This is a genomic window from Gemmobacter sp. (assembly GCF_046292685.1).
Classification (GTDB): domain Bacteria; phylum Pseudomonadota; class Alphaproteobacteria; order Rhodobacterales; family Rhodobacteraceae; genus Wagnerdoeblera.
The window spans coordinates 1-44118 of sequence record NZ_JBKBQM010000024.1 but is presented as its reverse complement, the minus strand read 5'-3'; the positions used below and the strand labels follow the sequence as shown (position 1 = coordinate 44118).

General features: G+C 67.8%; 43 protein-coding genes and 1 pseudogene. 25 read left to right on the top strand and 19 right to left on the bottom strand.

What is annotated here, in order from left to right; genetic code table 11:
• Positions 1 to 263 precede the first annotated feature (263 nt).
• Complete coding sequence (locus tag ACK4S2_RS08710; RefSeq protein WP_409623041.1) at positions 264 to 1280, top strand: biotin-dependent carboxyltransferase family protein; 1017 nt, start codon at positions 264 to 266, stop codon at positions 1278 to 1280.
• Positions 1281 to 1297: 17 nt separating this feature from the next.
• Here ACK4S2_RS08710 and ACK4S2_RS08705 read toward each other — a convergent pair whose 3' ends face one another.
• Entirely contained in the window at positions 1298 to 1987 is a 690-nt protein-coding gene (locus tag ACK4S2_RS08705) for a rhomboid family intramembrane serine protease (RefSeq protein ID WP_409623038.1), read from the bottom strand.
• 73 nt (positions 1988 to 2060) lie between these two features.
• Here ACK4S2_RS08705 and trpS point away from each other — a divergent pair, with 73 nt between their 5' ends.
• The 5 genes from trpS to ACK4S2_RS08680 all read left to right on the top strand — a co-directional run bounded on the left by trpS (position 2061) and on the right by ACK4S2_RS08680 (position 7987).
• Complete coding sequence (gene trpS, locus ACK4S2_RS08700) at positions 2061 to 3104, top strand: tryptophan--tRNA ligase (protein ID WP_409623034.1); 1044 nt, start codon at positions 2061 to 2063, stop codon at positions 3102 to 3104.
• A gap of 317 nt (positions 3105 to 3421) precedes the next feature.
• Complete coding sequence (locus ACK4S2_RS08695; RefSeq protein WP_409623031.1) at positions 3422 to 4525, top strand: ABC transporter ATP-binding protein; 1104 nt, start codon at positions 3422 to 3424, stop codon at positions 4523 to 4525.
• 61 nt (positions 4526 to 4586) lie between these two features.
• Positions 4587 to 5669, top strand: coding sequence for an ABC transporter substrate-binding protein (locus ACK4S2_RS08690; protein WP_409623028.1), 1083 nt, complete (start codon positions 4587 to 4589; stop codon positions 5667 to 5669).
• Positions 5670 to 5733: 64 nt separating this feature from the next.
• Positions 5734 to 6993 carry an ABC transporter permease gene (locus ACK4S2_RS08685; RefSeq protein ID WP_409623025.1) on the top strand — a complete coding sequence of 420 codons (1260 nt, stop codon included), beginning with the start codon at positions 5734 to 5736 and terminating at the stop codon, positions 6991 to 6993.
• A gap of 82 nt (positions 6994 to 7075) precedes the next feature.
• Complete coding sequence (locus tag ACK4S2_RS08680) at positions 7076 to 7987, top strand: ABC transporter permease (protein WP_409623022.1); 912 nt, start codon at positions 7076 to 7078, stop codon at positions 7985 to 7987.
• Positions 7988 to 8062: 75 nt separating this feature from the next.
• On the opposite strand, the gene ACK4S2_RS08675 is transcribed toward ACK4S2_RS08680, so the two are convergent.
• Both ACK4S2_RS08675 and ACK4S2_RS08670 read right to left on the bottom strand, forming a co-directional pair.
• Entirely contained in the window at positions 8063 to 8773 is a 711-nt protein-coding gene (locus ACK4S2_RS08675; protein WP_409623019.1) for a response regulator, read from the bottom strand.
• On the bottom strand, positions 8770 to 9279 hold the full coding sequence (locus ACK4S2_RS08670; RefSeq protein ID WP_409623016.1) for a MarR family winged helix-turn-helix transcriptional regulator: 510 nt from the start codon (positions 9277 to 9279) through the stop codon (positions 8770 to 8772). Before ACK4S2_RS08670 ends, ACK4S2_RS08675 begins: the two co-directional genes overlap by 4 nt.
• A gap of 156 nt (positions 9280 to 9435) precedes the next feature.
• Between ACK4S2_RS08670 and ACK4S2_RS08665 the strand changes: the two genes are divergently transcribed.
• The gene (locus ACK4S2_RS08665) at positions 9436 to 10305 is read left to right on the top strand and encodes a branched-chain amino acid aminotransferase (RefSeq protein WP_409623013.1); all 870 of its coding nucleotides are present in this window, start codon (positions 9436 to 9438) and stop codon (positions 10303 to 10305) included.
• A 35-nt stretch (positions 10306 to 10340) separates the two neighbouring features.
• Here the strand turns inward: ACK4S2_RS08665 and ACK4S2_RS08660 are convergent, their stop codons facing one another.
• Both ACK4S2_RS08660 and ACK4S2_RS08655 read right to left on the bottom strand, forming a co-directional pair.
• On the bottom strand, positions 10341 to 10508 hold the full coding sequence (locus tag ACK4S2_RS08660; RefSeq protein WP_409623010.1) for a hypothetical protein: 168 nt from the start codon (positions 10506 to 10508) through the stop codon (positions 10341 to 10343).
• 57 nt (positions 10509 to 10565) lie between these two features.
• Positions 10566 to 10751 carry a hypothetical protein gene (locus ACK4S2_RS08655; RefSeq protein WP_409623007.1) on the bottom strand — a complete coding sequence of 62 codons (186 nt, stop codon included), beginning with the start codon at positions 10749 to 10751 and terminating at the stop codon, positions 10566 to 10568.
• A 208-nt stretch (positions 10752 to 10959) separates the two neighbouring features.
• Here ACK4S2_RS08655 and ACK4S2_RS08650 point away from each other — a divergent pair, with 208 nt between their 5' ends.
• The 3 genes from ACK4S2_RS08650 to ACK4S2_RS08640 all read left to right on the top strand — a co-directional run bounded on the left by ACK4S2_RS08650 (position 10960) and on the right by ACK4S2_RS08640 (position 12713).
• Positions 10960 to 11715 carry an alpha/beta hydrolase gene (locus ACK4S2_RS08650; RefSeq protein WP_409623004.1) on the top strand — a complete coding sequence of 252 codons (756 nt, stop codon included), beginning with the start codon at positions 10960 to 10962 and terminating at the stop codon, positions 11713 to 11715.
• Positions 11712 to 12377, top strand: a complete 666-nt coding sequence (locus tag ACK4S2_RS08645; protein ID WP_409623001.1) for an alpha/beta hydrolase — start codon at positions 11712 to 11714, stop codon at positions 12375 to 12377. The genes ACK4S2_RS08650 and ACK4S2_RS08645 overlap by 4 nt, the downstream gene beginning before the upstream one ends.
• 66 nt (positions 12378 to 12443) lie before the next feature.
• Positions 12444 to 12713, top strand: coding sequence for a hypothetical protein (locus ACK4S2_RS08640; protein WP_409622998.1), 270 nt, complete (start codon positions 12444 to 12446; stop codon positions 12711 to 12713).
• 32 nt (positions 12714 to 12745) lie between these two features.
• Here the strand turns inward: ACK4S2_RS08640 and phaZ are convergent, their stop codons facing one another.
• Positions 12746 to 14011: a polyhydroxyalkanoate depolymerase gene (gene phaZ / locus ACK4S2_RS08635; RefSeq protein ID WP_409622996.1), complete on the bottom strand. Its 1266-nt coding sequence runs from the start codon at positions 14009 to 14011 to the stop codon at positions 12746 to 12748.
• A gap of 99 nt (positions 14012 to 14110) precedes the next feature.
• On the opposite strand from phaZ, the gene ACK4S2_RS08630 reads away from it, so the two are divergent.
• From ACK4S2_RS08630 to phaR, 3 genes are all read left to right on the top strand, one after another.
• Positions 14111 to 15910, top strand: coding sequence for a PHA/PHB synthase family protein (locus ACK4S2_RS08630; protein WP_409622993.1), 1800 nt, complete (start codon positions 14111 to 14113; stop codon positions 15908 to 15910).
• Positions 15911 to 16117: 207 nt separating this feature from the next.
• A complete protein-coding gene (locus tag ACK4S2_RS08625; protein ID WP_409622990.1) occupies positions 16118 to 16567 on the top strand; it encodes a Phasin in 450 nt (149 codons plus the stop codon).
• A gap of 171 nt (positions 16568 to 16738) precedes the next feature.
• A complete protein-coding gene (phaR, locus tag ACK4S2_RS08620) occupies positions 16739 to 17290 on the top strand; it encodes a polyhydroxyalkanoate synthesis repressor PhaR (RefSeq protein ID WP_409622988.1) in 552 nt (183 codons plus the stop codon).
• Positions 17291 to 17311: 21 nt separating this feature from the next.
• Here the strand turns inward: phaR and ACK4S2_RS08615 are convergent, their stop codons facing one another.
• The gene (locus ACK4S2_RS08615) at positions 17312 to 18508 is read right to left on the bottom strand and encodes a DegT/DnrJ/EryC1/StrS family aminotransferase (protein ID WP_409622985.1); all 1197 of its coding nucleotides are present in this window, start codon (positions 18506 to 18508) and stop codon (positions 17312 to 17314) included.
• Between the two features lie 91 nt (positions 18509 to 18599).
• Positions 18600 to 19889, bottom strand: coding sequence for an NAD(P)/FAD-dependent oxidoreductase (locus ACK4S2_RS08610; protein WP_409622982.1), 1290 nt, complete (start codon positions 19887 to 19889; stop codon positions 18600 to 18602).
• A 206-nt stretch (positions 19890 to 20095) separates the two neighbouring features.
• On the opposite strand from ACK4S2_RS08610, the gene ACK4S2_RS08605 reads away from it, so the two are divergent.
• A complete protein-coding gene (locus ACK4S2_RS08605; RefSeq protein ID WP_409622980.1) occupies positions 20096 to 20818 on the top strand; it encodes a type 1 glutamine amidotransferase in 723 nt (240 codons plus the stop codon).
• Positions 20790 to 22151 carry a glutamine synthetase family protein gene (locus ACK4S2_RS08600; RefSeq protein ID WP_409622978.1) on the top strand — a complete coding sequence of 454 codons (1362 nt, stop codon included), beginning with the start codon at positions 20790 to 20792 and terminating at the stop codon, positions 22149 to 22151. Before ACK4S2_RS08605 ends, ACK4S2_RS08600 begins: the two co-directional genes overlap by 29 nt.
• Before the next feature lie 96 nt (positions 22152 to 22247).
• Here ACK4S2_RS08600 and ACK4S2_RS08595 read toward each other — a convergent pair whose 3' ends face one another.
• From ACK4S2_RS08595 to ACK4S2_RS08555, 9 genes are all read right to left on the bottom strand, one after another.
• A complete protein-coding gene (locus ACK4S2_RS08595) occupies positions 22248 to 23246 on the bottom strand; it encodes a cytochrome d ubiquinol oxidase subunit II (RefSeq protein WP_409622973.1) in 999 nt (332 codons plus the stop codon).
• A 4-nt stretch (positions 23247 to 23250) separates the two neighbouring features.
• Positions 23251 to 24606, bottom strand: coding sequence for a cytochrome ubiquinol oxidase subunit I (locus tag ACK4S2_RS08590; RefSeq protein ID WP_409622970.1), 1356 nt, complete (start codon positions 24604 to 24606; stop codon positions 23251 to 23253).
• A 94-nt stretch (positions 24607 to 24700) separates the two neighbouring features.
• Positions 24701 to 25960 (bottom strand): glycerate kinase, encoded by a 1260-nt coding sequence (locus ACK4S2_RS08585; protein ID WP_409622967.1) that lies wholly within the window; start codon positions 25958 to 25960, stop codon positions 24701 to 24703.
• A gap of 38 nt (positions 25961 to 25998) precedes the next feature.
• Positions 25999 to 26799 (bottom strand): ATP-binding cassette domain-containing protein, encoded by an 801-nt coding sequence (locus ACK4S2_RS08580; RefSeq protein ID WP_409622964.1) that lies wholly within the window; start codon positions 26797 to 26799, stop codon positions 25999 to 26001.
• A complete protein-coding gene (locus ACK4S2_RS08575) occupies positions 26792 to 27661 on the bottom strand; it encodes an ABC transporter ATP-binding protein (RefSeq protein WP_409622961.1) in 870 nt (289 codons plus the stop codon). The genes ACK4S2_RS08580 and ACK4S2_RS08575 overlap by 8 nt, the downstream gene beginning before the upstream one ends.
• Positions 27658 to 28509, bottom strand: a complete 852-nt coding sequence (locus ACK4S2_RS08570; RefSeq protein WP_409622958.1) for an ABC transporter permease — start codon at positions 28507 to 28509, stop codon at positions 27658 to 27660. The genes ACK4S2_RS08575 and ACK4S2_RS08570 overlap by 4 nt, the downstream gene beginning before the upstream one ends.
• On the bottom strand, positions 28502 to 29506 hold the full coding sequence (locus ACK4S2_RS08565) for an ABC transporter permease (RefSeq protein WP_409622956.1): 1005 nt from the start codon (positions 29504 to 29506) through the stop codon (positions 28502 to 28504). Before ACK4S2_RS08565 ends, ACK4S2_RS08570 begins: the two co-directional genes overlap by 8 nt.
• A gap of 118 nt (positions 29507 to 29624) precedes the next feature.
• Positions 29625 to 31148, bottom strand: coding sequence for an ABC transporter substrate-binding protein (locus ACK4S2_RS08560; RefSeq protein ID WP_409622953.1), 1524 nt, complete (start codon positions 31146 to 31148; stop codon positions 29625 to 29627).
• Between the two features lie 42 nt (positions 31149 to 31190).
• The gene (locus ACK4S2_RS08555; RefSeq protein ID WP_409622950.1) at positions 31191 to 32762 is read right to left on the bottom strand and encodes a phytoene desaturase family protein; all 1572 of its coding nucleotides are present in this window, start codon (positions 32760 to 32762) and stop codon (positions 31191 to 31193) included.
• A gap of 106 nt (positions 32763 to 32868) precedes the next feature.
• On the opposite strand from ACK4S2_RS08555, the gene ACK4S2_RS08550 reads away from it, so the two are divergent.
• From ACK4S2_RS08550 to ACK4S2_RS08530, 5 genes are read left to right on the top strand one after another with little or no spacing between them, the layout of a single operon-like run.
• Positions 32869 to 33660 (top strand): cyclase family protein, encoded by a 792-nt coding sequence (locus ACK4S2_RS08550; protein ID WP_409622948.1) that lies wholly within the window; start codon positions 32869 to 32871, stop codon positions 33658 to 33660.
• Positions 33661 to 33664: 4 nt separating this feature from the next.
• Positions 33665 to 35224 carry a phytoene desaturase family protein gene (locus ACK4S2_RS08545; RefSeq protein WP_409622945.1) on the top strand — a complete coding sequence of 520 codons (1560 nt, stop codon included), beginning with the start codon at positions 33665 to 33667 and terminating at the stop codon, positions 35222 to 35224.
• Positions 35221 to 35709, top strand: a complete 489-nt coding sequence (locus tag ACK4S2_RS08540) for a MarR family winged helix-turn-helix transcriptional regulator (RefSeq protein ID WP_409622942.1) — start codon at positions 35221 to 35223, stop codon at positions 35707 to 35709. Before ACK4S2_RS08545 ends, ACK4S2_RS08540 begins: the two co-directional genes overlap by 4 nt.
• Positions 35710 to 35719: 10 nt before the next feature.
• On the top strand, positions 35720 to 37867 hold the full coding sequence (locus ACK4S2_RS08535) for a thiamine pyrophosphate-dependent enzyme (RefSeq protein WP_409622939.1): 2148 nt from the start codon (positions 35720 to 35722) through the stop codon (positions 37865 to 37867).
• Positions 37864 to 39402 carry an indolepyruvate oxidoreductase subunit beta family protein gene (locus tag ACK4S2_RS08530; protein WP_409622936.1) on the top strand — a complete coding sequence of 513 codons (1539 nt, stop codon included), beginning with the start codon at positions 37864 to 37866 and terminating at the stop codon, positions 39400 to 39402. The genes ACK4S2_RS08535 and ACK4S2_RS08530 overlap by 4 nt, the downstream gene beginning before the upstream one ends.
• Positions 39403 to 39476: 74 nt before the next feature.
• Here ACK4S2_RS08530 and ACK4S2_RS08525 read toward each other — a convergent pair whose 3' ends face one another.
• Together ACK4S2_RS08525 and ACK4S2_RS08520 are read right to left on the bottom strand one after the other, a co-directional pair.
• A complete protein-coding gene (locus tag ACK4S2_RS08525) occupies positions 39477 to 40133 on the bottom strand; it encodes a TetR family transcriptional regulator C-terminal domain-containing protein (protein ID WP_409622933.1) in 657 nt (218 codons plus the stop codon).
• Entirely contained in the window at positions 40130 to 41287 is a 1158-nt protein-coding gene (locus tag ACK4S2_RS08520; RefSeq protein ID WP_409622930.1) for a mandelate racemase/muconate lactonizing enzyme family protein, read from the bottom strand. The genes ACK4S2_RS08525 and ACK4S2_RS08520 overlap by 4 nt, the downstream gene beginning before the upstream one ends.
• A gap of 90 nt (positions 41288 to 41377) precedes the next feature.
• Here ACK4S2_RS08520 and rlmJ point away from each other — a divergent pair, with 90 nt between their 5' ends.
• The 5 genes and pseudogenes from rlmJ to ACK4S2_RS08495 form a co-directional block, all read left to right on the top strand.
• Positions 41378 to 42151 (top strand): 23S rRNA (adenine(2030)-N(6))-methyltransferase RlmJ, encoded by a 774-nt coding sequence (gene rlmJ / locus ACK4S2_RS08515; RefSeq protein ID WP_409622927.1) that lies wholly within the window; start codon positions 41378 to 41380, stop codon positions 42149 to 42151.
• 45 nt (positions 42152 to 42196) lie between these two features.
• Complete coding sequence (locus tag ACK4S2_RS08510; protein ID WP_409622924.1) at positions 42197 to 43060, top strand: PhzF family phenazine biosynthesis protein; 864 nt, start codon at positions 42197 to 42199, stop codon at positions 43058 to 43060.
• On the top strand, positions 43061 to 43354 hold the full coding sequence (locus ACK4S2_RS08505) for a DUF1330 domain-containing protein (protein ID WP_409622921.1): 294 nt from the start codon (positions 43061 to 43063) through the stop codon (positions 43352 to 43354).
• A 106-nt stretch (positions 43355 to 43460) separates the two neighbouring features.
• The gene (locus ACK4S2_RS08500; RefSeq protein WP_409622919.1) at positions 43461 to 43904 is read left to right on the top strand and encodes a TerB family tellurite resistance protein; all 444 of its coding nucleotides are present in this window, start codon (positions 43461 to 43463) and stop codon (positions 43902 to 43904) included.
• A gap of 3 nt (positions 43905 to 43907) precedes the next feature.
• Positions 43908 to 44118: pseudogene (locus tag ACK4S2_RS08495) on the top strand (hypothetical protein); the annotation flags it as partial.

Sequence of the window (44118 nt, the reverse complement as noted above, 5' to 3'; positions counted from 1 at the left end):
GGAGGCAACATCGATCCCGGCAAACATCCTTCCCTCCCTTGTTCGGACCGGGGAGCCTCGAAACCGACGTCCACGCTCAGCCTTGTACAAGCGGGGACAGGGAAAGCGCGCCAGCCCCAGGATACCGTTCGAGCCCGGAACGCCGGTCGAGGGCGCCAACCTCACGCTCGAGGACAGCGCCTCGAAACTAAAACGGCGACCCTCTCCCGGCTATCGAAACCCCACCATAGCAAAGGTGACGCCCGATGAGTGGAGGAGTTACAATGCTCGAGGTGCTGGGCGCCGGCCCCTCGGTGACGGTGCAGGATGCCGGCCGGCCGGGCCATGCGGCACGCGGATTGTCGCGTGGCGGCGCGGCCGACCGGCTGGCGCTGCTGGAAGGTGCGGCACTGCTGGGTCAGGCGGCCGACCTCGCCGCGCTGGAACTGGCCGTGATGGGAGGGCGGTTCCGCGCCACGCGCCCCTTGCGCATCGCGCTGACCGGGGCGCCGATGGCGGCGCGCGTTGGCGATCGGCGGCTCGCGTGGAACGCCAGCCACCGGCTGGCCCCTGGCGAGGTGCTGGAACTGGCTGCGGTGCAGGATGGGGTCTATGGCTATCTGTCGGTGGCCGGCGGCGTTGCGACCGTGCCCTTTCTGGGCAGCCGCGCGGCGCATCTGGCCGCCCGGATCGGGCGCCCGCTGCGGCCGGGCGACCGCTTGCCGGTCGGTGGCGACCCCGCGCCCGACCGCCCCGACCACCTGCTGCCCGACCCTGCACGCTGTGCCGGCGGAACCATCCGGCTGCTGCCCACCCCGCAAACCGCGCTTTTCGCGCCCGAGGTGCTGGCGCGGTTCCTGGCAACGCCTTTTGTCCGCGACGCGCGCGGCAACCGCCAGGGGCAACGGTTGCTGTGGGATGGGCCGCCGTTTGCGGCAACCGGCCACCTGGGCCTGCCTTCGGAACCCGCGCAGACGGGCGACATCCAGATGACCGGCGACGGCGCCCCCGTGGTGCTGGGCCCCGAATGCCAGACGACCGGCGGCTACCCGCGCATCGCCGCGATCCACCCCGCCGACCTGCCGCGGGTGATCCAGGCCGGGGCTCCGCTGCGCTTTCGCATGGTCGCGCTGGCCGAGGCGCTGGCATCGCCCTGGCATGAGGACGACCTGTTCGCTGCCGCGCGGGCGACGGTGCGCCCGGCGCGCCCCGACGCCGCGGCCCTGGCGCTGCGGCTGGCAGAAGGCCGCACCGGCGGCGCGGTGGATGCCCGCGGCGACCCCTTTGCCGATGCGTGCTGAGCGCGCGCGTCTCGGGCTCAGCGGTCGCGCAGATGCGCGATCAGCCGCGCCGGCCCCCCCGGCACCAGCAGGAACGACAAGCCGAACCCCACCGCGAACCCGGCCAGATCGGCAATCCAGGTCGGGTCCGACCCGAACAGCAGCCCGAACACCAGCCGAACCGCCATCAACATGCCGATCAGGCTGAAGGCCCGCCAGCTTGCGCCCCCGGTCGCGCCCAGCCGCAACCAGAGCAGAAAGCTGAAGGCCCCGATCAGCCCGAAGGCGCCGGGGTATCCGCCCACCAGCGCCACCGTCTGCCCGGTGGCCGCATAGATGACCGCCGCACCGACGGACGAGCCAAGAAACAGCAACGCCAGCGCCACGGGGCGGAACACCTCGCCCACGAACTTGCCCAGCGCCAGCACGAAGACCACGACAAAGGCGGCATGCGCAAGGCCCACGTGGACGAACGGGTAGGCCAGCAGCCGCACCAGATCCTGCGGCAGGAACCGGCGGGTTTCCCACATCCAGACCAGCTGTTCGGGCGAAAAGGCCATGCGCGTCAGCACCGTCATCCGCCAGCCCACGCCTTGCGCCCCGCCCAGGATGCCGGCATCGGCCAGTTGCAGCACCCCTTCCAGCACGATGATCGGCATGGCCAGCGCCCAGACCACGGGCGGCAAGGGGTTCAGCGGCGGTTCGGTGCCGTAGGGGCGATCCTGCATGGGTCTGTCCTTGACGTGGGGCACCGCCAGCGATACGCCGCCGGCGTTGCCTTTTCCAGCCCCGGAGGCCCCGATGAACGCCGCTGCACCCGCCAGAACCTACCCGACCCGCATCTTTTCGGGCATCCAGCCTTCGGGCGGGCTGACGCTGGGCAACTATCTGGGTGCCTTGAAGCGGTTCGTCGAGAAGCAGAACGAAGGCATCGAGTCGATCTACTGCATCGTCGACATGCACGCGATCACCGTCTGGCAGGATCCCGAACGGCTGCGCCACGCCACACGCGAACTGGCGGCAGGCTATCTGGCCAGCGGGATCGACCCGGAACGGTCGATCCTGTTCAACCAGAGCCAGGTTTCGGCCCATGCCGAACTGGGCTGGATCTTCAACTGCGTCGCGCGGCTGGGCTGGATGAACCGCATGACCCAGTTCAAGGACAAGACCGCCGGCAAGAATGCCGAAAACTCCTCGCTGGGGCTCTACGCCTACCCGGCCCTGATGGCGGCCGACATCCTGGTCTATCGCGCCACCCATGTGCCGGTCGGCGAAGACCAGAAACAGCATGTCGAGCTGACCCGCGACATCGCCGCCAAGTTCAACCACGACTTCAAGGTGGACTGTTTCCCTCTGACCATCCCGGTGATCGAAGGCGCCGCCACCCGGGTGATGTCGCTGCGCGACGGTACGAAGAAAATGTCGAAATCCGACCCTTCGGATGCCAGCCGCATCAACATGACCGACGATGCCGATGCGATCGCGAAAAAGCTCAAACGCGCCGTGACCGACCCCGAGCCGCTGCCAGATACCCCCGAAGGCCTCGAAGGCCGGGCCGAGGCGCGCAACCTCGTGAACATCTATGCCGCCCTGGCCGGCACCACCCCGTCGCAGGTGCTGGCGGATTTCGGCGGCAAGGGCTTTGGCGTGTTCAAGCCGGCGCTGGCGGATCTGGCCGTTTCGGTGCTGTCGCCCATTTCGGCGGAAATGAGCCGCCTGATGCAGGACCCGGCCGAAATCGACCGCCTGCTGGCCCGCGGCGCCGAACGCGCCGATGCCATCGCAAGGCCGATCCTGGAAGAGGTGTTCGACATCGTCGGCATGGTGCGGTCGCGCCGCGGCTGACCGCCGCCCCGGCCCCATCCCGGCAAAGGGGGGGGGGCGCTGCCCCCCTTGGCCTGCGGCCAATCCCCCCGGGATATTTTGGCAAGGTGAAAGCAGGGCCGGGGACCGGATGTTCCGGCAGCGGCGCCCTGCCTTTCACCTTGTTCAAATATCCTCCAGGGGTCCGGGGACGGAACGTCCCCGGCGGGTTCCGCAGCGATGCGGCAATGCAGCAAAAGGGCGCCACAATCCGCAGGAAGGGGTTGCAAACCCCGTTTGCGCGGCGTTTACTGAACCCAACAAGAGTGCAGGATACTGCCGAAGTCAGGGAGAGCCGATTGGCCGGACCGCATGAGGATGCGGCGTTCGTTCAATTCGAGCGCGTGCAGAAAAGCTATGATGGCGCCACGCTGGTGGTGAAGGATCTGAACCTGTCCATCGGCAAGGGCGAGTTCCTGACCATGCTCGGCCCCTCCGGCAGCGGCAAGACCACCTGCCTGATGATGCTGGCCGGCTTCGAAACCGCCACAAGCGGCGAAATCCGTCTGGCCGGCCGACCGATCAACCAGGTGCCGCCGCACAAGCGCGGCATCGGGATGGTGTTCCAGAACTATGCGCTGTTTCCGCACATGACCGTGGGCGAAAACCTGGCCTTTCCGCTGGAGGTGCGCGGGATCGGCAAGGCCGAGCGCGAAGCCAAGATCGCCCGCGCGCTCGACATGGTGCAGATGGGCGCCTTCGCCAACCGCCGCCCCGCGCAGTTGTCGGGCGGGCAGCAGCAGCGCATCGCGCTGGCCCGGGCGCTGGTGTTCGAACCCGAGCTGGTGCTGATGGACGAACCGCTTGGCGCGCTGGACAAACAGTTGCGCGAGCACATGCAGTTCGAAATCAAGCATCTGCACGAAAACCTCGGCATCACCGTGGTCTATGTCACCCACGACCAGGGCGAGGCGCTGACCATGTCGGACCGCGTCGCGGTGTTCAACGACGGCCGCATCCAGCAGCTTGCCCCGCCGGACGAGCTTTACGAACGACCCGCCAACAGCTTTGTCGCCGGCTTCATCGGCGAAAACAACCGCCTGCCCGGCACGATCGAGGATATCAGCGGCGACCGCGCGCTGGTGCGGCTGGAAAACGGCGAGCTCATCGACGCGACGCCGGTGAACATCAGCCGCAAGGGGCAGCAGACGCTGGTTTCGGTGCGCCCCGAACGGGTCGAGTTCAAGCCCGAGCTGATGCCGCCCGGTGCGCACACGCTGGAGGCCGAGGTGCTGGAGTTCATCTATATGGGCGACATCTTCCGCACCCGGCTGCGGGTCGCGGGGCGCGACGACTTCGTGATGAAGTCGCGCAATGCGCAAGGCCAGAGGCGGCTGCAACCGGGCGAAAGAATCCGCATCGGCTGGGTGCCGCAGGATGCCCGCGCGCTGGACCCGACCTGACCGGGGGCCGCCCGACATCCGAATTTACCGACAACCACAACCACCAACACGGGAGACTGCGATGAAACGAGTTCTGATCCTGACCACCGCCCTGGCGGGTCTGGCGGCCTTGCCGGCCGCGGCCCAGCAGATCACCGTGATGGGCTGGGGCGGCGCCTACACCGCCAGCCAGGTCGAAGCCTATCACAAACCCTTCACCGCCAAGACCGGCATCGCCGTGGTTTCGGTCGATGCCGACAACCCCGCCACCCCGATCAAGGCGCAGGTCGAGGCGAAGAACGTCTCGGTCGATGTCGCATCGGTGGAAATCGCCGATGCCGTGCGGCTGTGCGACGAAGGCCTGGTCGAAACCATCGACGCCAGCACCTTGCCGCCGGCCCCCGATGGCACGCCGGCCACCGAAGACTTCATCGCCGGCACGCTGTCGGATTGCATGATCCCGACCGACGTGTTTTCCACCGTCATCGCCTACGACACCACCAAGTTTCCGAATGGCGGGCCCAAGTCCATCGCCGATTTCTTCGACACCGCGAAGTTTCCCGGCAAGCGCGGGCTGAAGAAGGGCGCCAAGGTGACGCTGGAAATGGCGCTGATGGCCGATGGCGTGCCGGCGGGCGAGGTCTATGCCCTGCTCGAAACGCCCGAAGGCGTGGACCGCGCCTTTGCCAAGCTGTCGACGATCAAGGCCGACGCGGTCTGGTGGGAGGCCGGCGCCCAGCCGCCGCAACTGCTGGCCGATGGCGAAGTGGTGATGACGATGGCCTGGAACGGGCGCATCTTCAACGCCGCGATGGCCGACAACAAGCCGTTCGAGATCATGTGGGATGGGCAGGTCTTCGAATGGGAAGGCTGGGTCATTCCCAAGGGTGCCCCGAACAAGGACGCGGCACTGGAGTTCGTGAAGTTCTCGACCTCGACCGAGCCGCTGGCCGCCGCCGCCAACTTCATCAGCTATGGCCCGCCGCGGCATTCCTCGGGCCCGCTGGTCGGCACGTTCCGCAACGAAGGCAAGGTGCCGATGGGCCCGCATCTGCCCACCACCGCCGAAAACCTGACCAACGCGCTGGCCTCGTCGCTGGACTTCTGGGCCGACCGCGACAGCGAACTGAACGAACGGTTCAACGCCTGGCTGGCCGCGAACTGACCCCAACCGGGGCAGGCGCGGCGATCGCCCCGCGCCTGCTCGACGACGACCGCGAGGGCCCGGGATGGCAGAGACCACGGCAAGCGCTGCGGCGGCACTCAGTACCGCCGATGGCCGCCCGCTGAAGTCTGCGCTGGCGCAGGCGCAGCGACGCGCCAAATGGCGTGCCTTCCTGCTGGTGGCGCCGCTCTTGCTGTTCATCCTGATCACCTTCGTGGCACCGATAGGGCAGATGCTGTTCCGCTCGGTGCATCACGACGGCTTTTCGCGCAACATGCCGCAGCTATCGGCATGGTTCGCCGCCAACCCGCGCGGCACCGCCCCCGACGAGGCCGCCTTTGCCGCGCTGGCCGCCGACCTGAAGCAGGCGCGCATCGACAAGACCGCCGGCGAGATCGGCACAAGGGTCAACTACGACCTGTCGGGCACGCGGTCGCTGTTCACCTCGACCGCGCGCGGCGCCGACCGGCTGGAGCCCCCCTACCGCGAGGCATTGCTGGCCGAGAACGCGCTTTGGGGCGACCCGCGCGTGTGGGAGGCGATGCGCGGGTCGTCCAGCGCGATCACGCCGAACTTCTACCTCACCGCGCTCGACCTGCAGCGCAACCCCGATGGAAGCATCGAGCGTGTTGCGCCGGAAAACCGCGTCTATCTGATGCTGTTCGAACGCACCTTCCTGTTGTCGGCGATCATCATGGTGCTGACGCTGGTGCTGGGCTATCCGGTGGCGCATCTGCTGGCGGTGTTGCCGCTGCGGACGTCGAACCTGCTGATGATCCTGGTGTTGCTGCCGTTCTGGACCTCGCTGCTGGTACGCACGACATCGTGGATCGTGCTGTTGCAAGGGCAAGGCGTGGTCAACAACGTGCTGGTGGCCACGGGCATCCTGACCGAGGAAGGCCGGTTGCAGATGATCTACAACCAGGCCGGCACCATCGTCGCGATGACCCATATCCTGCTGCCCTTCATGATCCTGCCGCTTTACTCGGTGATGCGGCCGATTCCGCCGTCCTACGTGCGGGCGGCGCGCAGCCTGGGCGCCTCGAGCTGGTGCGCCTTTCGCCGCGTCTATTTCCCCCAGACCATCCCCGGAATCGCGGCCGGCGCCATGCTGGTGTTCATTCTGGCGGTGGGCTATTACATCACTCCTGCGCTGGTGGGCGGGGCCTCGGGGCAGCTGATCTCGAACATGATCGCTTTCCACATGTCGAAATCCAACTGGTCGCTGGCGGCCGCCATCGCGGCACTGCTGCTGGGCGCGGTGCTGATCCTCTACTGGCTGTACGACCGTCTGATCGGGATCGACAACATGAAGCTGGGCTGAGCCGATGCGACAGGACATCGTCTGTTTTCTCGTATCCCGGGGGGGCGAGGGCGCCCCCGCCCCCGGCCGGTAGGGGCGCACCATGGCCTTGCCAAGCTATGCCACACCGCTGGAACGGATCTGGTATTGGGCCTTCCGCGCGATCTGCGCGCTGGTGTTCCTGTTTCTCGTCGCGCCGATCCTGATCGTGATTCCGCTGTCGTTCAACGCCGAGCCCTATTTCACCTTTACCGAAAAGATGCTGGCGCTGGACCCCGACGGTTACAGCCTGCGCTGGTACGACCTGCTGCTGACCTTCGGGATGCAGGCGCCCGAGGCGCCGCGCGATGCGGCCTGGTGGGGCGATGTCTGGCGCAACGCGACCTGGGTGAACGCGGCGAAGAATTCGATCATCATCGGGGCTTTCTCGACGCTGCTGGCCACGGTGCTGGGCACGGTGGCGGCACTGGGCCTGTCGCGGCCCGAGATGCCGTATCGGCGCGCCATCATGGCGGTGCTGCTGTCGCCGATGATCGTGCCGCTCATCATCACCGCGACGGGGCTGTTCTTCTTTTATTCGATGACGGGGCTGGCCAACAGCTATGTCGGGGTGATCCTCGCCCATGCCACGCTGGGGATCCCTTTTGTCATCATCACCGTGACGGCCACGCTGGTGGGCTTCGACCATTCGCTGACGCGCGCCGCCGCCAGCCTTGGCGCGCCGCCGACGATGGCGTTTTTCCGCATCACCATGCCGCTGATCCTGCCGGGCGTGATCTCGGGGGCGCTGTTCGCCTTTGTCACCTCGTTCGACGAGGTGGTGGTGGTGCTGTTCGTGGCCGCGCATGACCAGCAGACGATTCCGCGCCAGATGTGGAACGGCATCCGCGAACAGATCAGCCCGGCCATCCTGTCGGTGGCGACGATCCTGGTGGTGGTCTCGATCGGCCTGCTGACGGCGGTGGAGCTGTTGCGGCGGCGGTCGGAGCGGCTGCGCGGCGTGAGCCCTCGCTGAAGGCAGGGGCTCTGCCCCTCCTGGCCTGCGGCCAGTTCACCCCGGGATATTTGGGTCAAGGTGAAGGGGCAACCGTCAGTCCGGCGCCAGCCGGTAGCCTTCGCCGCGCACGGTTTGCAGATAGCGCGGTTGCCGCGGATCGGCCTCGATCTTGCGGCGCAGGCGCGTGACCTGGACATCCACGGCGCGTTCGCTGGCTTGCCCGGCCTCGCCGCCCAGTTCGGCCACAAGCCGGTCGCGGCCCACGACCTCGCCCGCGCGGGCGGCAAAGATGCGCATCAGTGCGATTTCGGTGGTGGTCAGCCGGACCGGCTGGTCGCCTTGCCACAACTCTGCCCGATCGACGTCGTAGCGCAAGGGGCCGAGCGCGAGGTGGCGCGATACCGCCGCCGGCGCCTTGAGCGGTTGCGGCACGCGCCGCAGGATGGCGTTGATGCGCAGCAGCAGTTCGCGCGGCTCGAACGGTTTGACGAGGTAGTCGTCGGCGCCGGCCTCGAGCCCGTCGATGCGGTTTTCGGTTTCGCCGCGGGCGGTCAGCAGCAGGATGGGCACCATCTGGCCGCGGTCGCGCAAGGCGCGGGTCAAGGCGATGCCGTCTTCGCCCGGCATCATCACGTCCAGCACGATCAGGTCGAAGTCGAGTCCGGCCAGCAGGCGGCGGGCGCGGGCGGCATCGGGCACCGCCGAGACGAGATAGCCGTTGCGGATCAGGAACTTCTGCAGCAGGCCGCGGATGCGGTCGTCGTCGTCCACGACCAGCAGGTGCAGGGGGGCGGCGTCGGTCATGCCGAGCCCCCGTCGCGCAGCGACTGGAACTGGGCCCTCTGTTCGGCATCCATCATCGCCTCCAGCACCTGGCGAAAACCGGCGACCGCGGCGGGCCCGGCGGCACGATAGGCCGCGCGCATCCGCGCGCGCTGCGCATCGGACAGTGCCCGTTCCAGCTCGGCCCCGGCCGGGGTCAGGTAAAGGTGGCGTTCGCGCTTGTCCTCGCGCCCGATGCGGCTTTCGACGAGGCCATCCTCGATCAGGCTGCGCAGCACCCGGTTCAGGCTTTGCTTGGTGACGCCCAAGATCGACAGCAGGTTGTTCACCGTGGTGCCCGGCGCGCGGTGGATGAAGTGCACGGCGCGGTGATGCGCCCGGCCATAGCCGCGCTGTTCCAGGATGCGGTCCGGGTCGGCAGTAAAGCCGCGATAGGCGAAGAACATCGCCTCGATCCCCTTGCGCAGCTGCTCATCGGTCAGGAACAGCAACGTTTCGTTGCTGCCCGGCCCGGCGCCCTTGTCCATGCCCTTGCCCTCTGTTCCGGCCAAGCCCGATTTTATGTCAGCCTTGTTGACTTTCCAACCCCGAATCGGTAACCCGTCAGCGTATTGGCGCAAGATCGTATCCTGCCCGGACCCGTCGTGCGCAACTTTCGCAAACCCTGCAAGGGAGGGGCTTTCATGTCGGGTTCATACGACGACCGCGACGGCAAGATCTGGATGGACGGCACGCTGGTGGACTGGCGCGATGCCAAGGTGCACATCCTGACCCATGCCATGCACTACGCATCCTCGGTGTTCGAGGGGGAACGCTGCTACAACGGCAAGATTTTCAAGAGCCGCGAACACTCCGAGCGGCTGCTGAGGTCGGGCGAGATGATCGACATGCCGATCCCCTATACCGTCGACCAGATCGAGGAGGCCAAGCGCGCGACGCTGGCGGCCAATGGCTTTACCGATGCCTATGTGCGGGTGCTGGCCTGGCGCGGCTCGGGCGATGACATGGGGGTGGCGGCCAACCGCAACCCGGTGCGGATGGCGGTGACCGCGTGGGAATGGGGGGCCTATTACGGCGATGCCAAGTGGCAGGGCGCCAAGCTGGATATCGCCAAGTGGAAGCGGCCTTCGCCGGAAACCATTCCGACGGCGGCCAAGGCTTCGGGCCTTTACATGATCTGCACCATGTCGAAGCACGCGGCGATGGCCAAGGGTTGCTCGGACGCGCTGTTCTACGACTATCGCGGCTATGTGGCCGAGGCGACCGGCGCCAACGTGTTCTTCGTCCGCGATGGCGAGGTGCATACCCCCCTGCCCGACTGCATCCTGAACGGCATCACGCGCCAGACCATCATCGGGATGCTGCGCGACATGGGCCTGACGGTGCACGAACGCCACATCCTGCCGGAAGAACTGCCAACCTTTCAGCAGTGCTGGCTGACCGGCACGGCAGCCGAGGTGACCCCGGTGGGCCAGATCGGCGACCACCATTTCCAGGTCGGGCAACTGACGCGCGACGTGTCCGACGCCTACGAAAAGCTGGTGCGCAGCTGAACATGGGGGCGGCGCCCGGGCACGGGCGCCGCGCCTCAGGCCGCCCTGAGGGGGCGCTGCCGCCGGGCCAGGCGGGCCAGGCGGCGGCGCATCACCTCGACCCGGACAGGTTCGGTCTGCGCCACTTCGCGCCGGGCAAAGGCCCAGAAGGCCCGCAGGCCGGGTTGCGTGGCATAGGGTCGGGGCATGGTCTTGCGCCGCATCGGTTCCTCCGTCGCTGGCGCCCGCTTACGCCCGGAACTTGGCATCCGCATGACGGATCAAGCGGTTTGCCCGCGTTCGATCCGTAGGAATTGCGTCGTCTTTTCCCCATTGCGCGGGCCGCGCGGCTGGCGGGTCAGCGCCACGACGGCGGGGTGCGGCGTTTCCTTGCGCGCAATGTCGAGGAAGGCCCGGGTCTTGTCCCCGGTCGAGGGCAGGCGACGGTCGGCGATGTGACGGGTCATGGCAACGTCCTCGTGTCTGATGGGCACCCAACATGCCACAAAACGCGGTCCGCCCCAAGCCCCCCGGCAAAACCGTCGGCATCCGTTGGCCGAAGCGGCCGGCAGCGCGCCTCGCAGCCCGGGTGTGTCGGCACCTCTTGGCGGCGCGGCGGCCCTGCCCTAGGCTGCCCCTCATCCGACCGGACCGAAACGACAGGATATGCAGCGCATGACCCAGCACCTTACGACGCCGCAAGGGCGGCGGATCGCCTTTCATCGCACGGCGGGGCGCGGGCCGGGGGTGGTGTTTCTGGGTGGCTTCCGGTCGGACATGGGCGGAACCAAGGCCCTGGCGCTGCAAGGCTGGGCGGAACGGCAGGACCGGGCCTTCCTGCGGTTCGACTATTCGGGGCATGGCGAAAGCTCGGGCGATTTTCTGGACGGCTGCATCGGGGATTGGGCCGAAGATGCCGTTGCCGCCATATCGGCCCTGACCGAAGGGCCGCAGGTGCTGGTCGGGTCTTCGATGGGCGGCTGGATTTCGCTGCTGACCGCCCGCGCCTTGCCCGCGCGCGTCGCGGGCCTGGTCGGCATTGCCGCGGCGCCGGACTTTACCGAAGACAGCATGTGGGCCGGCTTCGATGCCGCGCAGCGTGCCGAGCTGGCGGCGACCGGCCGGGTGGCGCTGCCGTCGGAATATTCCGACGAACCTTATGTCATCACCCGCCGGCTGATCGAGGACGGGCGGAACCACCTGGTGCTGCGGGCGCCGCTGCGGCTGCCTTTTCCGGTGCGGCTGCTGCAGGGCACCGCCGATGCCGACGTGCCGCCGACGGTCGCCTTGCGCTTGCTGGACCACACCGACTCGCCCGACCTGCGCCTGACGCTGGTCAAGGGCGCCGATCACCGCTTTTCGACATCGGAATGTCTGCGCATGATCGAAACGGCGCTGGAGGATGTTCTGGCGCAGGTCGGAGGGGCATGATGCGCAGCTTGGGAAAATGGCTGGGGCGGGCGCTGCTGGCGGTGGCAGTGCTGGCGTTTGCCTTGTGGGCCTGGCCGCGCGAGGTGGCAGTTGCGCCGCCAGCCTTCGATGCCGCTGCCCTGCCCGAGGATCTGGACGGCTGGCTGGCGCAGCGGGAATCAGTATTTGCCGACATCGTGCCCGGCACGCAAAAGCGCATCGTCTGGGCCGGTGCGACCGGGGAAAGGACGCCGCTCGCGCTGGTCTATGTGCACGGGTTTTCCGCCACCTCCGAGGAAATCCGCCCGGTGCCCGACAAGGCGGCGGCGACGCTGGGGGCCAACTTGTATTTAACCCGGCTTGCGGGGCACGGGCGGGGCGGTGCGGCGATGGCGCAGGCCAGCGCGGCCGACCGGATGGTGGACCTGGCCGAAGCGCTGGCCATCGGAGCGCGCATCGGCGACCGGGTGGTGGTCATCGGCACATCGACGGGGGCAGCGGTCACGCTGGCGGGGCTGGGGACGCCTGCGTTGCGCGCCGCCATGCCGGCGATGGAAAAGGTAGCCGGTGTCGTGTTCGTTTCGCCCAACTTCCGGCTGGCCTCGGCGCTGAACAACATCATTCTGGACCTGCCCGGGGCGCCGGCCTTTGTGCCGCTGCTGATCGGGGCAGAACGCGCGTAGACCCCGCGCAACGAGGCGCATGGCCGCTACTGGACCACGCGCTATCCGACCGCCGCGCTGTTCCCGATGGCGCATGTGATGCGGGCGGCGCGGGCAGCGGACCCCGGCGCCGTCAAGGTGCCGCTGCTGGTGCTGAACTCGCCCGACCACGTCGTGGTCAGCCCGGCCGCGGCCGAGGCGGTGGCTGCGCGCTGGGGCGGGCCGGTATCGCGCGAAAGCTGGCCTTGGCGCGAAGGCATGGACGAGGAAGCCCATGTCATCGCCGGCGACATCCGTTCGCCCGGCATGACGCAAGCGGCTGCCGACCGGATCATCGCTTGGGCCGGTTGGCTGTAGCGCGGGCCTTGCCGGCCCGCGCCACCTTTCCCTTACACGGCTTGCAGCTTGGCCGGCTTCTTCGGCGGGGCCGAGTTGGCGTCGATGAAGCTCAGCACCAGCGGGCGGATGTTGTTGCGCCAGCTTTTGCCGGCAAAGATGCCATAGTGCCCGGCCCCCGGTTCCAGATGGCTGGCCTTTTTCGAATCGGGCAGGCCGGTGCACAGTTTCAGCGCGGCCACGCACTGGCCCGGCGCCGATATGTCGTCGTTGGCGCCTTCGACCGTCTTGACCGCGACCGAGGTGATGGCGCCGATGTCGACCTTCTTCCCGGCCACGACAAAATCGTTCCGCGCGATTTCGCGCTTCTTGAAGATGCGTTCGACCGTGGAAAGGTAGAACTCTGCCGTCATGTCCATCACGGCAAGGTATTCGTCGTAGAACACGTTGTGGGCATCGCGTTCGCTGTCGGTGCCCTTGGCGGCGGCGATGATCTTGTCGGTAAAGGCCTTCAGGTGGCGGTCCGAGTTCATCGACATGAAACCCGCCAGTTGCAAGAGCCCCGGATAGACCAGCCGCCCTGCCCCGGCATATTTGAAGCCAACGCGCTGGATGGCCAGGTGTTCCAGTTGCCCCATAGTCACGCTGCGGCCGAAATCGGTGACCTCAGTCGCCGCGGCCTCGGGGTCGATCGGGCCGCCGATCAGCGTCAGGCTGCGCGGTTGGGCGTCCGGGTCTTCGGCGGCCAGATAGGCGGTGGCCGCGAGCGTCAGCGGCGCCGGCTGGCACACGGCAATGACATGCGTATCGGGGCCGAGGTGGCGCATGAATTCCACCAGATACAGCGTGTAATCCTCGACATCGAACTTGCCGGCCGAAACCGGAATGTCACGCGCATTGTGCCAATCGGTGACATAGACTTCGCAATCGGGCAGCAGGCTGGCAACGGTAGACCGCAAGAGGGTGGCATAGTGACCGGACATAGGCGCAACCAGCATCACCTTGCGCGCCCGCGGCGCCCGGTTTGGCACCTTGAAGTGGATCAGATCGCCGAAAGGCTTGCGCACCGCAATTTCGACGTTGACCAGATGGTCGCGCCCGTCTTCGCCAACGACCGACCGGATGCCCCAGTCGGGCTTGATGACCATGCGCGCAAAGCTGCGCTCGGTCACGCGGCCCCAGGCCGACATCAGCTTGAAGGCCGGGTGCGGCACAAGCCCCCAGATCGGATAAGAGGCAAAGGCCCTGGCAGAGGCGCCCAGCCACTCGTTCGTGTTGCGAGTGGCTTCCATCAGGTCGTAGGTGGCCATATACTTCATGTCGTCTCCTTGCCCGGGAGGGGCCCCGGCATCTTCGTCGCTTCCCCCCCAGTCAGGCGACGCTATGCTGCAAAGGCAAAATAGGGGGGAATAGTTTACATGGCAACTGATGAAAGCGTGCCCAAGGCACCGTCCGCGCAGATGCAGGCGAACCTGCAACGGATCGAGCAGCTTTCACAACGCCTGGTTGCCGCCCTTGCCCGCAAACAGGCCCACGACCCGGCGCTGGATGCGCCCGACCCCAACATCTTTCTGCGCTCGGCCGCCGCCTGGATGCAGGAAGTCGCGAAGAACCCCGCCAAAGTGATCGAGCAGCAGGTCGGCTGGTGGGGCAAGACGCTGAAACACTATGCCGAAGCGCAGACCGTGCTGGCCCAGGGCAAGCTCGCAGCCCCCCCCGACCCGGGCCCCAGGGACCGGCGGTTTTCCAACCCGCTGTGGGACACGCACCCCTATTTCAACTTCATCAAGCAGCAATACCTGCTGAACGCCGAGGCGATCCGGCAATCGGTCGGCTCGCTGGATCATCTGGATGCCAACGACCGCAACCGGGTGGAATACTTTACCCGCCAGATCATCGACATGATGGCGCCGACCAACTTTTTCGGCACCAACCCCGATGCGCTGGAACGCGCGGTGCAGACCGAAGGGGAATCGCTGGTCAAGGGGCTGGAAAACCTGATCCGCGACATCGAGGCGAACGACGGCGAACTGCTGGTCACCCTGTCGGACCCGGAGGCGTTCAAGGTCGGGGTCAACATCGGCGCGACACCCGGTTCGGTGGTGTTCCGCAACCGCATCCTCGAACTGATCCAGTACACGCCGAGCACCGACAAGGTGCACCGCACGCCGCTGCTGATCTTTCCGCCCTGGATCAACAAGTTCTACATCCTCGACCTCAAGCCGCAGAACAGCCTCATCAAGTGGATCGTCGATCAGGGCTTCACCCTGTTCGTCGTCAGCTGGAAGAACCCCGACGAAACCTATGCCGACTTCGGCATGGACGATTACATCAAGGAAGGCTACCTCGAGGCGCTGGACGCCGTGAAGGCGATCACTGGCGAAGACAAGGTCAACACCATCGGCTACTGCATCGCCGGCACGACCCTGAGCCTGACGCTGGCGATGATGGCCCGGCGCGGCGACCCTTCGATCAAGTCGGCCACATTCTTCACCATGCTGTCGGACTTTTCCGACCAGGGCGAATTCGCGCCGTTCCTGACCGACGATTTCATCGGCGGGATCGAACGCGAAGTGGCCGACAAGGGCTTTCTGTCCAGCAAGATCATGGCGCGCACCTTCAGCTTCCTGCGCTCGAACGACCTGATCTTCCAGCCCGCAATCCGCAGCTACATGCTGGGCGAGGCGCCGCCCGCCTTCGACCTGCTATACTGGAACGGCGATGGCACCAACCTGCCGGCGAAAATGGCGGTCGAATACCTGCGCGGGCTTTGCCAGCAGGACCGTTTCGCCCAGGGCACCTATCTGGTCGATGGCGAACCCGTCAGCCCTGCCGACATCCGCATCCCGATCTGCGCCGTGGGGTGCGAAACCGATCACATCGCCGCGTGGAAGGCCAGCTTCAACGGGTTGCGGCGGTACGGGTCGAAGGACAAGACCTTCATCATGTCCGAATCGGGCCACATCGCCGGCATCGTCAATCCGCCGGGCAAGGACAAATACGGCCACTACACCAACGACGCGCCGATGTCCGAGCTGACGCCCGACGACTGGCTGCAAGGCGCAACCTACACCAAGGGGTCGTGGTGGCCGCGCTGGGGCGAATGGCTGGCCAGGCGCTCGGGCGCCAAGGTGGCCGCGCGGCAACCGGGAAGCCACCCGGATTACCCGGTTTTGTGCGCCGCACCGGGCACTTACGTGCTGCGCCGCCGCGACTGAGGCACAACCACAGGGCGAACCCCTGGCGCGCGGGATGGCACGGTGCCGCCCGCGCGCCCTTGTTTTGTTGGGCCGGATCACGGTGACGTTACGGAAAGATCACTCTGCGTTGCAGCAATGTTCCGCTTGTAATGCTGCATCGCAGCATGTATATGGAATGCATGCGCAGGACGGGGAAGCGACCCCTCGCGATCAGGAGATAGACAGATGGCCAAGACCAACGATTTCACCAAGATGATGCAGGACATGATGGCTTCGTTCCCGGTGGACAACGCCGCGATGCAGGAAGCGTTCAAGACCCAGGCCGCGCTGGCCGAAAAGATGTCGAAGGTGGCCCTGGAAGCCGCCGAGAAGTCGACCGAGATCACCGCCAAGTGGACCAAGGACGCGCTGGCCAAGCTGGGCGACGTGACCAAGGCCAAGCATGACGCCGCCGAATACACCAAGGCCGCCACCGACTTCGCGTCGGCCGCTGCCGAAATGGCCGCCGAGAACATGGCCGCCTTCGCCGAAGTGGCCAAGAAGGTGCAGATGGAAACCGTCGAGCTGATGCTGGCCGCCGGCAAGGACCTGTCGGAAGACGCGACCGCCGCCGTGAAGAAGGCCACCGCCGAAGTGACCACCGTGGCGAAGAAAGTTGCCACCGCGGCGAAGTGAGTTCCGGGCAACCGGCTGGTCCGGGCGCCCCCTTCCCCTCCCCTCGCGGGGGCGCACCGGACGAAAAGGCGGGCCTTTCAGGCCCGCCTTTTGCATGCGCGGCAAGCGCTTTCCTTTTGTGCTGCGCTGGCATAGGCTTTGCAGGCGCGCACCGCACCAAAGGGGGGACCGATGGCCGATACCGACAAGCCGCTGCTGATCAAGCGTTATGCCAGCCGGCGGCTCTACAACACCGAAACCTCCGACTACGTGACGCTTGAGGATATTGCCGGCTTCATCCGTGCGGGCCGCGACGTGACCATCGTGGACCTGAAATCCGGCGACGACCTGACCCGGCAGTATCTGTTGCAGATCATCGCCGAGCATGAATCCAAAGGCGACTCGGTGCTGCCGATCAACGTGCTGACCGACCTCGTGCGCAGCTACACCACCGAGGTGCAAAGCGTGGTGCCGCAGTTCCTGGCCGCCAGCTTCGAGATGCTGCGCGAAGGCCAGTCGAAGGTGATGGAAAACATCGGCGCCTTCCCCAACCCGATCACGGCCATGCCCGGTTTCGACGCGATGAAGCGCCAGCAGGAGGCCTTCATGAAGACGATGATGGCCGGCTGGCCGGCCGGCGCCGCCAAGGCCCGCGACGACAGCGAAGACGGTGGCGCACGCGAGGAACTGGCCGAGATCAAGAAGCAACTGGCCGATCTTCAGGCCAAGCTGTCCAGGCTCTGACCGCAGGGGCCGCGCGCCGCATCAGGCGGCAGCGCGGGCTTCTTCGGCGGCGGAGATCAGCGCGTCGGCCAGAAAATCGACTTCGCGCGCCTTCAGGCGCGCCGGCAGGCGCAGGTCGCAGGTGCGCATCAGCATCGCGCGCGTCAGCGGCAGTTCGGGCGCGTCGCCCAGAAACTTCCAGTTCCAGAACGCCCGGGCATTGTCCGGCGACAGGCCAAAGACCTGCGCAGCGGCGCCGCGGCGTTTCGACGCCGCCTCGAACCGGCGGGCCTGCTCGTCGGACCAGTCGCCACGCAGGCGGAACTGGATCGAATCGGGGGCGCGTTCCTCGGGCGGCAAGGCGGGCGGCACGGCGAAATGCGGCGTCGCGTCCAGCCGCGCGGCCATGCGGTCGTGGTTTGCCCGGCCCTGTGCCACCCGTTCGGCCACCAGCGGCAGTTGCGGCCGGATCACCGCGGCCGACAGGTTCTGCATGCGCATGTTGTAAAGCGGCAGGCGATTTTGCCAGTGGTGAAAGCTGTTCTGCAGCCCGGGGTGCTTTTTCCAGTTGTATTCGTAGGCCCCCGACATGATGACCGCCCGTGCCGCAAGCTCGGGGTCGTCGGTCACGAACATGCCGCCTTCGCCGGCGTTCACCAGCTTGTAGGACTGAAAGCTGAACGCGCCGATCCGGCCGATGGTGCCGATCTTGCGCCCGGCCCAGGTGGTGCCCAGCGAATGCGCCGCATCCTCGATCACCGGGATGCCGCGGGCGTCGCACAGCGCCATGATGGCATCCATGTCCGAGGTATGCCCGCGCATGTGGCTGATCATCACCGCCGCGGCACCGTCGAGCTTGGCCGCGAAATCGGCCATGTCCACGCGCAGGGTATCGTCCACCTCGACCAGCACCGGAACGCAGTCGGCATGCACCACCGCCGAAGGCACCGCGGCAAAGGTGAAGGCCGGCACCAGCACCCGCGAGCCGGCCGGCAGGTCGAGCGCCCGCAGCGCCAGGAACAGCGCGGCCGAGCAGGACGACACCGCCAGCGCATAGCGCACGCCCATCAGTTCGGCGAACTCGGCCTCCAGCCGCGCCACCGGGGCGCCTTCGGGGGCGGTGTAGCGAAACAGGTCGCCGGTTGCGAGCAGGCGTTCGATCTCGGCCATGGCGGCAGGCGGGATCGGTTCGGCATCGTAGAGATTGGGTGCCGTGGGCGGCACGACGTCGGCGGACATGGAACATCCTGTGCAAGAGGCCGCGGGGCCTTCGGTCATCCCATATACGCAGGCCGAAGGATTTTCCAGCACCGCTTTGCCGCGTGCGCGCTCAGATGCCCAAACGGTCGCGCAAGGCATACCAGGTCATCGCCAGCACCAGCACCGGATGGCGCAAGGCCGCCCCGCCCGGGAACCGCGGCGTGGGCAGGCGGGCCATCACGTCGAACCGCGCGGCCTGGCCCTGCACCGCTTCGGCCAGGATCGCCCCCGCCATCGTGGCCAGCGCCACCCCATGCCCGGAATAGCCCGAGGCCGACAGCACATGCGGGCGCACCCTTAGGAAACACGGCATGCGCGTCATGGTGATGGCCAGGGTGCCGCCCCAGGCGTATTCGACGCGGGCATCGGCAAGCTGCGGGTAGACCAGCCGCATCGGCTTGCGCACTGTCGCCACGATGTCGGGAAAGCGGTAGCCATAGCTTTCGCCGCCGCCGAACAGCAACCGCCCGTCCGGGGACTGGCGCCAGTAGTTCACCACAAAGCGCGAATCCGCCACCGCCACGGGCTGCGCCAGCGGGGCGCGGCTGCCCAGGGGTTCGGTGGCGATGATGAAGTTGTTGATCGGCATGACCCGGGCCGCCACCGCGGGTTCCAACCCGCCCAGATAGCCGTTGCAGGCCAGGATGACATGATCGGCGCGCACGGTGCCGCTGCGGGTGTGCAGCAGGGCAGGCGGGCCCGGGTCCAGCCGGGTGACCTCGGCGTGTTCATGAATCACCGCGCCCGCCGCCTCGGCCGCGGCCGCAAGCCCCAGTGCAAAGTTCAAGGGGTGGATGTGCCCCGCACCGTGGTCCAGCTCGCCCCCGGCATAGGCGTCGCTGCCGATCAGCCCGGCCAGGGCGGCGCGGTCGAGCGGCTCGATCCGGTCATAGCCATAGTCGCGCGCCAGCCGTTCGGCATAGACGCGGGCCGCACCGACCTCGGCGGGCGTGCGCAAGGCATGGGCGATGCCGGGGCGCCAGTCCACGCCCGGCATGTCTGCGCCAAGACGCTGCACCAGCGCCTTGGCAGCCTCGGCAATGTCCCACAAGGCGCGGGCATCGCCGGGCAGGCGCGCCTCGATCCAGTCCTGATCCAGCCGCTGACCCGAGCCGACCTGCCCGCCGTTGCGCCCCGAGGCGCCCCAGCCGGCGCGGTGCGCCTCCAGCACCACCACGCGCAAACCGGCGCGCGCCAGATGCAGGGCCGCCGACAGGCCGGTATAGCCGGCGCCGACGATGCAGACATCGGCACGGGTTTCCCCTTGCAAGGCCGGGCGGTCGGGCGCGGGCACCGCGGTGGCTGCATACCACGAAGGCGGATAGCGTCCGGGGCGGTCGTTGGCATGCAGCAGGTTCATCGGGGCCTCCGGGCAGGACTGCCGCGGTTCTAACCGCTGGCGGGGGCTGCCGCCAAGGGCCCGCGCCGTTTCAGGGGCGCGGTGCTGTGGCGGTGCTTTCGGCTGCGGGTCGGCCGCCACCCCTGGCCCCTTCCCCCTTGGCCCGTCCCCCTTGCCCGCCCCCCGCGACGCGCGCTAGAGTGCACTACCTGCATTCAGAGTGATCCATGCTTATCGGCATCCTGCAAACCGGCCACGCGCCCGAACCGCTTGTGGCGCAATCCGGCACTTACCCCGACATGTTCCGCCGCCTGCTGGCCGACCAGGGGTTCACCTTCCGCGATTATGCCGTGGTGGACATGGAGTTCCCCGAAGACGTGCATGCCTGCGACGGCTGGCTGCTGACCGGCTCGCGCCACGGCGCCTACGAAGACCATCCCTTCATCCCGAAGCTCGAGGATTTCATCCGCCGGGCCTATGCCGAAGGCGTGCCGATGGTGGGCATCTGCTTTGGCCACCAGATCATCGCCCAGGCGCTGGGGGGCAAGGTGGAACGGTTCCCGGGCGGCTGGGCCGTGGGGCCGCAGGACTATGATTTCGGCGGCGAAACGATCCGGCTGAACGCCTGGCACCGCGACCAGGTGACCGAGCGCCCGCCGGATGCCGAAACCGTGGCGACACATCCTTTCTGCGCCCATGCCGCGCTGGTCTATGGCGACCGCGCCTTTACCGTGCAGGCGCACCCCGAATTCCGGCCCGACTTCGTTGCGGGCCTGATGGAAACGCGGGGCAAGGGCGTGGTGCCCGACCCGCTGATGGATCAGGCGCGCGCGCGCCTGGACCAGCCGCTTGACGACCGGATTCTTGCTTCGCGCATCGCGGCCTTCTTCAAGGCCCCGCGCAGCCCCAGACAGGTGCCCCATGGCCGAATGGACCGAGAAACTGCCTGAAGCCGCCCGCGACTATCTGTCGGGCCGCCGCCTGGACGAGGTGGAATGCATCGTCCCCGACATTGCCGGGGTCGCCCGCGGCAAGGCGATGCCCGCCTTCAAGTTCGAGCATCAGAAATCCTTCTTCCTGCCGACCTCGATCTTCCTGCAGACGATCACCGGCGAATGGGCGGATGCCCCGAAGGGCGAGGATGAATACAAGGAACCGGACATGACGCTGGTTCCCGATTTCACCACCGCCACGGCCGCACCCTGGACCGCCGACATCACGCTGCAGATCATCCACGATGCTTTCGACCAGCGGGGGCTTCCGGTGCCGACGGCGCCGCGCAACGTGCTCAAGCGCGTGCTGGCGCTCTATGCGGCCGAAGGCTGGCGCCCCGTGGTGGCGCCCGAGATGGAGTTCTTCTTTGTCGCGCGCAACCTCGACCCCAACATGCCGATCGTGCCGCCGATGGGTCGGTCGGGGCGGCGGGCGGCGGCCAAGCAGGCCTATTCGATGAGCGCCGTGGACGAATACGGCAAGGTCATCGACGACATCTACGATTTCGCCGAGGCGATGGGGCTGGAAATCGACGGCATCCTGCAGGAAGGCGGCGCGGGCCAGGTGGAAATCAACCTCGCCCACGGCAACCCGGTCGATCTGGCGGACCATATCTTTTACTTCAAGCGGATGATCCGCGAGGCGGCGCTGCGCCACGACTGTTTTGCCACCTTCATGGCCAAGCCGATCGAAGGCGAGCCGGGCAGCGCCATGCACATCCACCATTCGGTGGTGGACATCCGCACGGGCCGCAACATCTTTTCGGCCGAGGACGGCAGCGAGACGCCAGCCTTCCTGCATTTCATCAGCGGGATGCAGCGGCACCTGCCGGCGGCGGTGGCGCTGCTGGCGCCTTATGTGAACAGCTATCGCCGCTATGTCCCGGATTTTGCGGCCCCCATCAACCTGGAATGGGGCCGCGACAACCGCACCACGGGCCTGCGCGTGCCGATTTCGGGCCCCGAGGCGCGGCGGGTGGAAAACCGTCTGGCGGGGATGGATTGCAACCCCTATCTGGGCATCGCCGCGAGCCTGGCCTGCGGCTATCTGGGCCTGAAGGAAGCGCAGGCGCCGCGCCCAGAATGCACGATCAACGCCTATATGGGTGAGGACGAGCTGCCGCTGAACCTGTCGGACGCCATCGACCTGCTGGAGGAGGATACCGCGCTGGTCGAGGTGCTGGGCCCCGAGTTCGTGGCGCTGTATGCGGCCGTGAAGCGGCACGAATACAAGGAGTTCCAGCAGGTGATTTCCCCTTGGGAGCGCGAGCACCTGCTGCTGAACGTCTGAGCCCGCGGTGGGCAGGAGGGGGGCGCTGCCCCCCTCTTGGCGCGGGATGCGCCAATTCACCCCCCGGGATATTTGAGGACAGAAAATGGGCCAGGCTCAGCCATAGCTGAGTTTCGTGGCCTTGCCGCGAAAGATGACGTAGCTGAGGATCGAATAGCCGATGATGACCGGCAGCACGACCAGCACGCCCATCAAGATGATCGACAGGGACTCGGGGGCGGCGGCGGCCTGATAGATCGTCAGTTGCTCGGGGACGACGTAAGGGTAGAAGCTGTAGGCGAGGCCGGCAAAGCCAAGGGCCATCAGGGCCACCGCGCCGCTGAAGGGTGCCCAGGCCAGCCGGTCGCCCGGCAAGGGCAGGTGGCGCTGCACCGCCCAGAGTGCCGCAGCCACCCCGGCGGCCATCAGCGGCAAGGGCGCCAGCAGCAGGATGTCGGGCCAGCCGAACCACTTGTCGAAGATGCGCGGGGAGACGAGGGGCGTGGCCAGCGACACCGCCCCCAGCCCCAGCACCATGCCCCAGATGCCGCCGCGCGCCCATGTGACCGCCTTGGCCTGCAAGGCGCCATCGGTCTTGCCGATGGTCCAGGCCGCGCCGATGAAGCTGTAGGCCACCGCCAGCGCGCCGGCCGTGAGCATGGCGAAGGCCACGGTGCCCGGAGTCCAGTCCAGCCCCATGATGTAGAGGCCCAGCATGAAGCCTTGCGACAGCGCCGTCATCGCGCTGCCCGCGAAGAACGCGGCATCCCACAGCGGTTTGCGCGGCGGATCGACCTTGGCGCGGAATTCGAAGGCGACCCCGCGCAGGATCAGGCCCACCAGCATCACCGCCACCGGCAGGTATAGGGCGGTCAGAATGGCGCCATGCGCGGCCGGAAAGGCGACCAGCAAAAGGCCCACGGCCATGACCAGCCAGGTTTCGTTGGCATCCCAGAACGGGCCGATCGAGGCGATCATGCGGTCGCGCTCGGGCTCGTCCGCAAAGGGAAACAGGATGCCCACGCCCAGGTCGAACCCGTCGAGGATGACGTAGAGCAGGATGGCAAGGCCCATCAGGCCGGCAAAGACGACGGGCAGGGTTTCGGGTGCGAACATCGGGTTACTCCGCCGGAACGGGGGTGGCGCGGGGGGCCGGGCTGCTGCCGGCCGCCTTGCGCGCAAGATGGGTGATGACGCCGATATAGGCGGCGAGCAGCCCGGCATAGACGGCCAGATAGACCGCCAGCGTCGTGGCCACCGCACTGGCCGCGACCGGGCCCACTGCGGCCTCGGTCGTCAGCACGCCGTGCACCAGCCAGGGCTGGCGGCCGATTTCGGTGGTATACCAGCCGGCCAGCGTGGCCACCCAGCCGGAAAACGCCATGCCGGCGGTGACGATCAGGAACGGGCGCGGCAGGCCATCGACCCCGCGGCGCCAGGCCAGCCAGACGCCCGCCCAGGCCACCGCGAGCATCAGCACCCCCACCCCGACCATGACGCGGAACGACCAGAACACCGGGGCCACGGGCGGGTGCAGGGCCGTGCCATCCTCGGCCACGTAGTCGTTCAGGCCGGGGACCACACCATCGGCGCGATGGGTCAGGATCAGGCTGGCGCCCGAAGGGATGCCGAGTTCGAAATGGTTGGTCCGGGCTGCTTCATCCGGCAGGGCGAACAGCAGCAGGGGCACGTTCGGCCCGGTTTCCCAGTTGCCTTCCATCGCCGCCACCTTGGCAGGCTGATGTTCCAGCGTGTTGAGCCCGTGCAGATCGCCCGCGAGGATCTGCACCGGGATCAGCACCGCGCCAAGCCACAGGCCGAAGCGCAGCTGCAAGGCCGACCCACCGCTGCGGTCGCCGACCAGCCGGCGAAAGGCGGCCACCCCCGCGATCAGGAAGGCGACCGTCAGGCCCGAGGCGAGCAGCGTATGTGCCAGCCGGTAGGGCATGGACGGGTTGAAGACGACGGCCCACCAGTCGGTCGCGTGCACCACGCCATCGCGCAGCTCGAACCCCGCGGGCGTGTGCATCCAGCTGTTCAGCACGAGGATCCAGAAGGCGCTCATCGTGGTGCCGATGGCGACCAGAGCGGTGGCGCCGATGTGCACCCAGGGCTGCACGCGCGACGCGCCGAACAGCATGATGCCAAGGAACACCGCCTCGAGGAAGAACGCGGTCAGGATCTCGTAGGCCAGCAGGGGGCCAGCGACATTGCCCACGGTTTCCATGAAACCCGGCCAGTTGGTGCCGAACTGGAACGACATGGTGATGCCGCTGACCACGCCCAAGGCGAAGCTGAGCGCAAAGACCTTGACCCAGAACATGTAGGCATCCCACCAGCGTTTGTCGCCGGTGCGGGCGAAGGCCAGCCGGAACCCGAGCAGAACCCACCCCAGCGCCATGGTGATGGCCGGGAACAGGATGTGGAACGAGATGTTGGCCGCGAACTGGATGCGCGAGAGAAGCAGGGCGTCCATGCCAGATCCTTCGTCGAAGTTGTATGTTCGAAGCAGGATTTAGGAGGCCGGCATGGCCTGCGCAGGGGGTCTGCGACCAGCGGCCACAGGGGGCCTAGCGGATCAGGATCGCGCGGAAATCGTTGACGTTCGTCCCCGTGGGGCCGGGGGCGAACAGGTCGCCCAGCGCCTCGAAGGCCGAATAGGCATCGTTGCCGGCCAGCATCGCCGCCGGGTCGCGGCCCAGGGCACGCAGGCGGGCCATGCTGAACCCGTCGGCAAAGGCGCCGGCGTTGGATTCCGACCCGTCGATGCCATCGGTATCGGCGGCCAGCGCGGCCAGGGGCACACCTTCGGCCGCGAGCGCCAGCGCCAGCAGGAATTCGGAATTGCGCCCGCCCCGCCCCTTGCCGCGCAAGGTGACGGTGGTTTCGCCCCCCGACAGAATCACGACGGGCCGGGCAAAGGGGCGGTTCCGGGTAGCCACCTCGCGCGCGATGGCGGCGTGGACGCGGGCGACATCGCGCGCCTCGCCTTCGATGGCATCCGAAAGGATGGCGGCCGGGATGCCGCGGGCCTGCGCCAGATCGGCCGCGGCTTCGAGGCTGAGGCGGGCCGAGGCGACGACCTGCACCCGATGGCCGGCGAACACCGGATCGTCGGGGTGCGGGGCGGCGCCTTCATCCCCCGCCAGCCAGTCGGCCACGCGCGGGGGCAGGTCGATGCGCCAGGTTTCGACCAGTCGCCGCGCCTCGGCCCTTGTGCCGGCATCGGGCACCGTCGGGCCGGAGGCGACTTGCGCCGGATCGTCGCCCGGCACGTCGGACACCACCAGCGACACCAAACGGGCCGGGTGCGCCGCCGCCGCCAGCCGCCCGCCCTTGATGCCCGACACCTGCTTGCGGATCGCGTTCATCACCGAAATCGGTGCGCCGCTGGCCAGCAAGGCGCGGTTCAGCGCGGCCTCGTCCTCCAGCGTCAAGGGGCCGGGCGGCATGGGCAGCAGGGCCGAGCCGCCCCCGCACACCAGCGCCACCACCAGATCGTCCGGCCCGAGGCCCCGCACCGCATCGAACAGCGCGCCCGAGGCGGCAAGCCCGGCCGCATCCGGCACGGGGTGCGCGGCCTCCATCACCCGGATGCGACGCGTGGGGCAAGCATAGCCATAGCGCGTGACCACCACGCCCGACAGCGGGCCATCCCACAAGGCCTCGAAGGCCGCCGCCAGTTGCGCGGCCCCCTTGCCTGCCCCCACCACCACCGTGCGCCCCCGGGGCCGTTCGGGCAGATGCGCCGCCAGCGCCCGCAGCGGATCGGCTGCTTCGACAGCGGCCGCGAAAAGGTCGGTCAGAAAGGCACGGTCGGCTTCGGTCATGGGCGGACGCTAGCGCAAACGCCCGGCAAGGCCAAGGGTCAGAACCACGCCTGATCGGGGTCAGGGTCGGGGATCGCATCCAGCAGGTCGCGGGTATAGGCAGCCTCGGGCGCCGCAAAGACCCGGGCGCATGGCCCGTCTTCGACGATCACCCCCTGATGCAACACGATCACCCGGTCGCAAAGCCGGCGGATCACGCTGAGGTCGTGGCTGATGAAGGCCAGCGTCAACCCCATGTCGCGCACCAGGTCGCGCAGCACCGCCAGCACCTGCGCCTGGCTCGACACGTCCAGCCCCGAAACGATCTCGTCGGCCAGAATGAAATCGGGCCGCAAGGCGATGGCGCGGGCAATGCCGACGCGCTGGCGCTGCCCGCCGGACAACTCGTGCGGGTAACGGCTGGCAAAGGCGCGCGGCAAGCCGACCTTGTCCAGCGCCTCCAGCGCGCGGGCGCGCGGATCGGCATTGCCATGCAGCACCAAGGGCGCCGCAATGATCTGACCGACCCGGTGGCGCGGGTTCAGCGACGACATCGGATCCTGAAAGATCATCTGCATGCGCCGCCGCAAGGGCCGCAAGGCGGCATCGTCCAGATGCGTGATATCGGCCCCTTCGAAGCGGATGGTGCCGGCGCTGGGTTCCAGCAGCCGCACCAGCGCGCGCCCCAGCGTGGACTTGCCCGAGCCCGAGCCGCCGACGATGCCCACCACCTCGCCGCGCCGGATGCGAAAGCTCAGCCCCTTGAGGATCTCCAGCCGCGGCGCGGCGCCGAACAGCGGCTTGCGCGCCATGTCAGCCAGCGACAAGCGCAAGTCCTGCACCTCGTAGATGTCATCCATGCGCAACGCTCCGGTCAAACGCGGCCACCTGCTCGCGCGCCGCAGCGATCACCGCGTCGGGCACCGGGTTCAGGCTGGCCTCGGGGTCGTCATGGCGCGGGGTGGCGGCCAGCAAGGCGGCCGAATAGGGGTGGCCCGGCGCCTTGAAGAACGACCGCACGTCGGTCTGTTCCAGCACCAGCCCGCCATACAGCACCGTCAGACGCTGGCATATCTTGGACACCACGCCCAGATCGTGCGTGACGAACAGCAAGGCCGTGCCGTGGCGAACCTGCATGTCGCGGATCAGCCGCAGGATCTGCTTTTGCACCGTCACATCCAGCGCGGTGGTGGGCTCGTCGGCCACGATCAGCTTCGGTTCCGCCGCAAAGGCCGAGGCGATCAGGATGCGCTGGCGCATGCCGCCCGACAGCTCGTGCGGATAGGATCGCAGCACCCGGTCGGGGTCGGCGATCTGCACTTCGCTCAGCAACGCGCGCGCCCTTTCGGCGGCGCGGGCCGGCGCCCAACCCAGAATGTCGACCAGCCGGTCGGTGATCTGCGGACCGATGCGGCGCACCGGGTTCAGCGCCGTCAGCGGATCTTGCGGGATCAGCGCCGCCTTGGCGCCGATCCGCTGGCGCCGGGCCGCAGCAGGCAAGGCCAGCAGGTCTTCGCCATCCAGCCAGATCCGCCCCTCCAGCACCTGTGCCGCCTTGGGCAGGATGCCCAGCACCGCCTTGCCGATCATCGACTTGCCGGCCCCGCTTTCGCCCACCAGGCCCATCACCTCGCCGGCAGACACCTCCAGCGACACCCGCCGCAACAGCCGCCCGCCGCCCTTGAGGCCCACCGTCAGGTTTTCCACGCGCAGAAAGCTCATCTCAGCACCGGATCGAAGCGGTCCTTCAGCCCTTCGCCCAGTTGCGAAAAGGCCAGAACGGTCAGGAACAGCGCAATCAGCGGCAGAACCAGCACCCACCAGGCCTGATGCACCGACGTGCGCCCTTCGGCGATCATGCCGCCCCAGGTGGGGCTGTCGGTCGAGATCGAGAGGTTGACGAAGGACAGGATGGCCTCGACGATCACCGCGATGCCCATTTCCAGCGTCAGGAGCACGACGATGGTCGGCAGCACGTTGGGCAGAATCTCGACCACCAGCGTGGAAAACCGCCCCCGCCCCGCAACGCGGGCCGAGGCGACGTAATCCATCGCCCCCTGCCCCATCGCCTCGGCCCGCACCACCCGGGCAAAGCGCGTCCAGTCGATGACCACGATGGCGATGACGATCGACCACAACCCCGGCCCGATCACCGCGATCAGCAGGATGGAAAACAGCACCGGCGGAAAGGCCATCCAGATGTCGATCAGCCGGGAAATCACCATGTCGACCCAGCCGCGGAAAAACCCCGCCAGCAGCCCCAGCGCCCCCCCCAGCAAGGCCGTGGCAAGACCGGCGATCACCGCCACCAGAAAGGCCACCCGCCCGCCATGCAGGATGCGGCTCAGCACGTCGCGGCCCAGGCTGTCGGTGCCCAGCGGATAGGCCGGGTCGGCCCCCGCCACCCAGAAGGGCGGCAACCGGCCGGCGAACAGATCCTGCGCCAGCGGGTCGTGCGGCGCGATCCAGGGCGCCAGCAAGGCCGCCCCCACCGCCACGATCAGCCAGCCCGCCGAAAGCCACAACCGCGCGCCGGCCCGGCGCCGCACAGCCCCCCGCCCGTCAAGCATGGCGCAACCTCGGGTTCAGCACGGCATAGAGCAGGTCCACGATCAGATTCACGGCGGTAAAGATCACCGCGAACAGGATCACGATGCCCTGGATCAGCGGCAGGTCGCGGTTGATGACCGCATCGATGGCCATGTTGCCAAGCCCCTCATAGGAAAACAGCCGCTCCACAATCACGGTGCCGCCGATCAGAAAGGTGAACTGCACCCCCACCAGCGTCAGCGTCGGCAGCACGGCATTGCGCAACGCCTCGCGCAGGATCACGCGGGTTTCGCTGTAACCCTTGGTGCGCGCGAGAGTGACGTAATCGAGGTGCATGGTTTCCTTCAGGCTCTGTTTGAGCAATTGCGCAATGATCGCCGCCAACGGAAAGGCCAGCGCCAGCGCCGGCATCAGCATGTGGCTGACCAGATCCCACCACAGGTCGAACCGCAGCCGGACCACGCTTTCGATCAGGTAGAAGTTGGTGACAAACGGCAGGTCCAGACTGGGCGAGATGCGCCCGGAAATGTGGAACACCGGCCAGAGCACCCCGAACAGCAGGATCAGCACCAACCCCCACAGGAAATCCGGCACGCTCAGCGCAATGCCATTGCCCACGTCGATGGCCGCTTCGGTGCGCCCGCCGCGAAACCGCGTGCCCAGCAGCGCCACGATGCCGCCCCAGACCACCGCAATCACCAGCGCCATCAGCGACAGCTCCAGCGTGGCCGGCAACCGCCCCAGCACCAGCCCCGCCACGGGCTGCCGCGTCGTGATCGAGGTGCCGAAATCGCCTTGCAGCACACCGCCGGCCCAGATCAGGAACTGCTCGCCGATGCTCTTGTCCAGCCCGTACAGCGCCCGCAACCGCGCCTCGTCTTCGGGGCCAGCCCCGGGCGGCAGCATCATCGCCACCGGGTTTCCGGGCACGACCCGGATCACAACGAAAACGATCACCGCCACGCCCAGCAGCGTGACCAGCGTCGTCGCTAGCCGCAAGATGACCTGCCTCAGCATCGCGCCTCTTTCGGAAGGGCGCCCGGGGCACCCGCCTCATTTTCTGTCCACAAATATCCTGCGGGGGGTCCGGGGGGCGCAAAGCCCCCCGGCCTTTCCACCGGCACGACGGCGGGTTTTACGCCCGGCTCATCAGGTGCGGCAGCAGCGCGCCGGATGCGTGCGGCGTCACCTTGACCCGTGCGTCATGCAGGATCGGCTGCACATACTGCAACAGCGGCAGCACCAGCGCATTTTCGGCAATGTGGCGGCTCACGGCCTTCCAGCCCTCGATCCGCTTGGCCTCGTCCGGCTCGCCCCACAGCGGGTTGATCATGTCGATCAGGTCCTGGCCGTCCCAGACCGAATGGGGGCTGGGCCCATACATCGCAAAGCCGGTCGAGGTGGTCGGATCGCCTACCGAATTGCCCCAGTTGTAGAAGGCCGCCGGTGCCAGCTGGTCGGCCGCGCGCAGTTCGAAATGCTTGGCGATTTCGTAAACCTCGATCTCCGCCTCGATGCCCACGCGCCGCCACAGCCCGACGATGGCCTGAACCATCTCGTAATCCTTGGGCTTGAAGCCGCGGGTGGTCTGGATCTTGAACTTCACCGGCTTGTCGGGGCCGTATCCGCTGGCTGCAAGCAGCGCCTTGGCGCCTTCGGGGTCGTAGGGCGTCTTGATCGTGGGGTCGAACGCGTCGTAGTCCGGGGTTTCCAGCGTGTCGATGGCCACGCCATAGCCCGACAGCAGCCGGTCGATGATCGCCTGCTTGTCCACGGCCATCACGGCGGCCTTGCGCACGTTCGGGTCCAGCATCACGTCGATATCGTTGAAGAAGATCATCCCGATATCGGAAATCGGCTTTGCCACCCCCGCAAGCCCGGCCTTTCCCTTCAGGCGGTCGAACTCCTCGTAGGGCACTTCCAGGGTGACGTGGCTGTTGCCGGATTCGATTTCGGCCACGCGGGAGGCCGCATCGGTCACGAACTTGATGGTCACCGTCTCGAACGCGGGCTTGCCGCCCCAGTAATCGGCATTGGCCTTCAGCCGGACAAAGGCGTTGCGTTCGAACTTTTCGACCATGTAGGGGCCGGTGCCGATGGGGGCGGCCTCGAAGCCCTCTGCCCCCACCTTTTCATAGTAGGCTTTCGGCAGCACATAGCCGGTCAGGAAATACATCCACTTGAAGATCGTGGGGTCGAACTGTTTCACATCGGCAATCACCCGGTTACCTTCGACCCGGTGGTTGTCCAGCGTGCCCCAGACGAACTGGATCGGGCTGCCGGTTTCCGGCTTGGCCACGCGAGCAAGGCTCCAGGCCACATCCTCGGCGGTGAAGGGGCTGCCGTCATGCCACTTCACGCCTTCGCGCACGTCCATCCAGACCTGGCTACGGTCGTCCGACCAGCCCCAGGCGGTCAGCAGGCCCGGCGCCGGCGACAGGTCGGGCTGCTGCAGGATGTACTGGTCGAACACCGATTGATACAGGCCCTGGATCGTCGGGTTCACCGCACTCGGGCCCACGGTCGGATCCCAGCTGGGCAGGTTCACGTTATAGGCGATCACCAGTTCGTCGATGGCTTGCGCCAGAACGGGCTTGGCAAACCCCAGCGCCACCGTGGCGGCCGAGGCTTGCAGCAGGCTGCGTCGCGTGAGTTTCATGGTCGTTTCCCTGTTGTGGTGGTAATTTGTTGCTGTTTTCGTTCAGACGCCGGCAAGTTTCTGCGCCAGCAGGTATCCGGGCCCGGCGCCGGTCCCTGCCCCGGGCCAGACGGCAGCGCCGGTCAGGTGCAGGTTGCGGATCGGCGTCGATCCGTCGGTGCGGCCCCTTGCGGGGCGGAAAAGGAAATGTTGCGCCAGGTGGTGGCTGCCGCAAACCTGATCGCCGCCCACCAGGTTGGGGTTGTCGGCCTCCAGCTCCGCGGGGCTGACGATGCGCCGGCCCAGCACCAGCCCGCGCGTGCCCGGCGCGTAGCGTTCGAGGATATCCAGCGCCCGTTCGGCCATCGGTTCGGCGGCATCGGCCCAGTCGGTCGCGGCAATGGCACCGGCGGCATCGCCGCGGATCGTGCCCGGCACCATCCGCACCTGCACCCACAGCACATGCTTGCCGGCCGGCGCACGGGTCGGGTCCACCACCGTGGGCTGGCCGACGACCAGCACCGGCTCGTCCGGCAGCAGCCCCGCCTTGGCCTGGGCATAGGTCCGCGCCATCTGGTCGAGGCTGGGCGCGAGGTGCACATAGGCAAAGCGGTGCAGGTCGGGCCCCGCAGCCCAGGGCGGCAACGCATCCATCGCCAGGTGAATCATCATCGTGCCGGGCGCGTGCTGGAACCCCTGCATCGCGGCATCGAAGCGCGGCTCCCCGGTGCCGCCGGTCAGCCGCATCAGTGCCGAAGGGGCCACGCCGGCAATCACCGCCTTGCGCGCGACGATCCGCCGGCCATCGGCCAGCTCCACCCCGCTTGCCGCCTCGCCGGTGTGAAGGATGCGGGCGACGGGGGCGTTGCATTCCACCCGGCCGCCTCTTGCCACGATCTCGGCCACCATCGCTGACACGATGGCACCCGCCCCGCCCTTGGCCAGCACCATGCCGAAGGCCTGCCCCGCCATCCCCTCCAGGTAGGGAAAAAGCGCGCCACCCGCGACATCCGGGGCATAGTCGAGATGCATGCCCCAGGCGCCGAGGGTGGCCCGCAGGTGGGGAGAGGTAAAGGTTTCTTCCAGCCAGGCCCGAGGCGTTTGCAGCAGGAATCGCCCCAGATCCTGCGCCCCCGAAACCCCGCGCTCGCGCCACAGGCGCCAGGCGATACGTGCAAGTGCACGTTTCTGCATCGGCGAACCCAGCAGCGCGAACAGATGCGCGGCATCGGCCGGAAAGGCCGCCGCCAGGCGGGCCCAGGTTTGCGAATCGGCCGCGCTGAACCCGGCGATTCGCGCCTGCGTTTCGGCCATGTCGGTCGAAACCCCCAGCCAGCGACCATCGGGAAACGCACTGGCAAAGGGCCGGCCCGTCGGCGCCAGCTCCAGCCCGCGCGCCATCAGCGCCGGGCTATAAGCCTTGAAAAAAGCGCTTCCGGCAAAAAGGCTTACGTTCATGGCCGCCCAGTCGTGGCGGAAGCCGGGCAAGGTGTATTCCCCGGTCTTGACCGCACCGCCGGGTGTCGCGGCCTGTTCGAACACGCCGACCTTCCAGCCGCGCGCCGAAAGATGCACGGCACAGGCCAAGGCATTGTGGCCGGCCCCGATCAGCACTGCATCGAACGTGTCAGTCATGCTGCGAACCTTTGAAGTTGGAAATATACTTGCAAATGCATTCAAATCTGTCCAGCATGATTTCATCGCATCGGGGCGCGCAGCCCCGCAACCAGGGAGAGACCAGATGACCTCAGCCGCTGTCCTGCAAAGCCTCGGGGCGATGATCGCCGCGGGCGGAATCGAGGTGGTAGATTGCTCGGGCGTGCTCGGGCCGGAAACGCCGCTGTTGAAGCTGCCGCCGGACTTTGCCAAGGACACCCCGCCGATCAGGATCCACCGCATTTCGGAATACGACAAGGACGGTCCGTTCTGGGCGTGGAACTGGCTGGAACTGGGCGAACATTCGGGCACCCACTTCGACGCGCCGCACCACTGGATCACCGGCAAGGACTATGCCGACGGCTACACCGACACCCTGCCGGTGCAGCGCCTGGTCGCCCCGGTGAACGTTCTGGACTTCAGCGCCGAATGCGAGGCCGACCCCGACTTCCTGCTGACCATCGACCATGTGAAGGCATGGGAAGCGAAACACGGCGCCATCAATGCCGGCGAATGGGTCGTTCTGCGGTCCGACTGGGACAAGCGCGCCCATGACGAGGCCCTGTTCCTGAACGCAAACGAAACCGGCCCGCACACCCCGGGGCCGACCGCGGAAGTGATCGAATACCTGATCGGCAAGGGCATCGTCGGCTGGGGCAGCCAGTGCATCGGCACCGATGCCGGGCAAGCCGGCGGCATGACCCCGCCCTTCCCGGCGCACAACCTGCTGCACGCCCACAACCGCTACGGTCTGGCCAGCCTTGCCAACCTCGACAAGCTGCCGCCCAAGGGCGCGATCCTGATCGCGGCGCCCCTGAAGATCAAGCAAGGCACCGGCTCGCCCATCCGGGCGCTGGCGCTGGTGGCGCGGGGCTGATCCGATGGCCGCCGTCGATCACGTCATCATCGGGTCGGGCATCAACGGGTTGGTCGCAGCCAGCCTGCTTGCGCTGAAAGGCGACAAGGTGCTGGTGCTGGAGCGGAACCCCGTCGCGGGCGGCTGCCTGCGCACCGAGGAGCTGGAGCCCGGTTTCCTGCATGACGTGATGGCGGCCACCTGGGTGCTGTTCCTGACCTCCCCGGCCGGGGCGGCGCTGGGGCCGCATCTGGCGGCGCACGGGCTGGAATACTGCCACACCGGAACGCCGACGGCCGTGCTGCGCCCGAACGGCGACTCGCTGGTGCTGAAAACCGACCGGGCGGCCAACGTCGCCCGGTTCAACGCGCTGTCGCCCGGCGATGGCGATGCCCACGCCGCCGACGTCGGCGCGATCGAGTCCGAGGCGCCTTTCCTGTTTGCCCTGCTGGGCGGGCGGCTGTGGTCGTGGCCGACCGCGAAACTGATGTGGGGCCAGGTGCGCAAGCGCGGCCTGCGCGGGCTGGCGGCTTGGATGGGCAGCGCTCTGGCCCCGGCGCGCGGCTGGCTGGAAACGGGCTATGCCTCGCCGCTGGTGCAGGCACTCTGGGCGCCCTGGGTGCTGCATTGCGGGCTGACCCCGGAGTCGGCCTATTCTGCCAAGATGGGCCGGGTCATTGCCTTTGCGCTGGAGGCGGCGGGCGCCCCGGTCATCAAGGGCGGATCGGGGGCCGGCGCGGCCGCCTTCTGCCGCCTGATAGAGTCCAAGGGCGGCACGATCCGCTGCAACGCCGATGCCGAGGAAATCACCGTCCGTGACGGCCGCGTCACCGGCGTTCGGCTGACGGGGGGCGAACACATCGCGTGCCGGTCGGTGCTGGCCTCGGTCGCGCCGGGGCAGCTTTACGGGCGGCTGCTGGGGGGCGTGAACCTGCCGGCCGAACAGGCGGCAACGCGGCGCTATCGCCACGGGCGCGGCGATTTCCAACTGAACTATGCGCTGGACGGTCTGCCGCAGTGGACCAGCCCGGACCTTGCGGATGTGGCGCTGATCCACCTGACCGACGGAATCGACGCCGTGTCGAAATCGGCCAACGAGGCCGAGCGCGGCATGCTGCCTGCCACCCCCACCATCTGCGTCGGACAGCCCAGCCGCATCGACCCGACGCGCGCGCCCGAAGGCAAGGCGGTGCTGTGGCTGCAAATCCCCGATGCGCCGCGCACCATCAAGGGCGACGCGGCCGGAGAAATCGCGGCGACCGACTGGGACGCCGCCAAGGAAGCCTTCGCCGACCGGATCGAAGCCATCCTGCGGCGCCACATCGCCAATTTCGACGCCATCAAGCGCAGCCGCCGCGCGTATTCGCCGGCCGATCTGGAACGGATGAACATCAACCTTGTCGGCGGCGATCCCTACGGCGGCGCCTGCTCGGTGGACCAGTTCTTCATCTGGCGCCCGTTCGCCCATTCCACCAACGGCGAAACCCCGGTGCGCGGGCTGATGCACATCGGCGCCTCGACCCACCCCGGGCCGGGCCTGGGCGGCGGATCGGGCTTCAACGCGGCAAAGGCGCTGGGGGCATGACCGACCAGTCCCCGCCCGAGCCGCCGCCCGAAACCCTGCCCCGGCTGGGCGAACTCGGGCTGTCGAACTTTGCGCCCTATCTGATGAACCGGATCATGGGCCGCTACAACGCCAGCTTCCGCGAGGAAATGGCCGAAATGGGCCTGACCACACCCAAGGCACGGGCACTAGCGGTGCTTTCCGTCATCGAGGGGCCGCTGATCCGCGAACTTGCGGTCTATGCCGTGGTCGAACAATCCACGCTGTCGCGCGCGCTGGACCAGCTGGCCGGCGAAGGGCTGGTGCGGCGCGCCACCGATGCCGCCGACAGCCGCGCGACCCGCGTGTTCATCACCGAGCCGGGGCGCGCTGTGTTCGAACGGCTCTGGCCGCACATGGCCCAGGCCCAGGCCCGCATGTTCCGCGGCATCCCCGAGGCCGAACGCGCGGCCTTTCTGGGCACGCTGAAGAAAATCCTGACCAATATCCGAAAACACGAACTCTGAGGGTTCCGTCATGGCAGAACGCAGTTTCAAGGCCGAAGTCCAGGACCTGCGCAAGGGCGCGGGCGACACCTTTACCGGCGAAGGCATTCTGGCCCTGACCAAGGCCCTGCTGGAAAACGGCGTGGGCTACGTCGGCGGCTATCAGGGCGCGCCGATTTCGCACCTGATGGATGTGCTGGCCGATGCCGAAGACCTGCTGAAGGAACTGGGCGTCCAGTTCGAAGCCAACGCCAACGAGGCCGCCGCCGCGGCGATGCTGGCCGCCTCGGTGCACTATCCGATCCGCGGGGCAGTCACCTTCAAGGGGCCGGTGGGGGTGAACGTCGCCTCGGACGCGCTGGCGAACCTTGCGTCTTCGGGGGTCAATGGCGGTGCGATCATCATCGTCGGCGAGGATTACGGCGAAGGCTCCAGCATCATGCAGGAACGCACCCATGCCTTTGCGATGAAGTCGCAGCTGTGGCTGATGGACCCGCGCCCCAACCTGCCCAGCATCGTGAAGGCGGTGGGAGACGCCTTCGAACTGTCCGAGGCCAGCAACACGCCGGTGATCCTGACGGTGCGGATCCGCGCCTGCCACGTCACCGGCAGCTTCCCCACCCGCGACAACCGCCGACCCGCCCTGACCGTGGCCGAGGCCGTGGCCCGCCCGCAATCGGATTTCCAACGCGTCGTGCTGCCGCCGATGTCGTTCACCCACGAACAGGAAAAGATCAAGGCGCGCTGGCCCAACGCCGAACGCTTCATCCGGGAAAAGGGCCTGAACGAGGTTTTCGGGCCGAAAACCGCCAAGGTCGGGCTGGTGCTGCAAGGCGGCATGTACAACGGCGTGATCCGCGCCTTGCAGCGGCTGGGCCTTGCCGACATCTTCGGCAACACCGAAGTGCCGATGTACGTGCTGAACGTCGCCTATCCGCTGGTGCCCGACGAATTCATGGCGTTCTGCGAAGGCAAGGACCACATCCTTGTGGTCGAGGAAGGCCAGCCCGAATTCATCGAACAGGCGCTGGCGACCTTCCTCTATCGCCGCGGCAGCAAGGTGATGCTGCACGGCAAGGACATCTTCCCGATGGCCGGCGAATACACCGGCCGGGTCATGCTGGACAGCATCACCGCCTTCCTGAAACAGGCCGCCCCCGACATGCTGCCCGCGCAGGTGCGCGCGCCCAACCAGGAACGGCCGAAGATCCCCGACCTGACGAAAACCGTGCCGATCCGCCCGCCGGGGTTCTGCACCGGCTGCCCCGAACGCCCGATCTTTGCCGCGATGAAGCTGGTGCAGGAAGAACTGGGCAAGCACCAGATCGCCGCCGACATCGGCTGCCACCTGTTCGGGTCCTTGCCGCCCTTCGAGGTCGGCGGGCAGACGATGGGCTATGGCCTTGGCCCCGCGGCCAACGGCGCCTTCGACGGCGGCGGGGAAAAGCGGCCCATCTCCATCATCGGCGACGGCGGATTCTGGCACAACGGGCTTTCCTCCAGCTTTACCAACATGGCCTTCAACAAGTCCGACGGCGTGGCGGTGATTGTCGACAACTACTACTCCGCCGCCACCGGCGGGCAGGACATTCCGTCCTCGCGCGCCGACAACGCCACCAAATCGACCAAACACCCGATTTCCAAGGCGCTGAAAGGCATCGGCATTACTTGGGTGCGCGAGGTGCCGCGCACCTATGACGTCGGTCACATGCGCGACGTGCTGCGCGAGGCGCTGACCACCCCGGAAAAGGGGCCCAAGGTCATCGTCGCCTCGTCGGAATGCATGCTCAACAAGCAACGGCGCGAAAAGCCGCTGGCACAAAAGGCCATCAAGGAAGGCCGCCGGGTGGAAACCCCGCGATTCGGCGTGGACGAGGATATCTGCACAGGCGATCACGCCTGCATGCGCCTGTCGGGCTGCCCCTCGCTGGGGTTGAAGGTGCTGGACGACCCCTTGCGCGACGATCCGGTGGCATCCATCGACCAAAGCTGCGTCGGCTGCGGCAACTGCGGCGAGGTGGCCGATGCCGCCATCCTGTGCCCCAGCTTCTACGAGGCGCGCGTGGTGCATAACCCCACCGCGTGGGAAACCCGCCTTGCCGGTTGGCGCGCCGCGGTGATCGGCTGGCTGCAGCGCCGCCGGGCCGCCCGCACGCTGAACTTCGGAGAAGTCGCATGAACGCGCCCCTTGCCCACCGCACCCCGGATGCCCGTCTGGAAGGCATCATCAAGCTGGCGATTCTGGCCGTCGGCGGCCAGGGCGGCGGCGTGCTGACCAACTGGATCGAGGATCTGGCCCGCGCCAACGGATACGCGGCGCAGGCGACGTCGGTTGCCGGGGTGGCGCAGCGCACCGGCGCCACCGTCTATTACATCGAGATGGCGCCGGCCGAAGGCGGCACGCCGATCTTTTCGCTGATGCCCGCCGGTGGCGACGTGGATGTGATGATCGCGGCCGAGATGATGGAGGCCGGGCGGTCGATCATCCGCGGCTTCGTCACGCCCGACCGCACCACGCTCATCGCCTCGACCCACCGTTCGCTGGCCGTGTCGGAAAAAATGGTGCCCGGCAACGGCATCGCCTCCAGCGACGAGGTGATGGCCGCCGCCGAAATCGCCGCGCGCCGCTTCATCGCTGCCAACTTCGATCAGGTCGCGGTGAAGCAGGGCTCGGTCATCTCCGCCTCGCTGTTCGGGGCACTGGCGGCCTCGGGGGCCTTGCCCTTTCCGCGCTCGGCCTTCGAGGACGCGATCCGCGCCAGCGGCAAGGGGGTCGAGGCCAGCCTTCGCGCCTTTGCCGCCGGGTTCGATGCCGCGCTGAACGGCTTGGCCGAACCGAAGTCTGCCCCGGCCCCCGCCGCGCCCCCGAAGGTTTCGGGCCCCGCCCGGCTGGTCGCCGAATGGGAAAGGCTGATGGCCCGCGTCGCCGCCCTGCCCACCCCGGTGGCCGAGCTTGCCCGCCCCGGTCTGGAAAAGGTGGTGGATTTCCAGGACCTGGCCTATGGCGCCGAATACCTCGACCGGCTGGATGCCGTGCTGGCGCAGGACAAGGCCGGCAACGGCTGGGCGCTGGGGCGCGAAGCGGCGAAATACATCGCCAATGCGATGGCCTATGACGACATCATCCGCGTGGCCGACCGCAAGACCCGCGCAACGCGGTTTGCCCGCATTCACGGCGAAATGGGCGTCAAGGACGGCAAGCTGCTGCAACTGACCGAATACTTCCACCCCCGGGCCGAAGAAATCACCAGCCTGTTTCCCGCCGCGATGGGCGCGCGCTGGCAGGCCAACCCGGGGCGCATGGCCTGGCTCGACAAGCGGTTCGGCAAGGGGCGCCGGCTGCGCACCGACAGCCTGCGCGCCTATGCGATGCTTTATGTGCTGGGCGGGTTGAAAGGCTGGCGCCGCAAGACCCTGCGCCACCGCCAGGAGCAGGAGCACCTCGCGCGATGGCTGGAAACCGCGATGGCCTACCGCGCCACCAATTACGACCTCGCGGTCGAGGTGATCCGCGCGCGCCGGCTGGTCAAGGGCTATTCCGATACCCATGCCCGGGGCCTGTCGAAGTTCGACCGCGTGCTGGGCGGCATCGCGCTGGTGGCGACTCGCGCCGATGCGGCCGACTGGGCGCGCCGGCTGCGCGAAGCCGCCTTGCAGGACGAAAAGGGCGTAGCGCTGGACGGGGCGATCGCCACGATCCGCAGCTTTGCCTGAGAGAAACCCTGTCCCGGGCTAGCCCCGGGACCTCTGCCCGGGCCTGCGCGCCGCCAGAAACAGGAGGCCCCGGGTCAAGCCCGGGGCGGGATTTGCTGGTCCGTCGTCCCGCCTATCCCCCCGGGTGCCAGCAGCCGGGTGAACAGCGTGTCCAGAAACCCCTCGGCCTCGGCATAGGGGTCGTGGCCGGGGCCGAGCACGGCGCGGACCTGGATTTCGAAATCGGCGTAATGCTGCGTCAACGCCCAGATCGAAAAGATCAGATGCTCGGGCGGCACCGCCGTCAGGCGCCCCTGATCCATCCAGCCTTGCAGCACCGCGGCCTTTTCCGCCACCAGCGCGCGCAGCGACCCCGACAGGCTGCCCGCCATGCGGGGCGCGCCTTGCAGCATCTCGTTGGCGAACAGCCGGCTTTCGCGCGGCATGTCGCGGCTCATTTCCAGCTTGCGGCGCACGTAAGCCAGCAGTTCGGCCATCGGTTCGCCTGCCGGGTCGAGGTCGCGCAGGGGCTGCAACCAGACATCCAGCAGGTTTTCCAGCAACTCGGCGTGGATCGCCTCTTTCGAGGGGTAGTAATACAGCACGTTCGGCTTCGACAGGCCCGCGGCTTCGGCGATCTGGTCCAGCGTGGCGCCGCGAAAGCCGAATTGCGAAAACACCTCCAGCGCCGCATCCAGGATCGTCTGGCGGTTGCGTTGCTGAATGCGCGATCGGGGGCGGGCTTCGGTCATGCGGGCTTGCGGTCGTGGTAGAGCGCGCCATAGGCCGAAGGTCGGTAATCCTCGACCGAGGCAGCACGGTGGGTGGTGCGCCCCAGCCAGGCGGGGGCAAAGTCCACCCCCCAGCCGGGGCCGTCGGGAATGGCGACATGGCCATCGGTCACGCGGAACGGATCCTGCACGAACAACCCGCGTTGCCAAGGATAGTAATCGTCGCCTTCGATGGAAAACTCCAGATACTTGCCCGGCGTGGCGATGCCGCCCATCAGATGCAGCGTGCAGACGGTGACCAGCGACAGGTTGGCGGCATGCGGTGTCACCGGCAGACCGGCGGCCGCGGCCATGTCGCAGACCTGAAGGCTGCGCGTCAGGCCGCCCAGATACATCACGTCGGGCTGCACCACATCGACCGAGCGCGTGCCCACGATGCGGCGCCACTGGGCCATGTCGCAGTCCTGCTCGCCCCCGGTCACGTCGATCTGCAACGCCTCGGTCACGTCGCGGGTTGCGTCGATGTCCCACCAGGGCACCGGTTCTTCGTAATGGCCGACGCCGTGGTCCTGCAGCATCCGCCCCACCGCGATGGCGCGCGGCACCGAAAAGCCCGAATTGGCATCGGCCAGCGTGTCGATGCCGTCGCCCAGCGCCCGGGTCACGGCGAGGATGATCGCTTCGGTCCGGCCGGGCCATTCGTCTGTGTCGGCGCCGCATTCGGCACCGATGCGGAACTTGGCCGCGGTAAAGCCCTGTTCGGCGCAAAACCGCTTCAGCCGCTCGGCCTCGGCTTCGGGGGTGATGTCGCGCTTCATCGAACTGGCATAGGCGCGGATGGGGCGCGGGGTGCCGCCCAGCAGCGCCACCACCGGCTTGCCTTCGCGCCGGCCGCGCAGATCCCACAAGGCGGTGTCGAGCCCGGCCAGCGCCCGGCACAGGTAGCTGCCCGGATACTTGTGTTCGCGCCGCAGGATGCGGTCGGCCAGCGCTGCCGGGGCCTCGGCATCGGCGCCCAGGACCCAGGGTACGATCTGGCGGTGAAAGACCTCGGCCGTGATGTCGGCATTGTAGTTGGCGCATTGGCCCCAGCCGGTCGCCCCTTCGCTGTCGGTCACGCGCACGGCACAGGTGAAGGCATCGGCAAAGGTTTCAAGGCGGGCGATCGTCGGCATCTGGTCCTCCGGGGTGCAGCCTGCACCGGGCGGGCGGCCGGGCGCAAGCCCCGGCTTGCCGGGGCCGGGGGGCTGCGCTAGGGCTGGGGGATGTTGTCCTATCAGCACGCCTATCACGCGGGGAACGCGGCCGATGTCCAGAAGCACGCGCTTCTGGCCTGGATGATCGACGCGATGACCGCCAAGCCCAAGGCGATGACCTATATCGAAACCCACGCCGGCCGCGGGCTTTATGCGCTGGACAGCGCCGAAGCGCGCAAGACCGGCGAGGCGGCGCAAGGCATCGGCCGGTTGGCCTTTCGCCTGGCCCCCGACCACCCCTATCGCCGCTGCATCGATGCGGTGCGCGCGGCGCATGGGCCCGCGGCCTACCCCGGCTCGCCGGTCATCGCAGGGCTCTTGCTGCGGGTGTTCGACCGCATCGTGGTGGCCGAACTGCACCCGCAGGAACATGCCGCGCTGGTGCAGGCGATGGCCCCTTTCGAGGCCGACGTCCGGCGCGAAGACGGTTTTGCCCTGGCGCGCGCGATCTGCCCGCCGATGCCGCGGCGCGGGATGCTGGTGATCGACCCCTCTTACGAAGTGAAGGAGGATTACGCCCGCCTGCCGCGCCTTGTGGCCGAAATCGCCCGCAAGTGGCCCGTGGGCGTGATCGTGCTGTGGTATCCGATCCTGACCGGCGGCGCGCATGCCCCTATGCTGGCCGCGCTGGAAGCGGCGCATCCGCAAGGCTTCCGGCACGAGGTCCGCTTTCCGCCGGTGCGCGAAGGGCACCGGATGGTCGGATCGGGGCTGTTCGTTCTCAACCCGCCCTGGGGGCTGGAGGCCGAGGCGGCGCGGATCTCGGCGCTGTTTGCGGCGTAAAGGCTTGTCTTTTTGCAATCTTGGCAGAGCAGAACCGGGGCACAGATGCAGCTTGAATATCACATTCTCGATGTTTTCACCGACCGGGCGTTTTCGGGCAACCCCTTGGCGGTGGTGCTGGGCGCCGACGGGCTGAGCGATGGCCAGATGCGGCGGCTGGCGCGCGAATTCAACCTGTCGGAAACCATCTTCGTGCAGGCGCCGGCCGACCCGGCCCATGCCGCACAGGTGCGCATCTGGTTTCCGACCGCCGAAATCCCCTTTGCCGGGCATCCGACCATCGGCTGTGCGGTGTTGCTGGCCGAATTGCGCGGCCTGTCGGGGCCGGTGGTGCTGGAAGAACGCGCGGGCCTCGTGCCGGTGACGTTGCGCGACGGGCTGGCCGAGTTGACCGCGCCGGTGGTGCCGCATGCGGTGGATGTGCCGGTGGCGGCCGAGGCCGTGGCGGCCGCGCTGGGGCTCGACCGGGTGACCTTTGCCGGGGTGTTCGGCGGTGGCCCGCAATTCCTGTTCGCGCGGCTGCCCGATCTGGCGGCCCTGGCGGCGGCATCCCCGCGCGAACCCCTGTGGTCCGGCCTGATGGCGGCGGCGGGGGTGGATTCGATCTGGGCCTATGTCGAGACCGGGCCGGATCGTGTGCGCGCGCGGATGTTTTCGCCCACGGCCGGGATCCCCGAAGACCCGGCCACCGGCTCGGCCACCGCGATTCTTGCGGCGGTGCGCCTGGCCCTTGGCCAGTTGCCCCAAGGCGAAAGCACGGTCACGGTGGATCAAGGCGTCGAGATGGGGCGGCCAAGCCGCTTGCGCCTGACGGCCGTGGTGAAGGATGGTGGGTTGGTCGCGGCCCGGGTGGCAGGGCGCGCGGTGCGGGTGGCGCAAGGGCGCATCCGGGTACCGGAGGAGGATTGAATGCCGAAAGGATACTGGGTCGCCCATGTCGATGTCCGCGACCCTGCGGCCTACGAGGCCTACCGCCAGGCGAATGCCGTGGCCTTTGCCAAATACGGCGCGCGGTTCATCGTGCGCGGCGGCGCGCAGGAGGTGCGCGAAGGCGCGGCCAAGGGCCGGACGGTGGTGATCGAGTTCGACAGCCCCGAGGTGGCGCGCGCCTGCTACGACAGCCCGGAATACCAGGCCGCCAAGGCGCTGCGCGACCCGGTGTCGTCGGGCGATCTGGTGATCGTGGCCGGCTGGGATGGTTAAGGGGGCAAAGCGGGGGGCCAGCCTCCGTTGGCATTGGGTCTCGAACCGATGGCAAACCGATGGCACCCCCCTGGGATAGTCGGGAACAGATGAAGGGGCTTCAGCGATGGTAATGGGTCTGTTGCGGCGGCTGGCTCAGCCCGGGCCGGTGGCCTTGCCGGCCGAGGAGGCGCGGCTGGCGCTGGCGGCCCTGCTGGTGCGGGCAGCGCGGGCGGACGGCAGCTATGAACGGGCCGAGGCGGCGCGGATCGACCGGGTGCTGATCGGGCGCTTCGGGCTGGACGCGGCCGGGGCCGCCGCCTTGCGCGCCGAAGCCGAGGCGGTCGAGGCCGAGGCGCCCGACACCGTGCGCTTTACCCGGGTGCTGAAGGACGCGGTGCCGCTGAACGACCGGATCGGGCTGATCGAGGCGATGTGGGCGGTGGTGCTGGCCGACGGCACCCGCGACGCCGGCGAGGACCGGCTGATGCGCATGGTCGCACCGCTTCTGGGCATCACCGACCGGGATTCGGGCCTGGCGCGGCAGCGCATGGAACGCAAGGGGATCTAGCCGATGCAAGCGAGCCTGCCGATGTACGATAGGCCCGAGGTTCAGGCCGCGAACGACCGGCTTTGGGCCGGCATCCGCGACCGGCTGCGCGCAGCCGGACTCGCCGCGCCCGAGACACTCGTGCGTGGGCGCTGGCCTTTGTGGGACCACTGGACCGCGCCCGACCTCGTGCTGTCGCAAACCTGCGGCCTGCCCTATCGCAGCCGGTTGCACG

Coding starts and splice junctions, on each gene's coding strand:
- ACK4S2_RS08710 (WP_409623041.1), top strand. CDS start 264: ATGCTCGAGGTGCTGGGCGCCGGCCCCTCGGTGACGGTGCAGGATGCC.
- ACK4S2_RS08705 (WP_409623038.1), bottom strand. CDS start 1,987: ATGCAGGATCGCCCCTACGGCACCGAACCGCCGCTGAACCCCTTGCCG.
- trpS (WP_409623034.1), top strand. CDS start 2,061: ATGAACGCCGCTGCACCCGCCAGAACCTACCCGACCCGCATCTTTTCG.
- ACK4S2_RS08690 (WP_409623028.1), top strand. CDS start 4,587: ATGAAACGAGTTCTGATCCTGACCACCGCCCTGGCGGGTCTGGCGGCC.
- ACK4S2_RS08685 (WP_409623025.1), top strand. CDS start 5,734: ATGGCAGAGACCACGGCAAGCGCTGCGGCGGCACTCAGTACCGCCGAT.
- ACK4S2_RS08680 (WP_409623022.1), top strand. CDS start 7,076: ATGGCCTTGCCAAGCTATGCCACACCGCTGGAACGGATCTGGTATTGG.
- ACK4S2_RS08675 (WP_409623019.1), bottom strand. CDS start 8,773: ATGACCGACGCCGCCCCCCTGCACCTGCTGGTCGTGGACGACGACGAC.
- ACK4S2_RS08670 (WP_409623016.1), bottom strand. CDS start 9,279: ATGGACAAGGGCGCCGGGCCGGGCAGCAACGAAACGTTGCTGTTCCTG.
- ACK4S2_RS08665 (WP_409623013.1), top strand. CDS start 9,436: ATGTCGGGTTCATACGACGACCGCGACGGCAAGATCTGGATGGACGGC.
- ACK4S2_RS08660 (WP_409623010.1), bottom strand. CDS start 10,508: ATGCGGCGCAAGACCATGCCCCGACCCTATGCCACGCAACCCGGCCTG.
- ACK4S2_RS08655 (WP_409623007.1), bottom strand. CDS start 10,751: ATGACCCGTCACATCGCCGACCGTCGCCTGCCCTCGACCGGGGACAAG.
- ACK4S2_RS08650 (WP_409623004.1), top strand. CDS start 10,960: ATGACCCAGCACCTTACGACGCCGCAAGGGCGGCGGATCGCCTTTCAT.
- ACK4S2_RS08645 (WP_409623001.1), top strand. CDS start 11,712: ATGATGCGCAGCTTGGGAAAATGGCTGGGGCGGGCGCTGCTGGCGGTG.
- ACK4S2_RS08640 (WP_409622998.1), top strand. CDS start 12,444: ATGGCGCATGTGATGCGGGCGGCGCGGGCAGCGGACCCCGGCGCCGTC.
- phaZ (WP_409622996.1), bottom strand. CDS start 14,011: ATGAAGTATATGGCCACCTACGACCTGATGGAAGCCACTCGCAACACG.
- ACK4S2_RS08630 (WP_409622993.1), top strand. CDS start 14,111: ATGGCAACTGATGAAAGCGTGCCCAAGGCACCGTCCGCGCAGATGCAG.
- ACK4S2_RS08625 (WP_409622990.1), top strand. CDS start 16,118: ATGGCCAAGACCAACGATTTCACCAAGATGATGCAGGACATGATGGCT.
- phaR (WP_409622988.1), top strand. CDS start 16,739: ATGGCCGATACCGACAAGCCGCTGCTGATCAAGCGTTATGCCAGCCGG.
- ACK4S2_RS08615 (WP_409622985.1), bottom strand. CDS start 18,508: ATGTCCGCCGACGTCGTGCCGCCCACGGCACCCAATCTCTACGATGCC.
- ACK4S2_RS08610 (WP_409622982.1), bottom strand. CDS start 19,889: ATGAACCTGCTGCATGCCAACGACCGCCCCGGACGCTATCCGCCTTCG.
- ACK4S2_RS08605 (WP_409622980.1), top strand. CDS start 20,096: ATGCTTATCGGCATCCTGCAAACCGGCCACGCGCCCGAACCGCTTGTG.
- ACK4S2_RS08600 (WP_409622978.1), top strand. CDS start 20,790: ATGGCCGAATGGACCGAGAAACTGCCTGAAGCCGCCCGCGACTATCTG.
- ACK4S2_RS08595 (WP_409622973.1), bottom strand. CDS start 23,246: ATGTTCGCACCCGAAACCCTGCCCGTCGTCTTTGCCGGCCTGATGGGC.
- ACK4S2_RS08590 (WP_409622970.1), bottom strand. CDS start 24,606: ATGGACGCCCTGCTTCTCTCGCGCATCCAGTTCGCGGCCAACATCTCG.
- ACK4S2_RS08585 (WP_409622967.1), bottom strand. CDS start 25,960: ATGACCGAAGCCGACCGTGCCTTTCTGACCGACCTTTTCGCGGCCGCT.
- ACK4S2_RS08580 (WP_409622964.1), bottom strand. CDS start 26,799: ATGGATGACATCTACGAGGTGCAGGACTTGCGCTTGTCGCTGGCTGAC.
- ACK4S2_RS08575 (WP_409622961.1), bottom strand. CDS start 27,661: ATGAGCTTTCTGCGCGTGGAAAACCTGACGGTGGGCCTCAAGGGCGGC.
- ACK4S2_RS08570 (WP_409622958.1), bottom strand. CDS start 28,509: ATGCTTGACGGGCGGGGGGCTGTGCGGCGCCGGGCCGGCGCGCGGTTG.
- ACK4S2_RS08565 (WP_409622956.1), bottom strand. CDS start 29,506: ATGCTGAGGCAGGTCATCTTGCGGCTAGCGACGACGCTGGTCACGCTG.
- ACK4S2_RS08560 (WP_409622953.1), bottom strand. CDS start 31,148: ATGAAACTCACGCGACGCAGCCTGCTGCAAGCCTCGGCCGCCACGGTG.
- ACK4S2_RS08555 (WP_409622950.1), bottom strand. CDS start 32,762: ATGACTGACACGTTCGATGCAGTGCTGATCGGGGCCGGCCACAATGCC.
- ACK4S2_RS08550 (WP_409622948.1), top strand. CDS start 32,869: ATGACCTCAGCCGCTGTCCTGCAAAGCCTCGGGGCGATGATCGCCGCG.
- ACK4S2_RS08545 (WP_409622945.1), top strand. CDS start 33,665: ATGGCCGCCGTCGATCACGTCATCATCGGGTCGGGCATCAACGGGTTG.
- ACK4S2_RS08540 (WP_409622942.1), top strand. CDS start 35,221: ATGACCGACCAGTCCCCGCCCGAGCCGCCGCCCGAAACCCTGCCCCGG.
- ACK4S2_RS08535 (WP_409622939.1), top strand. CDS start 35,720: ATGGCAGAACGCAGTTTCAAGGCCGAAGTCCAGGACCTGCGCAAGGGC.
- ACK4S2_RS08530 (WP_409622936.1), top strand. CDS start 37,864: ATGAACGCGCCCCTTGCCCACCGCACCCCGGATGCCCGTCTGGAAGGC.
- ACK4S2_RS08525 (WP_409622933.1), bottom strand. CDS start 40,133: ATGACCGAAGCCCGCCCCCGATCGCGCATTCAGCAACGCAACCGCCAG.
- ACK4S2_RS08520 (WP_409622930.1), bottom strand. CDS start 41,287: ATGCCGACGATCGCCCGCCTTGAAACCTTTGCCGATGCCTTCACCTGT.
- rlmJ (WP_409622927.1), top strand. CDS start 41,378: ATGTTGTCCTATCAGCACGCCTATCACGCGGGGAACGCGGCCGATGTC.
- ACK4S2_RS08510 (WP_409622924.1), top strand. CDS start 42,197: ATGCAGCTTGAATATCACATTCTCGATGTTTTCACCGACCGGGCGTTT.
- ACK4S2_RS08505 (WP_409622921.1), top strand. CDS start 43,061: ATGCCGAAAGGATACTGGGTCGCCCATGTCGATGTCCGCGACCCTGCG.
- ACK4S2_RS08500 (WP_409622919.1), top strand. CDS start 43,461: ATGGTAATGGGTCTGTTGCGGCGGCTGGCTCAGCCCGGGCCGGTGGCC.